General features: G+C 37.4%; 32 protein-coding genes. 20 read left to right on the forward strand and 12 right to left on the reverse strand.

Going from position 1 to position 43,120, the window contains the following annotated elements:
• Positions 1-1,077: 1,077 nt before the first annotated feature.
• The 3 genes from DU508_RS23305 to pnuC form a co-directional block, all read right to left on the reverse strand.
• The gene (locus DU508_RS23305) at positions 1,078-3,426 is read right to left on the reverse strand and encodes a TonB-dependent receptor (RefSeq protein ID WP_199562776.1); all 2,349 of its coding nucleotides are present in this window, start codon (positions 3,424-3,426) and stop codon (positions 1,078-1,080) included.
• Between the two features lie 688 nt (positions 3,427-4,114).
• Entirely contained in the window at positions 4,115-4,642 is a 528-nt protein-coding gene (locus DU508_RS23310) for an AAA family ATPase (RefSeq protein WP_115405078.1), read from the reverse strand.
• Entirely contained in the window at positions 4,626-5,243 is a 618-nt protein-coding gene (pnuC, locus tag DU508_RS23315; protein ID WP_115405079.1) for a nicotinamide riboside transporter PnuC, read from the reverse strand. Before pnuC ends, DU508_RS23310 begins: the two co-directional genes overlap by 17 nt.
• Before the next feature lie 460 nt (positions 5,244-5,703).
• Here pnuC and DU508_RS23320 point away from each other — a divergent pair, with 460 nt between their 5' ends.
• The 3 genes from DU508_RS23320 (at position 5,704) to DU508_RS23330 (ending at position 11,391) form a co-directional block, all read left to right on the forward strand.
• Complete coding sequence (locus tag DU508_RS23320) at positions 5,704-6,021, forward strand: carboxypeptidase regulatory-like domain-containing protein (RefSeq protein ID WP_115405080.1); 318 nt, start codon at positions 5,704-5,706, stop codon at positions 6,019-6,021.
• 208 nt (positions 6,022-6,229) lie between these two features.
• Positions 6,230-9,067, forward strand: a complete 2,838-nt coding sequence (gene carB / locus DU508_RS23325) for a carbamoyl-phosphate synthase large subunit (RefSeq protein WP_115405081.1) — start codon at positions 6,230-6,232, stop codon at positions 9,065-9,067.
• Between the two features lie 128 nt (positions 9,068-9,195).
• Positions 9,196-11,391, forward strand: coding sequence for a S41 family peptidase (locus DU508_RS23330; protein WP_115405082.1), 2,196 nt, complete (start codon positions 9,196-9,198; stop codon positions 11,389-11,391).
• Between the two features lie 69 nt (positions 11,392-11,460).
• On the opposite strand, the gene DU508_RS23335 is transcribed toward DU508_RS23330, so the two are convergent.
• A complete protein-coding gene (locus tag DU508_RS23335; RefSeq protein ID WP_158542239.1) occupies positions 11,461-13,698 on the reverse strand; it encodes a S41 family peptidase in 2,238 nt (745 codons plus the stop codon).
• A gap of 241 nt (positions 13,699-13,939) precedes the next feature.
• Here DU508_RS23335 and DU508_RS23340 point away from each other — a divergent pair, with 241 nt between their 5' ends.
• The 5 genes from DU508_RS23340 to DU508_RS23360 all read left to right on the forward strand — a co-directional run bounded on the left by DU508_RS23340 (position 13,940) and on the right by DU508_RS23360 (position 19,174).
• Positions 13,940-14,497, forward strand: coding sequence for an RNA polymerase sigma factor (locus DU508_RS23340; protein ID WP_199562775.1), 558 nt, complete (start codon positions 13,940-13,942; stop codon positions 14,495-14,497).
• Positions 14,490-15,035, forward strand: coding sequence for a hypothetical protein (locus DU508_RS23345; RefSeq protein ID WP_233509717.1), 546 nt, complete (start codon positions 14,490-14,492; stop codon positions 15,033-15,035). The genes DU508_RS23340 and DU508_RS23345 overlap by 8 nt, the downstream gene beginning before the upstream one ends.
• Before the next feature lie 148 nt (positions 15,036-15,183).
• Positions 15,184-16,464, forward strand: a complete 1,281-nt coding sequence (locus DU508_RS23350) for a hypothetical protein (RefSeq protein ID WP_233509718.1) — start codon at positions 15,184-15,186, stop codon at positions 16,462-16,464.
• A gap of 204 nt (positions 16,465-16,668) precedes the next feature.
• Positions 16,669-18,036, forward strand: coding sequence for a S41 family peptidase (locus DU508_RS23355; RefSeq protein WP_115405085.1), 1,368 nt, complete (start codon positions 16,669-16,671; stop codon positions 18,034-18,036).
• A gap of 361 nt (positions 18,037-18,397) precedes the next feature.
• Positions 18,398-19,174: a TerC family protein gene (locus tag DU508_RS23360; RefSeq protein WP_115405086.1), complete on the forward strand. Its 777-nt coding sequence runs from the start codon at positions 18,398-18,400 to the stop codon at positions 19,172-19,174.
• Between the two features lie 129 nt (positions 19,175-19,303).
• On the opposite strand, the gene DU508_RS23365 is transcribed toward DU508_RS23360, so the two are convergent.
• Positions 19,304-20,194: a bestrophin family protein gene (locus tag DU508_RS23365; protein ID WP_115405087.1), complete on the reverse strand. Its 891-nt coding sequence runs from the start codon at positions 20,192-20,194 to the stop codon at positions 19,304-19,306.
• 137 nt (positions 20,195-20,331) lie between these two features.
• On the opposite strand from DU508_RS23365, the gene DU508_RS23370 reads away from it, so the two are divergent.
• The 3 genes from DU508_RS23370 (at position 20,332) to DU508_RS23380 (ending at position 23,394) form a co-directional block, all read left to right on the forward strand.
• The gene (locus tag DU508_RS23370) at positions 20,332-21,852 is read left to right on the forward strand and encodes an MFS transporter (protein WP_115405088.1); all 1,521 of its coding nucleotides are present in this window, start codon (positions 20,332-20,334) and stop codon (positions 21,850-21,852) included.
• Between the two features lie 8 nt (positions 21,853-21,860).
• A complete protein-coding gene (locus DU508_RS23375) occupies positions 21,861-22,115 on the forward strand; it encodes a DUF6814 family protein (protein ID WP_233509719.1) in 255 nt (84 codons plus the stop codon).
• A gap of 892 nt (positions 22,116-23,007) precedes the next feature.
• Positions 23,008-23,394, forward strand: a complete 387-nt coding sequence (locus tag DU508_RS23380) for a GreA/GreB family elongation factor (protein WP_115405090.1) — start codon at positions 23,008-23,010, stop codon at positions 23,392-23,394.
• Between the two features lie 500 nt (positions 23,395-23,894).
• On the opposite strand, the gene rfbA is transcribed toward DU508_RS23380, so the two are convergent.
• The 5 genes from rfbA to DU508_RS23405 all read right to left on the reverse strand — a co-directional run bounded on the left by rfbA (position 23,895) and on the right by DU508_RS23405 (position 28,739).
• Positions 23,895-24,755, reverse strand: coding sequence for a glucose-1-phosphate thymidylyltransferase RfbA (rfbA, locus tag DU508_RS23385; RefSeq protein ID WP_115405091.1), 861 nt, complete (start codon positions 24,753-24,755; stop codon positions 23,895-23,897).
• 95 nt (positions 24,756-24,850) lie between these two features.
• Complete coding sequence (rfbD, locus tag DU508_RS23390) at positions 24,851-25,720, reverse strand: dTDP-4-dehydrorhamnose reductase (RefSeq protein ID WP_115405092.1); 870 nt, start codon at positions 25,718-25,720, stop codon at positions 24,851-24,853.
• Positions 25,710-26,258, reverse strand: a complete 549-nt coding sequence (gene rfbC / locus DU508_RS23395) for a dTDP-4-dehydrorhamnose 3,5-epimerase (RefSeq protein ID WP_115405093.1) — start codon at positions 26,256-26,258, stop codon at positions 25,710-25,712. The genes rfbD and rfbC overlap by 11 nt, the downstream gene beginning before the upstream one ends.
• Positions 26,258-27,310, reverse strand: coding sequence for a dTDP-glucose 4,6-dehydratase (rfbB, locus tag DU508_RS23400; protein WP_115405094.1), 1,053 nt, complete (start codon positions 27,308-27,310; stop codon positions 26,258-26,260). The genes rfbC and rfbB overlap by 1 nt, the downstream gene beginning before the upstream one ends.
• A 250-nt stretch (positions 27,311-27,560) precedes the next feature.
• Positions 27,561-28,739: a hypothetical protein gene (locus DU508_RS23405; protein ID WP_147273681.1), complete on the reverse strand. Its 1,179-nt coding sequence runs from the start codon at positions 28,737-28,739 to the stop codon at positions 27,561-27,563.
• A 115-nt stretch (positions 28,740-28,854) separates the two neighbouring features.
• On the opposite strand from DU508_RS23405, the gene DU508_RS23410 reads away from it, so the two are divergent.
• The 7 genes from DU508_RS23410 to DU508_RS23450 all read left to right on the forward strand — a co-directional run bounded on the left by DU508_RS23410 (position 28,855) and on the right by DU508_RS23450 (position 36,324).
• Positions 28,855-29,502 (forward strand): LexA family transcriptional regulator, encoded by a 648-nt coding sequence (locus DU508_RS23410; RefSeq protein WP_115405096.1) that lies wholly within the window; start codon positions 28,855-28,857, stop codon positions 29,500-29,502.
• Positions 29,503-30,209: 707 nt separating this feature from the next.
• The gene (locus DU508_RS23425; RefSeq protein ID WP_115405099.1) at positions 30,210-31,163 is read left to right on the forward strand and encodes a stage II sporulation protein M; all 954 of its coding nucleotides are present in this window, start codon (positions 30,210-30,212) and stop codon (positions 31,161-31,163) included.
• A gap of 1 nt (position 31,164) precedes the next feature.
• Positions 31,165-32,049 carry a hypothetical protein gene (locus DU508_RS23430; protein WP_115405100.1) on the forward strand — a complete coding sequence of 295 codons (885 nt, stop codon included), beginning with the start codon at positions 31,165-31,167 and terminating at the stop codon, positions 32,047-32,049.
• 103 nt (positions 32,050-32,152) lie between these two features.
• The gene (locus DU508_RS23435) at positions 32,153-32,779 is read left to right on the forward strand and encodes a DUF4129 domain-containing protein (protein WP_158542240.1); all 627 of its coding nucleotides are present in this window, start codon (positions 32,153-32,155) and stop codon (positions 32,777-32,779) included.
• Entirely contained in the window at positions 32,776-33,966 is a 1,191-nt protein-coding gene (locus DU508_RS23440; RefSeq protein WP_115405102.1) for a DUF4350 domain-containing protein, read from the forward strand. Before DU508_RS23435 ends, DU508_RS23440 begins: the two co-directional genes overlap by 4 nt.
• Positions 33,947-34,924 (forward strand): AAA family ATPase, encoded by a 978-nt coding sequence (locus DU508_RS23445; protein ID WP_115405103.1) that lies wholly within the window; start codon positions 33,947-33,949, stop codon positions 34,922-34,924. Before DU508_RS23440 ends, DU508_RS23445 begins: the two co-directional genes overlap by 20 nt.
• Before the next feature lie 53 nt (positions 34,925-34,977).
• Complete coding sequence (locus DU508_RS23450) at positions 34,978-36,324, forward strand: DUF58 domain-containing protein (protein ID WP_115405104.1); 1,347 nt, start codon at positions 34,978-34,980, stop codon at positions 36,322-36,324.
• Positions 36,325-36,389: 65 nt separating this feature from the next.
• On the opposite strand, the gene DU508_RS23455 is transcribed toward DU508_RS23450, so the two are convergent.
• Both DU508_RS23455 and hutU read right to left on the reverse strand, forming a co-directional pair.
• The gene (locus DU508_RS23455) at positions 36,390-37,448 is read right to left on the reverse strand and encodes a nucleoid-associated protein (protein WP_115405105.1); all 1,059 of its coding nucleotides are present in this window, start codon (positions 37,446-37,448) and stop codon (positions 36,390-36,392) included.
• A 269-nt stretch (positions 37,449-37,717) separates the two neighbouring features.
• Positions 37,718-39,388, reverse strand: coding sequence for a urocanate hydratase (gene hutU / locus DU508_RS23460; protein ID WP_115405106.1), 1,671 nt, complete (start codon positions 39,386-39,388; stop codon positions 37,718-37,720).
• A 112-nt stretch (positions 39,389-39,500) separates the two neighbouring features.
• Between hutU and DU508_RS23465 the strand changes: the two genes are divergently transcribed.
• Positions 39,501-39,788: a hypothetical protein gene (locus DU508_RS23465; RefSeq protein ID WP_147273682.1), complete on the forward strand. Its 288-nt coding sequence runs from the start codon at positions 39,501-39,503 to the stop codon at positions 39,786-39,788.
• A 124-nt stretch (positions 39,789-39,912) separates the two neighbouring features.
• Entirely contained in the window at positions 39,913-42,231 is a 2,319-nt protein-coding gene (locus tag DU508_RS23470; RefSeq protein ID WP_115405108.1) for a TonB-dependent receptor, read from the forward strand.
• The last annotated feature ends 889 nt before the right edge of the window (positions 42,232-43,120 follow it).

A 43,120-nucleotide genomic window follows, 5' to 3' on the forward strand; every position in this document is an offset into this window, starting at 1 on the left:
GGAAACCTTAAAGCTTTCGCTGTTTGGCGGTTGCTAGTGGGTTGAGGGCGGATTTTGCAACCAGTCCTTTTACGAGTCCTTTCCCTTCAAGGGGAAAGGTGCCGATAGGCGGATAGGGGGTACTGATGCGCCATGAGGGGAACTCCCCTCCTTTTTTAAGGAGGGGGTGTGATGGGTAGTGTGTTGGCAGGGGTGGTTTTGTTGTGAGCTCTCGTATTATCCTCATTCCTGTAAAGGTTTAGTAATTCGGTAACAGAATTACTAAACCTTTACAATTGCAAGGAAGTACGACGAAGCAATCTGTTTTGCCAATGATTTTTGGAGCTTCCTCGCCGCCGGAAAGGCTCCTACCTTTTTCTTGATAAAAAGGTAGCCAAAAATCAAGGCTTGGAACTGATGTCGGCTATGCTCGCCGAAACTTTAATGGCAACAGCGGATGAGGTCCGATGAAGGATCGGACTGACCGCTGTTTTGTGCCTGCAAATCCGAACGAAGTTGCACAAGTTTCAACGGCCTATCCTTCCATCATTTCCTATGCCGGAGAACAGGGCGCAGAACCAGGCATCTCTTATAGGTTCATCTATAAGTCGCCATTGCTAGGAAACAATCTGTTTTGCTATCGTTAATTCACGCTAATTTCATAGTTAGAAAGATTGCTTCACTCCAACACACATGCCTTTTCTTCAGTTCGCAATGACGAGCGTTTCAACAATTTTTCATCAGTGAACAGCATGCGAAAAACCAAAATGAATAAGTTCTTTTACGAGTCCTTTCCCTTCAAGGGGAAAGGTGCCGATAGGCGGATGGGGGGTACTGATGCGCTATGAGGGGAATTCCCCCTTGTTTTAAGGAGGGGTATGTCAAATGGTGCGTTGGTGGTTTTGTTTACTATTCCCTCTTAATCGTTTAGAAAGGATCCTTCATCATTTCGCGGTAACCTCATTGCTGGCATTCGCATTAAAACCGATTAAAGTACAATAAAAAGATTGCGGGAATATTACCGATGAAATTCGGAGATATTCCCGCAATAACGAAACGCTATGGTTCTCGCTTTAAGATTTTAGTCTTTCAATACAATTAAAACTTCACATTCAAACTCAACAAAAAGTTACGGGTAGCTTGTGGATAGTAATAATTAAATCGATCTAATGTGCCATCATATAAATATGGGTAAGTACCACCATTACTTTCATATAATGTGCTGAAAACATTGTTCACTAAAAGGCTTAAACCAACATTTTTTATTCCTGCTAAAGGCGTGTTGTAACTCAAACGGATATCGTTAACAAAGAAACTAGAAAGTGTACGACTATCAGCCGAAGTATTGTCTAAATATTGCTTGCCAACATATTTACTTAATAATGCAATACTTGCATTTGGTAAAACATTGTAATTGATCTCACTGGAGGCGATAATTGATGGAGAAAAAGCAATGGTTGTGTTTTTGTAGTTATTAACCATTACCGAGGTAAAGGCTGCCGGATTTTCATCATAAATATATTCAGCAAAATCCTTGATTTTATTCCTGCTTAATGTTGCCGTAGCTGCCCACGACAGGTTTTTAAGGATTTGCCATTTCCCATCAACTTCTATCCCTGCACGATAACTATCAGGAACGTTCTGGCGGGTTTGTCCGCCAACATCATTCAGCTTTCCTGTATTAATGAGCTGATCTTTATAAAACATGGCAAAACCGTTCACACCCAAAGATACATTTGAAAATTGTGTACGATAACCTGCTTCAACATCTGTTAAATTTTCAGATTTAGGGCGGCTATTGATATTCGAATCGGTAAAATCTCTTCTGTTTGGCTCTTTATTTCCAACAGCAACAGAGGCATAAACATTGCTTTTTTCGCTTAAATTATAAGTTAACCCCGCCTTTGGATTAAAGAAATTTAATGTGGCATTCTGCTGTGCTGGTGTTCCGTTCGGATCGATACCGAAATAAGAATAATATACCCTTCTATATTGTAAATCACCGAATAAATTAAACTGACCTATTTGATAATTTGCCCGACCAAAAATGTTAAAATCAGATTTAAAAGCATCATTGTCATCATATCTGTGACGGATAGACTCACTTCCATCATAGTTCGCAAACTGCGCCCAGACCACTTCATCAAAATGCCGGCCTTTATATTCATTATAAGCACCACCCAAAACAAAATTCAGATTATTTTTAGGGGTATAATTCAAAGAGTAGGTAACACCATAAAAATCATTATCCAGCCAAAGCCTTCTTACAAGATCTGATGCATCTTGTGTTACTTCGCCAAGTACTACAGCCGGGATTTTGTATTTAGCCAGGCTTTGGTTTTCCTTGTATTCTTCATAATAGCCTCGGCCATAAGTATAATGTAAAGCAGCATTTGCTACTAATTGGCTTGTAATGTTTCTGGTGTAAAATAACTGATAATGATCTTGCTGATAGTTGTCTGTTTGGTTATCGTAAGTAAAGTCATTGTGTGTACGATCGGTTTTTAAGGTTTCTTCACCTACACCATTCCAGGCCTGGTAAGTTTTCTCCGATCCGCTAAAAACATTGGCACGAAGGATATCTTTCTTGCCGTAGTAAGCACCCGAAATGAAGAAAGACTTCAAATTTGAGAAGGCACGATCTACATATCCATCAGATTTAATTCTGGATAACCGGCCATCAAAAGTGAACTTGTTATTAATTAAGCCCGAACCTACACTTACCGTATTTTTCCATGTATCGTAAGAACCATAAGTATTGTTGAGCTCTGCATAAGCAGAATCTCTGCGGGTTGTGGTTTGAATGTTCAAACTTCCTCCAAAAGCACCAGCACCGTTTGTGGAAGTTCCAACACCCCGTTGAATCTGAATATTATCAACTGAGGAAGCCAAATCGGGTAAGTTGATGAAAAAACTGCCTTGACTTTCTGCATCATTTAACGGAATGCCGTTTAGCGTAACGTTAATACGTGTTGCGTCGCTACCACGAATGCGTAAGCCCGTGTAACCAATCCCTGTTCCCGCATCAGAACTAACCACAACAGATGGTGTTTGATTTAACAAATAAGGTAAATCTTGTCCCAGGTTATTTTTTGCTAATTCTTCCTTATCCAAATTACGATAGGTTGTTGCAGCATTTTTTGATGCTCTTGTTGCACTAACCACCACCTCATCGGCGAGAAAACTTTGTTGCTCTAAAGAAAAATTTAAACTGATGTTTTGGGATAAGTCGATTGATTTCTCCTGAGATTTGTAGCCCACATAACTTACCACAATCGTGTAACGGCCTCTTGCCAGATTGCCTAATGTGAAATTTCCATTAGCATCACTTAGCACAGCTGTTCTTTGGTTTTTAATTTTGATGGTTGCGCCTGGTAAGGCGTTTTGACTGTTATCTGTTACTTTCCCCGTAACAGAATTCTGTGCCCATGCAAAGAAAGGCAACATGGCAACAAGTGTTGCATAAAGTAAATTTTTCAATGTTTTTGTTTTTAGTTAAACCCATCGGAAATAGGGGTACTCCCGATTTCAGTTAAACTTCCATAACTCCAATCCCTACGCCGGCATTACCCGGATCAGGTGCATTTAAGGTTTAGGGTTTGGAGGTTTAGGGCTTATGGGTTTGCAACATGCATAACCTTCCACCTTCTACCTTTTACCTTCTACCGTAAAATGGGTATGATCTCAGCCCGTTTTTGTGTTATTTAAAACAAGGCACCCCTAATGATGGGGCAAATGTAGAAAAAAATACCTGATTTGGAAATGTAATAAATCCAAAGCGGTTAAATTCGTAATGTTTTACTTTCTTATTTTATGGTCGTTTGTAACAAATTTTTATTGGTGGTACGTGTCTCCACGCAAGGCAGATTTGTAAAATCAACAAGCTATTTTTATAGTTCTTAATCTAAGAATTGTTTTTATTTGGAAACAAATTCAATTAAAAGTTAGATCTGCGCAATCCGAGTGATCAGCGGGCGAAATTTTTCCCGCGGATTGAACAGGTGACGCAGATTTAATCGGAAGTTGCTTAGATTTTGAGAGGTTGAACTGTTGGTTCGTGAGGACACGGACCGGGCGCTGGAAAAAGTTCTGCAAGATTTAAATCCGCGTGATCAGTTGGCGAAAAGATGATTTATTAAAGTTTTAAAAAATCATCAATCGCATCAATCGCATTCTGCAATCTTGTTTCAATGCCATTGATTACTTTATAATTTGCATTTAAGGCTTTTAATTCTTTATGCCAGACTTCCATAAAATACTCACGTTGGTTTGGAAAATTGCGGAGCGGATCATCCTGCCATGGCAGATCAATATCCATTAAAAGATAAAAATCATAAAATCTTTTTGGTAATGCTTCTAAAACCAATTGAGGTGTTTCGCCAAGCATTTCATCGCTCCAAATTTTTACCGTAACAAAAGTGGTATCACAAATAATAAAATTGTTTTTGGTAGTTGCTAAAATAGCATCTTCCAATGCCAGCTGACCATAATACATATTAACCTCATCTTGTAAAGTACATGGAGCAGTTAAGTTTTCACAATAATAACGGGCATATTCCGGTACCCACGAAACCTGGTAATGGTTTGCCAAAAGTTGCGATATGGTAGATTTACCAGTACTTTCTGGGCCAACTATGGCGATCTTTTTAATTGATTTGTTCACGATATGTTTTTCTCCAGTCTAAATACCCATTAAAAGCGATATAAATTAACACAAGGTATAACACGGCACTTAAATTTAAATGCTTGTAAATAAATAAAGGTACATAACAAATATTGGCGAATATCCAGAGAAGCCAGTTTTCCAATATTTTTCTGGTCAATAATAGTTGAGCAACAAAACTGATAGATGTACAAAAGCCATCTGCATAAGGAACGGTGCTATTAGTGTATTTATCCATAAACCAACCTAAAAATAAACTCAATATTGGGATGGAGATCATTACCTTGATCTGACCTTTTTTGCTAAGCCTGGTAATGGGTTTGTCATTTTCTACCTTCTTTTTAAACCAAAAATACCAGCCATAAAATGCGGTAAAAAGAAAATAAATCTGCAATATCATATCGCCATACATAGCTTCTCTAAAAAATAGAAAACCATAAGCAACTACACTTATAATTGAGATTGGCCAGTTCCAGATGCTTTCTTTTGCGGCGAGATAAATGCAGGCAAAACCAGCAACAACAGCCACCCATTCTAATGGTGTGGTTTGTTTAAATTGCTCGGTTATAAACTGGAAAAATGTTGCTGATAGCAGTGCCATATATTCAAATGTAAAAGAAAAAGGCCTAAAAGAAAAAATCCGGTTGAGGAGGGCTCCTCTAACCGGATAATAAACCAAACAAACTATTTATGAAGAAATCCTCATAGCGGGTAACTAATCCGCTGAGGAAGCTTTAGATCTAACTAAAGTATATACAAAACGCATATATGTTCTGCTTATTACAACATTATTGCCAATAATTATAGATTAAGGTTTTCATGACGAAAACATGACTTCGTGTGATTTTAACACCATGCAAATGTTACATTCTAATCTCGTTTTAACGATTTATTAAGATCAAATGCACGACAATCATAACAGACTATTTACTTCTGTACAAAAAATCAGACAGATGTTTAAATCTAAACAATACAGTGTGCTAATTCTGCGACAAACAATTTAAACAAGACGCTGTTTATTGATGGTATTCTGATTTATTTTTAAACTAAAATATATTAAAATGAAAAAGCTAAGTGTTTTTTTGGTCGCATTAATGGTCTCTTCAGTTTTTTTTATTGCATTTACCTATCTTAAAGTAGGAGGTATAATTGGCAGGATAACACCAACGGATGCTGCCGCAGGTGTTTCATTGGTAGCGGGTACAGATACATTAAAAGTGCAGGTAAGTCAAGGCGCATTTGCCTTTACCAACCTGAAAGAAGGTGTTTATACTGTATGGATTAAAGCAAATGCTCCCTACAAAGATGCACTGATTGAGAATGTTGCAGTAAAAGATAGTGCAACGACAGATTTAGGCGAAATTAAATTGCAGCAATAAGATTAATTCCGAAAGAAAAATTTAAAAAGAGGAGTAAAAAAACTCCTCTTTTTTATTTTAAAAAAACAGCTTAAAATACTATCCAAAGGTGTATCTTTGCATCCCGACAGAACAGTTGGGATTTTCTTCTTAAAAGCAAAAACCTCCTTGCTTCTTAGCCTTAAAAGGCCAACACTTTAGAATTTTAATTATTGTATTAAGCTTTATCATGCCTAAAGACACTTCCATACGCTCAGTATTAATTATCGGATCAGGACCAATTATTATTGGCCAGGCCTGCGAATTTGATTACTCGGGTTCCCAAGCGGCACTTTCTCTAAAAGAAGAAGGAATAACCGTTTCCATCATCAACTCTAATCCGGCTACCATTATGACGGATAAAGTTATCGGCGATCATGTTTATCTTCGGCCGTTATCTGTTGATTCAATTGAGGTTATTTTACAAGAACACATTGATTCTCCTGATTTGCCAAGAATTGATGCAGTTTTACCTACAATGGGTGGACAAACAGCATTAAATCTTTGTAAGGAAGCAGAAGAACGTGGCGTTTGGGAAAAATATGGTGTTAGGGTTGTTGGGGTTGATGTTGATGCCATTGAGAAAACTGAAAACCGTGAATCATTCAGGCAACTGATGGTTGATATTGGTGTAGGTGTTGCAGAATCAAAAATTGCCAATTCCTTTTTAGAAGGTAAAGAAGCTGCACAAGAAATCGGTTTCCCGTTGGTAATTCGCCCATCTTATACGCTTGGTGGTTCAGGTGGTGGTTTTGTACACAAAAAAGAAGAATTTGATGCTGCGCTTAAACGTGGTTTAGAAGCTTCTCCCACTCATGAAGTTCTGGTAGAAAAAGCTGTTTTAGGCTGGAAAGAATACGAGTTGGAGTTGTTAAGAGATAGCAATGATAATGTAATTATCATCTGCTCCATTGAAAACTTCGATCCAATGGGCATCCACACAGGTGATTCAATAACGGTTGCGCCTGCAATGACATTATCTGATCGTTGTTACCAGGAAATGCGTAACCAGGCAATTAAAATGATGCGTGCCATTGGTAACTTCGCTGGTGGTTGTAATGTTCAGTTCTCAGTTAATCCTGCGGATGATGAAATTATCGCTATCGAAATCAACCCACGCGTATCTCGTTCATCAGCATTGGCAAGTAAGGCAACGGGTTATCCAATCGCTAAAATTGCTGCTAAACTCGCTATCGGTTACAACTTAGATGAAATCGAGAATCAAATCACCAAAACAACTTCAGCATATTTCGAACCTACTTTGGATTATGTTATTGTTAAAATTCCACGCTGGAATTTCGATAAATTTAAAGGCGCCAACAAAGAGCTTGGTTTGCAAATGAAATCTGTTGGTGAGGTTATGGCCATTGGCCGTACTTTCATTGAAGCATTGCAGAAAGCTTGTCAGAGTTTAGAAATTGGTCGTGCAGGTTTAGGTGCCGATGGCAGACAAAACCGCAACATCAACGAGATCATGGATGGTTTGGAGCATGCTTCATGGAACCGTCTGTTCTTAATAAAAGATGCCATGACGATGGGTGTTCCTTTGGAATCCATCCGTAAGGTTACTAAAATTGATAAATGGTTCTTAAATCAAATTCAGGAGCTTGTTGCTTTAGAAACTGAATTAAAAAGATACTCTTTAAACAATATCCCTCAAGATTTCTTCATAACCCTTAAGCAAAAAGGCTTCTCTGATATTCAGATTGCCTGGTTGTTAGGAAACGTTACAGAAGACGAGGTTTATGATCGCCGCAAGGCTTTAGGCATAAACAGAGTTTATAAAATGGTTGATACCTGTGCTGCGGAGTTCCCTGCACAAACACCATATTATTACTCGTCATTTGACGACGAAAACGAATCTGTTGCTTCTGATCGTAAAAAAGTAATCGTTTTGGGCTCAGGTCCAAATCGTATTGGCCAGGGGATTGAGTTCGATTATTCATGTGTTCACGGTTTGTTGGCGGCAAAAGAATCTGGTTTCGAAGCCATCATGGTTAACTGTAACCCTGAAACGGTTTCAACCGATTTTAACATGGCCGATAAACTTTACTTTGAACCCGTTTTCTGGGAACATGTTCGTGAAATCATTGAGCTGGAAAAACCAATTGGCGTGATTGTTCAACTGGGCGGGCAAACAGCTTTGAAAATGGCTGAAAAACTCACTGAAAAGGGGATCAAAATTATCGGAACTTCTTTTGAAAACATGGACATTGCTGAAGATCGTGGCCGTTTCTCTGATTTGTTGAAAGAATTAGATATTCCTTATCCTAAATATGGTGTGGCCGAAAATGCAGAAGAAGCTATCATTGTGGCCAATGAAGTAGGCTATCCGGTACTGGTTCGCCCTAGTTATGTTTTAGGTGGCCAGGGAATGAGCATCGTCATCAATGATGAAGACCTGGAGAAGGCGGTAGTGAAATTATTGGGCGATTTACCAGGTAACCGCGTATTAATTGATCACTTTTTAGATCGGGCGGAAGAAGCGGAATCAGATTCAATTTCTGACGGCGAAGATGTTCACATTGTAGGTATGATGGAACACATCGAGCCAGCTGGTATTCACTCAGGGGATTCATTTGCAGTTTTGCCGACTTTCAGCTTATCAGAAAGGGTAACAAAAGCAATGGAAGAATATTCAATCAAAATTGCAAAAGCTTTAGATGTTCGTGGTTTGTTGAATATTCAGTTTGCCATTAAGGATGAGAAAGTTTATGTGATCGAAGCAAATCCAAGGGCTTCCCGTACAGTTCCTTTCATAGCAAAAGCGTATGATGTTCCATATATTAATATCGCTGCAAAAATTATGTTAGGTGTTGCAAAGCTGAAAGACTTTACCATCGAGCGTAAGCTTAAAGGTTATGCTATTAAAGAACCGGTTTTCTCTTATGAGAAATTTCCTGAAGTTTCGAAAGAATTGGGTCCTGAAATGAAATCAACAGGCGAAGCCATTCGTTTCATTAAAGATTTGGAAGATCCTTACTTCCGTAAACTTTACAAAGATAAATCAATGTATTTGAGTAAATAAATAACAGGGGGCGATGGAAACATCGCCTTTTTTGCTTATGTAAAAGCCATCATGTTAATGTTTGTTAAAACTCAGTTTTTATAAATAATTAGTATTTATCTTAAACTGCTTTAATAAATCATCAACAAATGAGATTCTTATTTACCATAACGTTGGTTATTTCTTTTCTGAATGGTTTTACGCAATCCAGGCAGCAGATACGTAACTTAACTGCATTTAGTAAGTTGTATGGCTACGTTCAGTATTTTCATCCATCAGATGAAGCATCAAAAATTGAATGGCAAAGTTTTGCCATTTATGGTAGTCAAAAAATGCTTCAGGTTAAAGATGATCAAGAATTAATATCCACATTAAAAAAATTGTTCCTTCCAATTGCACCGACCATAAAAATCTTTTCTAAAGAAAACCTGGTGTTTGATATCAATGACATAACACCTCAAAGTTTAGAAGGGTATCTACCCATTTATTGGCAACATATTGGATTAAAACTGCCTTATTACGATAATATTTATAATAGCATTAGAATAAACAGATTTAATCCGATATCAGAGGATAGAATTAAACAGAGTGCATTTGCAGTAACATCAACAATTGATGTTACCCGCTTTAAAGGCAAAAAATTTATTTTAAGTATTAATGTTGGTTCAGATATAAAGAATTTGGTTCTAAAACCTTATTTAGGTAAGCTCAATCTTGTTAAAGACTCCGTTGTTTCAAATAACGAAAAGAATTATGTATTCGAGGGTGAGTTTGATGCAAAATTAGAATTGTTTACCGTTGCCATAGAATCGCATATCAATACTGGTGGATCCCTGAACGTAAGTAAAATTGCTTTAAAGGTAATTGTTGAAGGTAAAGAATTGAATATTCCGGTGGTTGAGAAGGTGGTAGCATTGAATCAATTAGATCCTAAGATCGATAAAAGGATAATTCTCTTTTTTAAGGAGCAAGGCGATGAAAAATTGTTCGACAAGGAACTTAAAATAGGTGAGTTTATAGCGCAAAGCTTGGTGCATGGTATAAAATGTATTATTCCTTTAGCTTTATATGGAAACAAAAATAATACCTATCCAGCTGTTAACATTGATCATGTGAACGAAATAATAAATCGCTCTTATGACTCTTGGCCTAAAGATGATAAAGGTAAATTTAGAATTAACGGTTCTGATTTATTGATTCGGTTAGCTGATCTTATTATTTTAAATAATGCATTAATACACTCCTATCCCTATTGGGATGATGTTTCACAAGGCCATGGTAAAATTTGGAATGCAGCAATTTATAGCGCATTTTCCGATAAAACAGACCAAGACTTTTTAAAGACATTGAAATTGATTGGAAATTCGCTCAATGATGGTCATATGTTCATAGATTTACATGGCGATTCTAACAAAAACACAGCTACTTTACCATTAATTTTTGATTTTGCAGAAGGGAAAATAATTGTAAAAAAAGTACTCGACTCGGGGTTAAATGAAAAAATCAAAGCAGGTGATGAACTAGTGCAAATTGATGGCAAAAACTCATTTGATATTTTACGATCGAATGATTCACTTTATTCAGGATCCACACAATGGAAGCAATCAAAAAGCATTTTAAGCATCGCTAAAGGCAAAAAAGATGAAATTGCTCATTTATGTTTGAAAAGGGGAAAACAAACTTTTTTAATCAATCTTTTTAGAACATATCCTTATAATGAATATATTTCTGGTTCTGATCGAAATAACAGAGGGCCGAATGAATGGATTTCGAATGAAATCTTCTACATTAATTTGAATAAAACAACTACTGAGGCACACATGGCCGAAATTTCGAAAGCAAAATCAGTAATTGTTGATATGCGTGGTTATCTGAATGAAGATACCGAAACATTTTTATCGCATTTAACGGATAAGAAGCTGACTGCAAACAGTGGAATGTTTACACCTCAAATTTTGTATCCTGATTATCAAAACGTATCATATACAACAGGTTTTTATGATATTGAACCAACTTTGCCCTTAGTAAAAGCAAAAATATTTTTACTATCTGATGCTACGGGACAAAGTGCTACTGAAAGCTTTTTATCTGCATACAAACAATTTAAAGTTGCAACAATTGTAGGACAGCCAAGCTCAGGAACTAATGGAAATATCAATTTAATTTCTATGCCCGGTGGATATCGCTATTTTTATTCAGGCATGCTGGTTAAAAATCCCGATGGAAGCAAACATCATTTAAAGGGTGTAATGCCTGATGTGATCGTTAAAAATACCATTGCTGGTTTAAAAAACGGCAAGGATGAGATTCTTGAAGAAGCAATCAGGCTAGCCAAAGAGAATTAGTATACAGTGCAAATGGAAGTATCGCCCAATTTGTTTACCATCACTTGGCTAAGCCTTGGCCAATAATGACTACCAGCCCTTATTTAACGTTTCGATGGCTTTTTCAAGAAGTTCATCCTTTCCCTCTTTTATACCGTTAATTGTTGGATAAATAACGGAATCGATTTTTACACCAACTCTTTGAGTTGGTTTGCCATCAGGATAAAACACACCTATTCCAGATATCATCGTACTTAAGCCACCTGGTAAAACAATTGGTGATATATTTCCATCTGCACCTGCGGTGGTACTCCCAATTACCCTAACATTCGGTGAACTTTGAAATGCCATAGTTGTATATTCTGCCTGACTTTGTGAAGTGGAATTTACAATGACTACAACTTTTCCTTTATAATTATCAGATGCTTTTTGACCATTGGTTAATGCAGGTCTGAATTTAAAGGCTCCAGGATAATCTAAATTTCCGATAGTAAATTTCACAAATGGAGTTGATAAGCTTTTGATATAATTCCCAAAAGTAAAAGGCATAAATTCTGATGGATAACAACGCATATCGACAATTATGCCTTTCGTATTTACAAAGAGCTTTTTAATATCAGGAAGAATGGCATTTTTATATTTTCCGGGGAAGACATAACCTATATTCTCATTGATGAGTTTGAAAGGTTCGGCTTTGTCAAAGTCAGGATCTTTACCTCCCCTCCCAAATATTCTCATGGGTAAATCGTAATCAAACTGATTCCCATCTCTATTTATCTTAATTTTCATCCTAACTTCATTTCCTCGAAGCAAATAATTGTTTGGCAGATCACGTAGTTGTGTATCATAGTTTGATGCTGGTGTAAATGCCAGAAAATCTTTAATAAGCAGATCAACATCTTTTCCTTTGATCGCTATAATCACATCGCCCACCTTTAACTTACTTTTCACATCGAGCGTGTCTTTATATAAAGCTGTTATTACTAATTTTTTTTCGATAAATGTTGCCTGAAATGGTGCAGCGTATTTTCCTTTAAAATCATTTATCGCGTTGCTGCCACTCCATAAGTTAGCATGAGTATCATTCACTGAAGCAATTAATTTTAAAGCTGCTTTTCCGTAATCCAACTCATTTTTGGCGTTTACGAAATCAGGTAGGGCTACTTTCAAAACATTGTTCCAGTCCTGACCAATCACATCTTTATAAGGGAAGAAATAATTAATCATCGCCCAATAACGATAAAGTGATAATAAACGGTAACCTGCGTCTGGGTAGGTCATCTCTAAATAAGGCTTTTCGTTTTTAAAGATTGGATTGCTCACGCCAGGAGTCATATCAATATAATAATTTGCATCTGTATTCCGATTGTCTCTTATGAATGCGAGTTTTTGTAAAAGCGATTCATCAACAAATTTGCTGTCGAACAGTGATCCGTAATTGGGTTTTATTTCGTAGGCAATATTGGCTATCGACTTGCAGGTTTTGCATATGGCTGGTTTAGGTAACTTATCTAAAAATGTTTCAAGCGCAGTATTTAATTCATTTTTGTTTTTAGCTTGAATAACCGACGGTAATAGTCTGAATAGTTCAGCATCCCAATTGTAATCGCCTTTTGCAATGGCCGGATGATGGTATTTTAGAAAGCCCCAAAATTGACCTGTAATAATTAAATTTGTGCTTAATTGATCCGTAAGATCGATTTCTTTTAAGCCAGAACTTTTTGCAAAAGCAGTATCAAGATCAGCTTTAGGTACAATTAATTCTTTCAACGGAGCATTGCTGATGGGTTTGTCATCAATAAAAATTTCAAAGTGATCGAACCAGGCTTTTCCGTCCCCTACCAGCAATCCGCCAATGTGCACCGTTCTAACTTCTTCGCTGTTGTAATCCAGTTTAATTGAATATTGCTTCCAGTCGGTAGTTCCTTTAATTCCCCGATCTTGCATATTGTCAAATGCTAGCGTCTTAATGTTTTTATCATCAATTCTTAGCCATAAGCCTGCATAACCGCTTGCCACATTTTCGGTTTTGAGGTAAGCTTTCAGTTCTATTTTCTTACCTTCAAAAGTTTGTTTAATTGGATAATCGATTACGCCAAAAGGAGCTTGAGGTTCCTTCTTTTCAATTAAAAGGCTGTATTTTCCATCCTGTTTAGTAGTACTGTCCAATAGCACAGGATATGCCTTTTTTTGTTCATCAAAAAAGGAGAATAACCATCCTTGAGGGAGCCGGTTTTTATCCAGTTCTTCGAAACTTCCGTTTATTTTAAATTGAGAATGAATTCTGCACGATATTAGTAGCAACGCCAGGAGAAGGTAAGGTTTCATAAATTTAGATAGAGGTGAGTAAATTTGACTGCTGTAAATATAATTCGTCAACATTAAAAATGATAACATTTCATGTAATATTTCTCATGTAAATGCTCAGCCTTTTAACCTGACCAGTCAGCAAGATGGCAAGTCGACTCAGATCACCAAAAAATCTAAATGGATGTCTTTTTGATTTTTTTTCTACCTTGATGCAACGTTTTAAAATCCTGTATGTCTTATTAGCAGAATATTCAAAATTTTGGAAACCGTTTACGTAGATAAAAACTTAGAGTTAGTAAAGGCGTGCATACAAGGCAGTCGGGCAGCGCAGTTTGAATTGTACAAGCTATATGCCAGGGCGATGTATAATGTGGCCTTGCGTATTCTAAATTATGAAGAAGAGGCTGAAGATGTTTTGCAGGAATCCTTTTTGGATGCTTTTACCAGAATTGTGGATTTTAGACAAGAAACTACTTTTGGACTTTGGTTAAAACAAATTGTAATTAATAAATCCATTAATTATTTACGTAAACGCAAGTTTGAATTTGTTGGAACAGATGAAATTTCTGAAATTCCTGATGAGATTAATGCCGATGAATACGAAGTTCATTTACAGGCAGAAGAAATTAGAAAGGCCATTACCGAACTGCCTGATGGTTATAGAGTGGTTTTGAGTTTGTATTTACTGGAAGGTTATGATCATGAAGAGATTGCGCACATTTTAAAAATAAGTGAAAATACAAGTCGCACACAATATATGAGGGCGAAGAAAAAACTAAAAAGTATTTTAGAACAGAAAGGGATGAGAGATGAATAACAGGTTAGAAACTTTTGTTAAAGAAAACCGTAAGGCTTTTGATATAATGGAGCCACCAGCGGGGCTTTGGGCTAAGATTGAGAAGGAATTAGATGCTAAAAAGGAGCAGGAAGCAAAAAATAAAAAAAAGCCAATAAAGCTGTACTTATGGATAAGTGCAGCAGCAACTATCGTAATTGTTTTCGGTTTAACCTGGCTATACGCAGGAAAATTGCAAAACAGCGATTTAGAAATCGCTGATGTAAACGCAGCATACGCTAAAAAAGAAGTTCATTTTGCAGGCTTAATTACCGAAAAAAGAGATAGCCTGGCCATTTTTGCTTCAGCAAACCCTGAGCTTTATAAAAAATTCACAGCAGATTTAGCTAAGCTTGATGAAGAATATGAACGATTGAAATCAGAGCTTCCGAAGTCGCCTAATCAAACTTTTGTGGTTAAAGCGATGGTTAAGAACCGTGAAATTCAATTACAATTATTAAGGCAACAATTACTAATCATCAATCAGGTAGACGATTATAAAAAAGTAAATCAGATTTAAGCTGGAAAGCTAAAAGTATAAAGATCAAAATGGAATGCCAGAATGTATTGCATAATCTGATACTAATAAAATAAAAATGCGCTCACCACATTTAAAAGCAAAACCGGTCGGCAGGTTAAGCTATTAAATGTTTAACAATTAACAGAAAATGAAAACAATTAAAATATTTTTGGCCTTTATGGCTTTCATTGCCGTAAAAACTTATGCACAACAAGCTGTAAGCATAAATTCATCAAATACATATGCCTCAAACACAGTTACAGTAGGAGTTGGAAATATTACTGTAAATCAGGATGTTCAATCAGGAGCTGATGCTGAACGATCAAAAACTTTTACCAAAAGTTTTAGTGTTGATAACAGTGATAAGGTGAATCTTAACAATCAATATGGTTCCATCATCATTAAAAACTGGGATAAAAAAGAGGTTCGGGTAGATATTGATATTAAGGCGTACAGCAATTCAGATAGCGATGCGCAGAAACTAATTGATGATGTAAACATCGATGCGAATAAAAGTGGCGATGCGGTTTCTATTAAAACTAATTTGGGTAATAGAAATGGGCGTTGGGGTAGAAGTGTGAGAAACGGCGTAACCACCTGGAGAAGAGAAGTTAAGATTAACTATATTGTTTACATGCCTTCAGTAAATCCACTAACTGTTCTTCAGCAATATGGCAATGTAGAATTGGGCAATTTCTCCGGGCCAACATCATTAAAAATTCAATACGGGAATCTGGTTGCAGGCAATTTAAGCAATGCCAATAACTACATTAATGTACAATATGGCAAATGTGATATTCAGGATTTAAATGCTGCGGTAGTAAAACATGAATATAATGGTCCGGTAACCATTGGCTCTGTCGGAACTTTAGAGCTGAATGCTCAATACGTTGGTGTAAATATCAACACCATCAGAAAATCTGCTGATATTAAAATTCAATATGGCAAAGGCTTAACAGTAGGTACCATAGGCGGGAACTTATTGTTAAATGCAGAATATGCAAAAGTAAATGTCAATACCGTTAAAGGTAACACGGTTGTAAAACAGGCCTATGGAGATTTAAATATTGCTTCCGCTGGTAAAATTGCCGTGAATGCAGAATACTCAAATGTAACACTTGGTGCGCTAAATGGCGATGCAAACATCAACATGGATTATAACAGGTTAACCGTGAATGAAATTACACCAGCTTGTAAGAACTTCACTTTCAGCGGCGAATATGTAACTGTAGGATTGGGTTTCGCTGATCGTTTCAATGGAAATTTTAATCTTTCAACTTCTTATGCTGGTTTTAAATATGGTGCTAATGTTACATCAAACCTGGTAAGTAAAGATGACGAGAACAAAAAATATTCAGGTAAAATTGGTAGCGGTGGCGTTGCGAACGTGAATATTAAAACAGAATATGGTTCAGTAACCTTTAAATAAGATTTTCCAAATCAAACAAACAGAATCGTCTCACCGTAATTGGTGAGACTTTTTTATGAAACCAGTGTTCGAAAACGGATAACATTGTTCATTTATGAACAATTATTATTTTACAAATGCTTTTTTGAATTAAAAGAGCCTGTTTTTATACATTGGTATAAATATTGAAAATCATGAAGTGCTAAATAAACCGAATAAATCAATATGAAGAAAATTATAGTACTATTGCTTTTTCCGATGGCTTTAATGGCCCAATCGAACAAACTCACAAAATCTGATAAAATTTATGGCTTGTCTAAATTTTGGCAGGAAGTAAACTACAACTTTGTTTACCTTAATAAAGTTGACAGAGTTAAATGGGACAGTACTTACAAAGCACTGATTAACACTGTACCTGAAACCAAAACCGACTATGAATATTATCGCGAAATGCAGAAGTTTTGTGCATTATTAAATGATGGACATACGAATGTTTATATGCCCTCCGGTAAGGATTTCGAGCCATTAAACACCATGTTTGGCAATTATCGTCTATTTATAGAAAATATTGAAGGCAAGGCCATCATTACCAGGGTTAATCTTAGTAAAAAAGAAGAAATTCCCATTGGCAGTGAGGTTATTGAGGTAAATGGCAAAACCACAAAAAATTATATTGCCGAAAACGTTGCGCCATATATTTCCTCATCAACCAGCTACGTTTTAGAAGATTGGAGCAAGTCCAGATTATTACAGGGATTGGAAGGGGAAGAATTCATCATTAAAATAAGAAAACCTAAAGGCGATATCGTTACTTTAAATCTGATTCATAAAACAACAGAAGAAAAGGAGGTTTATCCTGCCTTTCCGCCTGAATCGCAATTATTGGATTTTAAATGGTATCCAAATGATATCGCTTATGTAGCACTTAATTCTTTTGGTGATGAAAAAATAGATTCTTTATTCCTTACCAAACTTCCTGAGCTTTATAAGGCAAAAGCACTTATTGTAGACCTGAGGAATAATGGAGGCGGGAGCACGAGTATTGGTAGTTATATCTTAAAGTACTTAACAAATGATAGCCTGCTTTATGGCTCGCGATATTCGACCAGACAACTGAATTCTGCATTTAAGGCCTGGGGGAAATACACCAGCCCTAAAGATACCGTTAAGAATGCCTGGAATAAAAAAGCACTGCTTACCTATCAGGATAATTATTACTATGATATTGATTATTCTCCTCTTAAAAATAAATTAAAAGAAAAAAGAATTGTAATACCAACCGCTCTTTTAATAGGGCACAACACCGCATCCGCAGCAGAGGATTTTTTGATTTACGCCGATAACCAAAAGCATATGATTAAAATAGGGCAAAACTCTTTTGGTAGCACGGGGCAGCCTTATTTGTTTGATTTACCAGGTGGTGGAATGGCAAGAGTGTGCACTAAAAAAGATACTTACCCGGATGGTAGAGAATTTGTTGGGTATGGGGTTAAACCTGATATTGAAGTGATCCCTACATTAAAGGATTATCTTAATAAAAAAGATGCTACTATAGATAGCGCGCTTGACTATCTCCGTAAAAAGATTAAGTAGTTATTCTTAACCAAACAAACTGAATCGTCTTCCCTAATTGGGCAGGACTTTTTTTATATTTATCCAAGAAAATCTTTCTGTATCTTATATGTACCAATTAAATGAGCAGTACAGGAATTATTGGAAAGGAAGGAAAAATACACTTATGCTGCGCAAATTTTTTATTATAAATGATAAATTAACCTAAATCGCTTTGTTTGAGGAAAAGCTAAAAGTCGAAGAAGAGAAGAGTAAATAAAGATTTTTGAAATATAAGCAGGATTTCAGGTTTTTTAAGTAAACCCAAACTAATTTCATTAAATCTGGTTCCATAAATCAAGCACCTTTTTTTATATCTTCGTTTATCAGATAAAAATTATATATGGATTTCTTAAGTACTCCAGAAGCCTGGATCTCACTATTAACATTAACGGTTCTTGAAATCGTTTTGGGCATTGATAACATCGTTTTCATATCCATTCTTTCCGGCAAATTGCCCGAAAACCAACAAAAGAAAGCACGCCAGCTGGGTTTAGGTTTGGCCATGATCACGAGGGTTTTGCTGTTGCTTTCTTTGAGCTGGATTATGACGCTTACTTCTCCCTTATTCAACATAGGAAGCTGGGTGGGAATTAATGATGGAGACTGGTATGAAAAACTGGCCATATCTGGCCGCGATTTGATTTTAATTATCGGGGGCTTATTTTTAATTTATAAAAGCACACACGAAATTCACAATAAATTAGAAGGTGAAGAAGAGGAAGGCGGCAAAGCAAAAGTTCATTCTTTTTGGGCAACAATATTTCAAATATTGATTTTAGATATTGTATTCTCTCTCGATTCGGTTATTACTGCGGTTGGCATGGCAGAACACATCGAAATCATGATAGCGGCAGTGGTTATTGCAGTTATTATTATGATGATCTCTGCAGGTTCAATTAGCGGCTTCGTTAACAAACATCCAACTGTAAAAATGCTGGCATTATCATTTTTGCTGTTAATCGGCGTTTCCTTGCTTGCAGAAGGATTAGACCAGCATATCCCTAAAGGTTATGTTTATTTCGCCATGGCATTCTCGGTACTGGTTGAAATGCTAAACCTAAAAATGAAAAAGAACAGCAAAAATCCTGTGGAACTCAAAAATATGCCAAAGACTTAATTTGGCATATTTCCCGTTATACGGCCAAAACAGAGCACGAATAGGAAATCGATTAGATCATTCTATTTTAGAAATTTTTATTCCATTCTGTTTCGGTTGAATTTAAAGTCAGCTTAGACGCACTGAACATTAAAGAACATATTCGTTATTTATAGGTTTAACAGGCTCTGGAATATCATCTTCTTCCAGCATCTGTAAAAGATTGATTTCAATGGTTCTGGTAATTTGATTCAATGGAACACCCGCTGAGTTATTTTCAAAAGGGTTGACCAGGCTCATTCCGTTAATTTGAGTGGACACGAAAACGAAACCGATTAACCAACCCAGGAATATCGACGCAATTCCTGCATCCTGACTAATTACCAGCGTAAAAGTAACCACAAAGAGCCAAATAAAAACCTTGGTTAAATAAGTATAGGTTGTTGGAAAAATGGTGTTTTTGATTCGTTCACTCATTCCCATCGAATCCGAAAACCTGGTTAACATCTCGTTGATTTCAATGAATCTGAAGCCATCAATGTGATTGGCCTTCGATAATTTTTGTAAATCTCTCGATTGAATATTTAAGATTGCATTATGAATATTCGTATGTTTTTCAATTTCCTTTAAATCGGCTTCGGTTAAATATTTCACATAAATTCCATCAACAGTTCCACGTAAATTTGCTTTCAATGCATAAAGAAAGGCGATGTGCCGGCTGATCATTCTTTTGGCAGTGATACCGTCTCCATCAACATAATTGATCAGTGCTCTGGCAAATGATCGGGAATCATTAACCAATGCTCCCCAAATTTTCCTCCCCTCCCACCATCTATCATAAGCCTGGTTATTGTTAAAACCAATAAAAAAAGCAATCGCGGTACCTAAAACTGTGGGTATAATGGAGGGAATAATAAAATGATGGGCAATTAAATATTCCCTAACAAAGTAGGCAGCTGTACATGATGCGATCATGATCAGGTCAACCTGCCAGGTATTTCTTAAAATTCTACTGAGTCTGATGTTTTGTATTAAAAGCATAATTTTTATCTGGAAATGAAAATACAAAACAAAAGCAGAAATGTTTGATCAAGGTAACAAATTTAATGACAAACAGTGCAGGTTGCTGATTGTCATGCAAATGTTTATATTGTGAAACCAAATATTCCTAATCTCACATGAGCGAAAGTTTACCAAAGAACAATATTTTCAAGGTTATAGGTGCATCATCATTGGGCACACTAATAGAATGGTACGATTTTTACATTTTCGGCAGTCTTGCAGTCATTATTGGCCATCAGCTTTTTCCTGAAGATGCTGGTGCCTCGGCATTAATAAATACCCTGGCAATTTTTGCAGCGGGATTTATTGTCAGGCCATTCGGCGCTTTGGTTTTTGGGCGCCTGGGAGATTTAATCGGACGAAAATATACTTTTCTTTTAACATTGGTTTTAATGGGAGGGTCTACCTTTTTAATTGGCCTTATCCCATCCTTTAAAAGCATTGGTTATGCTGCGCCGATTTTAGTTTTGATTTTGCGTTTAATTCAGGGTTTGGCACTTGGTGGGGAATATGGAGGTGCGGCTACCTATGTTGCCGAACATGCACCAAAAAATAAAAGAGGATTTTTTACCAGCTGGATTCAAACAACGGCCACACTCGGATTATTTCTTTCATTAGGCATAATCGTAATCACAAAAAATATTTTGGGGGCCGAGGCATTTGGCGATTGGGGCTGGAGAATTCCTTTTTTATTATCAATATTACTGGTGGTGGTTTCGATTTACATTCGAATGAAGATGCATGAATCGCCCATGTTTTCAAAATTAAAGGCTGAAGGAAATGTTTCTAAAAATCCACTCAAAGAAAGTTTTAACAATAAGGGAAACTTTAAAATGGTGTTACTGGCGCTTTTCGGGGCAACTATGGGGCAAGGTGTGATTTGGTATACCGGACAGTTTTATGCGCAATCATTTTTAGAAAACACTTGTAAGTTGGATTTTAACGATTCGCGCTATATTTTACTTTGGGGAATTGCTTTTGCCACGCCATTTTTTGTGGTATTTGGTGCCTGGAGTGATCGGGTAGGCCGAAAATGGATTATGCTGAGTGGCATGTTATTGGGCATTATATTCTACCGGCCAATCTATCAGATCTTTCTGGATGATACCGATGTATCTAAAATGAACTTAACCGAGGCTGTTTATATGATGCCCAATGTTAAGCATGAATTAATAGCGGGCACAAATGATAGCCTTTATACCTCAACCACAAAAGTCATCTTGAAAAATGGTGCTTCTTTTAACAAAGTTCAGGTAGACACCATCTCTCAAAAAAATGGATTATTGCCTGCCATGGAAATGATAAAGGATAAAGTTTTACCGACTCCGCTATTCTGGAAATTTGTGGGTTTGATCTTCTTTCAGATTTTATTGGTCACGATGGTTTACGGACCAATTGCTGCATTTTTGGTGGAGCTTTTCCCAACTAAAATCAGGTATACTTCCATGTCGTTACCTTATCATATCGGTAATGGAGTGTTTGGAGGTTTGGTTCCGTTTATTGCCACTTTGATTGCCAGTTTTGCGGGTTCTACACCATTATCAGGGTTGTGGTATCCGATTGGAATTGCTGCGCTCAGTTTAATTATCGGCACGGTTTACCTATCCAATAAAAGAGACGAAAATATTAACGATTAAATATTTTAATGATGAACGCGTTAAAGAAATTTTTAGGATTGATCTGGATGGTTTTAGGTCCATTGGCAATGACATTTCTGTTTATTCAGGCAGTGGATAAAGTTGGTTTGGCACATACTGATATTGAAAGAACAAATACCATTTTGCAATGGGGCATTATACTTTTCATCTTTTTGCCCATCAGCCTGGGCTTAATGATTTTTGGCTTTTATGCCTGGAAAGGCGAATATGATAAATTACCTGAAAGTTCAGAAGAGATCTGATCCTTGGTAAGCCACCATATTATCCGGCAAAGCAGCTTAAACTGCATGGAAGGCATCATTAAAGTTATGCCATGATGCAACATGATTTCAAGGTGCCAATATTCCAATATTACCCTTCGTGCTTTAATGCTTGTTAAAGTTTAATGCTGCTCCTGTAGCTTTTCAATAAGAGATTCTTTACTGCGTTCAGAATGACGATGTTATTCCATAAACCGTCATGCGGGGGAATGAAGAAGCAATCTGTTTTACCAAGTATTCTAGTTGGATCATTGAAAGATGGCTTCCCTCCAAATGCATAAGCCGTTGAGCCTATCGGTTGTGTTACACCAACCGAAATTAACGATCCATCCCCAATGCGATCTGTCCCATCGTAAGTATTCTAATCATCATTGCACCGCCGATCAGAGATAAGAATTTAAAAAAGATTTGGGAACACCGATGATAAAGCCTATGTTTGAAATAATTGAAAAATAACATCATCCATATAGCCCTAAAAAACCATAAGATTTCTTTTCAGGAATATTCTGGTAATGCTTTATGCCTTTTTTCAGTAAAATCAGTCGCTTTCTGCAACAGATTATTCTATATCTCTTCCTTCAAGGATTTTGATAATCTGGCCCCAAGCCTTTAAAAAACAAAACGATTCCGGGCCTGGGGTTTTAAACAGCAATTTCTTAAAACATTTTTATTTCCTGCTTGCATGGAGGTGTGATTTCACGCCATCTGTTTTTTCAGCGCTGCGGGAAGATACTATGAGGTTTGAGTCTTACTATTGCTTCTTTTAAGGCTTAGCCTCAACGGTAAGTGCTGTAAAAGATCAGTAATATCCTTTTGTTTTTTGAAGCTGTAAAAATTTCAGCCATTTAAATCATGAAACATCAATATAATAGCTATGAATTTAAACGAAAAAAATCCAGTTATCATTCCCGAAGAAGACTACAATCTGCTTAAACCTCATTTCAGCAAGTTGAAACAGCCGGAAGCAGAAATGTCGCTATCGGCAGAACTCAGCCGGGCCGTCATTATCAAAAATGAGGCTTTTCCTCCCCATGCCATCAGGTTAAATTCAAGAGTCTGGATAACAGAAGAACAAACTGGCCAGGTAATGGAGTTGAGCATTGTATTGCCTCAGTATGCAAATATTAAAGAAAAGAAAATCTCTGTACTTACACCGATCGCCGCAGCCTTAATTGGCTTTAGAAAAGGCGAAACCGTAAAATGGAAAGTACCCGGAGGCTTAAAGGTTTTTAAAATCACTGAAGTAGTGGCGCCCGTGTAAATTCTTTCATTCATAAAGAGACCTTTTGAAAAGTGTGGCCGATCTGGATTTATAATCCAGATTCTGCCCTTTAAATATATAATTTGAACCTTTAATGGATTTGATATGTTGAACAATCGTTCTGGTAAATGGTACCTCCTATGGGGGATGTTGGTGCTCAATCTCATTTTATTAATCTTCGCGATTATAAACGATGGCCTTTGGTACATGCTATCCAGTTTGTTGTGGTCTTTGATTATTTTACGATATCATGCCGTGATCACGAGAATAAAGGGCATAAATCGCTTGAAAAAAACCTATAGAGTAAACAGCTTTAAGCGAAGGGCCGGTCTTCCTGGGAAAAGGAAAACAACCGAAAAGCAGCTGTAGATAAATGCATGGCCGAAAAACGTCATTGCAATGACGACTTATACATGGAACAGATATAAAAAACAACTGCAATTACATCTATAAAATTATTTAGACAAAAAAAATCCCGATGAAAAATCGGGATTTATATCTTATTTAATCAGCTTCAATAAATAACTGCCATAACCACTTTTTACCAGTGGTGTTGCAATTGCCTTAAGTTCTTCAGCGGTAATGAAACCCATGCGATAAGCAATCTCTTCAATACAACCAATCTTTAAACCTTGCCGCTCCTCAATAATCTGCACAAACTGACCTGCCTGCATTAATGAAGCAAAGGTTCCGGTATCTAACCAGGCCGTTCCACGACTCAATACGCCAACCTTTAGTTTCCCACGCTCCAGATAAACGCGATTGACATCAGTGATTTCATACTCTCCACGCGGAGATGGTTTGATATTCTTTGCAATTTCTACAACCTCATTATCATAAAAATATAATCCCGGAACAGCGTAATCAGATTTTGGTAAAACCGGCTTCTCCTCTATGGAGATTGCTTTTTTATTTTCATCAAACTCAACCACACCGTAACGCTCCGGATCAGAAACCTGGTAAGCAAACACTACCCCGCCTTCCGGATTGGCGCTCGCCTGTAATAACTTTGCCATACCATCTCCATGGAAGATGTTATCACCCAATACTAAAGCCACTTTATCCTGGCCAATAAATGCTTCGCCGATTACAAAAGCCTGTGCCAAACCATTAGGTTCAGCCTGTACGGCATAACTGAACTTACAACCGAGCGACGAACCATCGCCCAATAATTTTTCAAAATTAGGCAGGTCGTGTGGGGTGGATATAATCAGGATTTCCTTTATACCGGCCAGCATTAATGTTGACAACGGGTAATAGATCATCGGTTTATCGTAAACCGGCATCATTTGTTTGCTACAAGCAAGGGTTAATGGATGCAAGCGTGTTCCGCTTCCACCAGCTAGGATTATACCTTTCATGTTATTAAGTTTAATCGGTTAATTGTTCAAACCGCTATTCGCATAATGATTTATTTGAACAATATCTACAATTTATTCTCAACAGTTTAAATAATTTAAACCGTTAAACTTTTTATTTTATCAATACATGCCACCAAACTATCTCTCCAATAAGGGATGATTAAGTTAAATGTACTTTTTATTTTATTTTTATCCATCACTGAAAAGGCAGGACGAACGGCCTTTGTTGGATAAGCTGACCCGGGAATTGGATTGACTTTAACCTGTGTTTCGCTGATATCAAATACGGCCCTCGCAAAATCAAACCACGAAGTTACTCCTTCATTGCTGTAATGGTAAAGTCCAAAAGCTTTTGAATCTGATGCAATAATATCGAAAACTGCATTTGCCAGGTCAATGGCATAAGTTGGTGTTCCAACCTGATCGGCAATAATGTTTAATTCGTCTCTTTCAGCACCTAACTTTAGCATCGTTTTCACAAAGTTGTTAGCGTATTCAGAGTATAACCAGCTTGTACGAATGATGAAATGTTCTTTAAGCAATGCAGTTACCGCCTTTTCTCCATCCAGTTTTGTTTGCCCATAAACATTAATGGGATGAGCATCATCATCTTCAGTTAATAGTTTAACTGCATTTCCTTCAAACACGAAATCAGTGGAAATATGAATAAGGGTGGCTTGATTTGATGCGCAAGCTAAGGCCAGGTTAGCTGCCCCTGTTTCGTTAACTGCTTTAGCTAAATCAGCTTCATCCTCTGCTTTATCTACCGCTGTATAAGCAGCGCAGTTGATTACAAAAGCTGGTTTTTCCTGTTGCAACAGCGATTCCAATCCCGCCTGGTTCAGAATATTAGCATCTGCCTCCGCTGGAAAAACAATCTCTGTGATGTCTCGGCGTTGTGCGACTGTTTTTAAACATTGTCCCAATTGTCCACCTGCACCTATGATTAATATTTTACTGCTCATGTAATAAAGAAAATGGCTTTAGAAGTAAATCTTTGTCTGAAACAGACTGCTTTTCGTCAGGAATGAGCCAGTTAATATTAAGATCTGTATCATTATAGATCACCCCTGTTTCTGAAGCTTTATTGAAAAAGTTATCACATTTATACAAAAATTCTGCAGTTTCACTCAATACTGAAAATCCATGCACAAAACCTCTTGGAATGTATAATTGCAATTTATTTTCTGCACTTAAACGGATGGCGACATGTTTGCCATAGGTTGGAGAACCCGGACGGGCATCCACTGCCACATCCAATACTTCACCTTTGGTAACCCTTACCAATTTAGCCTGAGCAAATGCTCCGGTTTGTGCATGTAAGCCTCTGATTACGCCATACGAAGAGAAAGATTGATTATCCTGAACAAAATCTCCAGATAAACCTGTTTTTTCTTCAAATGTTTGTTTATTAAAGCTTTCAAAAAAGTATCCTCTCGGATCTTCGAAAACTCTTGGTTTGATAATCATGCAATCTTTTAAACCCGTCTGCTCAATTTCCATTATTTATTGCTGTATTGTTGTTCATAATACGATTGGTAATTTCCAGAGGTTACATTGTTTAACCATTCTTCATTTTGAAGATACCAATCCACTGTTTTTGCAAGCCCTTCCTCAAACTGCAAACTAGGTACCCAATCCAATTCTTTCTGCAATTTCGTTGAATCAATCGCATAACGTAAATCATGCCCTGCCCGGTCAGTTACATAGGTAATTAATTTTGCAGATTCCCCAGCCTCACGACCGAGCTTCTGATCCATGATATTACACAACAAATTAATGAGATCGATGTTTTTCCACTCATTGTGACCACCAATATTATAGGTATCGCCTGTTTTGGCATGATGAAAAATCACATCAATGGCACGGGCATGATCTTCTACCCATAACCAGTCACGAACATTCTCTCCTTTTCCGTATACCGGAACGGGTTTATTGTTTTTAATGTTATTAATTGCCAATGGAATTAATTTTTCAGGAAAATGGTGGGAACCATAGTTGTTAGAACAGTTAGAGATCACACAATCCATTCCATAAGTATCATGATAAGCCCGTACAAAATGATCAGAACTTGCTTTTGAAGCAGAATAAGGACTATGCGGATCGTAAGCGGTAGTTTCAGTGAACATTCCCTCTTCTCCTAAAGCACCGTATACCTCATCTGTACTCACATGATAGAAACGTTTTTGATCATAACTGCCTTTCCAGTATTCACGCGCTGCATTCAATAAATTTACTGTTCCGATCACATTGGTCATCACAAAGGCTGTTGGATCGGTAATTGATCGATCCACGTGACTTTCTGCTGCTAAATGAATCACTGCATCAAAATTTTCGTTCCTGAACAACTGATTAATTGCGTCTGCATCTGTTATGTCTTCTTTTACAAATTTGTAATTAGGTTTATGCTCAATATCAGTTAAATTAGCCAGATTACCAGCATAGGTTAACTTATCAAGATTAACAATTTCGTAATTAGGGTAGCTATTTACAAATCGGCGGACTACATGAGAGCCAATAAAGCCCGCACCACCAGTAATAAGGATTTTTTTCACAGTTATTAAATGATTTTCAATCGGCTAAAATACCATAGTTATTACAAATAAGCAACTTATCCCCTCAGATTACCCTTTAATTATATTACGATTAATCTTTTAAGCTTCAAATAAATCTATTACTTTATCCTACTCCCTGGTCGGTGGCTTACCGAACAACCAGCGTTATATTGGTTATCGCCGATAAGATAATCGCACAAATAATGTAAACTCAGATCAGCTACCGCCGATTGATTCCTTTAAAAAACCATTAAATCTCATGTTCCTGAAGTATGGATGTTTTTAATAAAGCCTCTTTTGCCACTAAAAGGAAAAATGCTTCCAGTAATTTTTCCAGCTTTTCATAAAGCTGATAGAGATATCGGTTATCGAGATCTGAAATACTGCCCGCTTTGCTCAGGCCACAATGAAGCCATTCCTGTAATCCATAACGGATGTGCTTTATTTTTTTTAGTTTTAAGTTTTTCTTCAGGTATAACAGAGGCTCTTCCTGCTCAAAACGCGTTAAAAATCTCACATCATAATCTGAAGCAGCCTGATCGCCTTCGGCCGCCCATTTGCTTCGTACACTATTTATCCAATCGCCAAAAGTAGCCGCATGATCGCAATATGGTGCATTCCTTTCATAGGGCAAGTCATTTTTAACGATCAGATAACCTGCCTGCAGCAATTGAATCAGTTGTTCGTGAAAATAAACCAGCGAACCTGCTTTCTTAAAGCAAAAACCCTCCGTTAATGCAGCCTTAAACCAACCTTTCAAATCTCTTTGATATTCGCCGAGGCTACAGCCACTGAAAAAAGATTCGATTTCTAAATAGGGATCTTTTAAATGTTGGTCATTTAACAATAATGGGCAGGTATCTTCAAACTGGCTTATTTTATGATGTTTGATCTCATTACTAATTTTGCGGGATAGATGCTCATAAATTAACCAGGCAGCAACCAGTAATTTTTTGGTACAGGAATAAAGGGGAAAAATGCATTTGCCTGCGGAATCGGAAACGCAGGAATGAAGTGCGTTTTCCAGCCAATCGTGAAGCGCCGATTTATAATAAGCAAGATCACTTTTCACGAAAACGGAACGTATGGCTAAAAATGGCGACATGATTTCTTCTTCGGATAAAAGCTCCTTACCAGGTATGAATCGTGGATTGACCTGACGCATAGAAAGGTCAGTTTTCAATCGCTCGAAAGTAGTTTCATCTTCATTTAAATCAGATGAAAGCTGATAAAGTTCAACAAGTTGTTCATAAAAGCAGAGCAAATCGGCAGGACTATTTCTTTCCGTCAAAAATTTATCTGTCACTGCCAATTCCAGCCATTCCTCAACAAATTGTAAATGCCCTTCTAAAGTTTTTGATTCAAAGAATTTCTTTAAGAATGCTGTAAATGGCACATCAGTCAAATCGATATCTTTAATGTCTTTCATATTCATTTTTAGTTATATCTGATTTTATTTTATCTTGCGTATTGCTTAAACGAATATACTCATTAAAGTTAAGTAAAACGAATAAAAATTCGTTTTACTTAAAAATAACCAATAAATGACTGAAAATCAGAGATTAAAAATTATACTTGATAAATTAAATTTTAAAACCCAAAAGGAATTTGCACAACAACTGAATATTCAGCAAGGTTCCCTTTCGGATGTGTTGAGAGGAAGAATCGGGATTTCGAATGCAATAAAAGACCGGCTAGATTTAAAATTTAATGTAAATTTGGAGTGGCTTGAAACCGGAATTGGAGAGCCCTTTTTGAAAAAAGGACCCGTTGTATCAGAAAGCAAAGAAGGCGTACCCTATTTTGACATTAGTCTTTCGGATACCGATACATTATTACTGGAAGAAGAGCAGGCAGATTATTTTGTGAATTATAAGCCATTTAATGATTGTACGGCTTATTTACCTGTTTATGGAGATAGCATGTATCCAAAATACGCCTCAGGCGAAATTATTGCAGTAAGGGAAATAACCAATTATGAGGTTTTGCAATGGGGCGAGGCTTATGTGGTAATGACCAATGAAAAAGCCAATCATCTGCGCAGCATCAAGCTCATTTTTGAACACCAGGATAAAAACAAGCTTATTTTGCGTTCATCGAATCCTAACTTTAAAGGCGACACGGTAATTGATAAGGGGAGTATCAGTTCCCTTTATATCATCAAAGGAAAAATTACCAGAAATTTGATATAAAAGGTGTGTTTTTAGTTTATGATTTACCAACGAAGGGCAAATGGGAAAAATCAAAGCTGTCGTCATTGAAAACGATCTTTCATCGTTTTGTGGCAATCTCCTTCCTTGTTTTCTGAGCATAAGATGCATTTAACCACAGAGGGCACAAAGCTTTCACAGAGGAACACAGAGTTTGATGTTCGCTATTAAATTCGTGTTCTCGATTCTTTCCCCAGTGCGCTGTGGTTATTTCTAAAACTAAGCTTGGCGTTCTTTGCGCCTGCTTTCAGTTCTTTGCGGTAAAATAAAAGATGTTTCCACTATTGATTAACCGCAAAGGGCACAAAGTTTTTCGCAAAGGGAACAAAGCCATTCTTTTTACCACAGAGGCCACAAAGCTTTTCACAGAGCACACGAAGAGATACAGTATAATATTGTACGCTGTGCCTTTCCCGGTGCACGCTGTGGTTATTTATTACGCACCTGCCTTGGCGTTCTTTGCGCCTTCTTTCAGTTCTTTGCGGTAAAATAAAAAATGTATCCGCTATTGAGATTAACCGCAAAAGACCAAAGTTTTTCGCAGAGGAAAACCGAGTTTGGTGTTCGCTATCAACTTCAGGTCTTGATGCGCTGCGGTTATACTGATAGAAATTTACATGTTTCCGTCAACATTTTTCATATCCATAAAAATTTAACTATTTTAACCCAAGATTTGGTAACGCCTTTAAATGAGAGAAGCTTTATTTGTTAAACAAAATTCGGAAAAGTGGCAACATTACGATAGTATGCAACAAGCCAATCCTGACGAAATTGCAAATCAGTTCATTGAAATAACAAATGATCTGGCTTACTCAAAAACATTTTATCCAAATTCTAAAACTACAGCATATTTAAACGGCTTAGCCTCTAAATTACACCAGTCTGTTTATAAAAACAAGAAAGAAAAGTCCAATCGATTCATTCATTTTTGGAAAACAGAATTACCCCTTTTGTTTTTATTTCATCGGAAACAGATTTTTTATGCCCTCGCATTTTTTTTAATCTCCTGCGCCATTGGCGCCATCTCTGCAAAATACGACGACACATTTGTTCGCTTAATCATGGGAGATGGCTACGTAAACATGACCAATGAAAACATTGCAAAAGGAGATCCATTTGGCGTATATAAGCAACAAAACGAATTTATGATGTTTATGCAAATTGGATTAAACAATATTTTCGTGGCATTGTACACTTTCGTTCTGGGAATTATTTTCTCCTTTGGCTCCATTGTATCACTTTTTAGAAATGGAATAATGCTGGGGTCTTTTCAATACTTCTTTTTTAGCAAAGGCCTTGGATTGCAATCTGTACTGGTTATCTGGATTCATGGAACACTAGAAATTTCGGCCATCGTTTTAGCGGGGGCTGCGGGGCTGGTTTTAGGGAACAGCTTTTTATTTCCTAAAACCTATACCAGAATGGAATCGGTGTTAAAAGGAGCCAAACACGGCTTAAAGATGGTACTTGGTTTAGTGCCAATTTTTATTGTCGCTGCATTTTTTGAAAGCTTTATCACGCGTCATACCGAAATGCCAATATACTTTAGCATACTCATCCTGGTGTTATCTGCTGTATTCATCATTTGGTATGTATTTATCTATCCGGTTAAAATTTATAATAAAGAAGCTCAGCTAAATTAATATGACAGGAAAAATTGAATTTAAAAAACGGAGAGATTTTGGACAGGTAATTAACGACACATTTACGTTTATGCGTCAAAACTTCAAGCCCCTCATTAAAACTTATTTTACATTTTGCGGGCTATTTGTTTTAGCCAGTATGGCATCCATGCTGATATATCAATATAAAATGGTTAATATCATTAATACCTTTGGCAATGGGCGAAGTACAAGAGGATTAGGTCTAGGCAATATTTATGGCCTCGAATATTTCCTTTCTATACTTTTTTCACTGGCCACATATGCGAGTATGAGTGTTGCGATTCTTTCTTACATTGCTATATATGTTCAGAAAGGGAATCAAATGCCAACCACTGAAGAAGTTTGGGGGTACTTTAAATATTATTTTTTCCGTGTATTTGGAAGTTCTATAGTGCTCATCCTCATGTTGATTGCTGGTTTCATCTGCTGTTTGTTACCAGGGTTTTATTTGTTCCCGTTTGTAGCCATGATGTTCCCGATCATGGTCATGGAAAATGGCTCATTAGGTTATTCGTTTAGCAGAAGTTTCAAGATTATTAAAGATAATTTCTGGATAACTTTTGGAACATTAATCGTGGTTTGGATTATCTTATATGCCTGTATGAGCATGGTCGTTTTACCTACTACATTGTTTAATATGATCGGGATGTTTACGAGTAAAAATCCGAAAATGTCTTTAAGCTTAAGTATGATCACCGTCGTTTTACAATCGCTTTGCCAGGTGTTCACCATCATTCCGGTTATCACGATCTCATTATCATACTTCAGTTTGGTTGAACAGAAAGAAAACACGGGTTTAATGGAACGTATAGCTCATTTTGGAAACCCAGAGAAACCTATAGATACCAGACCAGAAGAATATTAAAATGCCAAAACTCGTTTTCCGATATGTACTGTTATCTTTACTGTTTTTTGTCTCCATAAATAGTAATGCTCAAACTCTTAAACCAAAGCAGGAGAAGGTTGTTATGCAAACCGACAGCAGTAAAATCTCTGCTGCTAAATTTGATAAAGAAGCGATAAACAATTACAAGGATCAAAAAGAGTTTCAGTATGATGAGATTCAGGCGCAACAACTTTCCTTATGGGATAGGTTTTGGCTATGGTTTTGGAGTTTGATTAACAGACTGTTTGTGGGAGCTGCATCTAATACTATTTCCCGATACTTTTTTATCGGTTTGGGGGTTGCTTTGGTTTTATATATTGTGGTCAAAATCATTGGTGCAGAAAATATTTTTAGTAAAAAATCAAAAGAAGTTATTTTACCTTATGATGTAATAACCGAAAACATCCATGAAATTGATTACGAGCAGGAATTACAACGATTGATCAAGGAGAAAAAATACCGCCTGGCAGTTAGATTGCTTTATCTGCATGCCTTAAAAAAGCTTAGTGATGCTGAAATTATAAAATGGCAACCCGATAAAACGAACTACAATTACTTGATGGAAATCACCAGGCCCGAGCTCAAAAATGAATTTAGCAGGCTTACTGTTCAGTTCGATTATATCTGGTATGGCGACTTCCCTGTTGATGAGGCCAAATTCGGTGCCATAAACCAATCATTTGATCAACTTAATAATCAGATTAAATGAGAGGATATAAAATTTACTTCAGTATTGGTTTGATTTTAATTTTGATTTATCTGGTTGCACAATACAACAAACCAACACCAACCAATTGGGCGCCAACTTATCTTTCAACAGATAAAATCCCTTACGGCACCTTTATATTAAGAGATCGGATTAAAGATGTATTACCAAAAGCACTGATTCAACAATCAAAAGCCGCGGTTTATAATACCTTAAAAAACAAGCATTTTAACAAGGCAGCCTACCTCATTGTTGCACAAAAGGTTGATGTTACCCAAACTGACTTCAATGAAATGAAAAAGTATATGCAAGCCGGTAATGCCATTTTTATTGCCAGTTACAATTTTGGTAAACTTGAAAAAGAATTGGGAATCAAAACATCTACTACCCTATCGGCTGAAAGAAGCTCGCTTAACTTTACCAATCCCGATTTAAAAACCGAAGCCAACTATGGGTTTGAAAGAGGAATCGGAACGCAATTTTTTAGTAAAATAGACTATAAAAAAGCGATAGTTTTAGGGATAAATAATAACCAGAAACCCAATTTCATAAAGTATAATTATGGTAAAGGCGGCCTTTATCTCATTGCTGAACCTGGTTTTTACACCAATTTCACATTGCTGGATAAATATGGTGCTGAATATGCGGCAAAAACCTTAAGTTATTTACAGGAAAGCCACCAGTTAATTTTCGATGAGTATTTCTCCTCGCAAAAAAATGAAACTACGGATCTGCTCAGGGTTTTCTTTAAGCATCCTGAATTGAGGTGGGCATATTATCTTACCATATTCAGCCTGATCATTTTTGTGCTTTATGAAATAAAACGCCGGCAAAGAATTATTCCAATTGCCGATCCGTTTACCAATTCATCAGTAGCATTTGCGAACGTGGTAGGCAGCGTTTATTATCACGAAAGAAATAATCTGGACATTGCCTCAAAAAAAATAAACTATTTTTTAGAACATCTCCGCAGCAGATATTATATTAAAACCAATGAAATAGATAGCAATTTTGCTACTGTATTAATGGAGAAAACCGATATAAATGAGCCATCGGCTAAAACACTTACCAGATACTTTATACAAATACCCCAAAAAAGCGATTTGAGTGATCACGACCTGATCAGTTTAAATCAAAGCATAGAAAATTTTTATCAAAATACGCAAAGCAATGGAGCAGGAACAGTTTAACCAACGTACAGATTTAACCGCTTTAACTGAAGCAGTAAACCAAATCAGAAATGTACTGGGAAATATTATTGTCGGACAAAAGCAGGTTATCGATTTTTTAATTGTGGGCTTACTTGCCGATGGGCACATCCTGATTGAAGGTGTTCCGGGTGTGGCCAAAACCTTAAGTGCTAAACTACTGGCAAAATCAATTGATGCACAGTTTTCGAGGGTTCAGTTTACACCCGATTTAATGCCTTCGGATGTTTTGGGAACGCCCATTTTCAATACCAAAACCGGTGATTTTGAATTTAGAAGAGGGCCAATTTTCGGCAATATTATTTTAGTTGATGAGATTAACCGTGCACCAGCGAAAACGCAATCAGCTTTATTTGAAGTAATGGAAGAACGTCAGGTTACGATTGATGGAGAAACCTACTTCATGGACGAACCTTTTATGGTTCTGGCCACCCAAAATCCAATTGAACAGGAAGGAACTTATCGCTTGCCCGAAGCGCAACTGGATAGATTTTTATTTAAGATTGAGGTAAAATATCCATCATTAGAGGAAGAAACAGCAATTTTAATGGCACAACATAACCTGGTTAATAAAACTTTAGCCAGTGAAGTAAGGCCTGTACTGTCTGTTCAACAAATTCAAGCTGCAAGAGCTATTATTCGTAACTTATTTGTAGAGCCGAAGCTTTTAGAATTTATTGCAAAAATCGTAAACGAAACCCGGAATAATTCATCACTTTATTTGGGTGCATCACCCAGAGCATCACTGGCAATTGTTCATAGCGCCAAAGCTTTGGCAGCTATTCAAAACCGCGATTTTATAACCCCTGAGGATATTATTACCGTAGCAGTACCTGTTTTGGCTCATAGAATTCTGTTATCTCCAGAAAAGGAAATGGAAGGTTTAACCACTAGTGATATCGTTCATCAGATTATTAAAAAGATAGAAATACCACGGTAAGTCAGTTTGCAGTTATCAATTTTCAGTTAAACGATTAAACAATTAATCACATTTTGAAAAAATTCTTTCAGCAATATTATACCAATCTATTTCTAAATGATCGTTTGTTTGCGGCTTTAGCTTTTTGCATTTTACTTTTTTTACTGAAATTTTTCTTTGCGTGGCTCGGCGACATCCCGGAAATTGCAACCGGAGTGCTCGTAGCTTTATTTTTTGTTGATGCTTTTATACTGTACAGGATTAAGGAAGGATTAGAAGCCCGACGATTTACTTCAAAACGATTGAGCAATGGCGATGAAAATCCGATTCAGATAGAAGTTAAAAATCGATATGGCTTTATCGTAAATGCACGTATAATTGATGAAATTCCCTTTCAGTTTCAATTGAGAGATAAGGATTTCAGATTAAGCTTAAAATCTGCAGAAGTAAAATCCATTCACTATAATTTGCGCCCGACAAAGCGTGGCGAATATGATTTTGGATTGATCAGAGCTTACATTAGTTCGCCCATAGGCCTCATTAGCCGGCGTTATAACTTTGATGGTGCAAAGGTTTTGCCTGTCTATCCGTCATTTATCAATCTTGGCCAGTATGAATTAATGGCCATTTCACACCATTTAACAGAAATGGGCATTAAAAAGATCAGAAAAGTTGGAAACAGCAGTGAGTTTGATCAGATCAAAAATTATGTCGGCGGTGATGATATTCGCACCATAAACTGGAAAGCCACTGCAAGAAAAGGCGGCTTAATGGTTAATACTTATACCGATGAGCGCTCACAGAATATTTATTGCATTATTGATAAATCAAGGGTAATGCGAATGCCGTTTGAAGGATTAAGCTTATTGGATTACGCCATTAATGCAACAGTTGCACTCTCCAAAGTGGCCATGCTTAAAGAAGATAAAGCCGGATTAATCACCATTTCAGAAAATATCGGCGCTATTGTTCCTGCAGATCGGAAGTCGGCACAGTTAGGCAATATAATGAACGTGTTATACAAGGAGAAAACAAGGTACCTGGAAAGTAATCTGGAGGCTTTGTACAGCAGTGTTCGTGCAGTTGTTAAGCAACGCGGTTTACTCGTTTTCTTTACCAATTTCGAAAGCTTATCGGCCTTGCAAAGGCAAATGCCTTATTTGAAACGACTTTCAAAATATCATTTATTGCTGGTTGTGTTTTTTGAAAATACAGAGCTGAAAACACTCAGTAATGAACCTGCAAAAGATGTAGAAGGAATTTATCACAAAACCATTGCAGAGAAATTCATCTATGAAAAGAAACTAATGGTCAAAGAGTTAAGTAAACATGGGATTTTGTCCATTCTAACACCACCTCAAAAACTAACGGTTAACGTGATCAATCAATATTTGGCGCTAAAAGCACAGCAGAGGATTTAGTCATCAGTCTTAAGTCCATAGTCGAAAGTCGGCTCATAACTAAAGACCCCGAACTCATGACTTTCTTACTCCTCTTCTCTAAAATACACTTTATAAAAATTCATTGATTTATCATCATCGTAACCTTTTTCAATCATGTCCTTATTGCCATGAATATAGATGTGGAAATTCTTATCCAATTTTAACACGCTTTTATATGCCCGGGCTTGCTTTTTAACGGCAGATTCTGCGATTTCAAAGTGATCGGCAATCGGACTTTCATACTCTGCTTCATAATTCTTTTTGTAATTTTTGAACGATTCAATCCCTTCAGCATTGCCAATTACTTCGTTCCCGAATTCCTCTATATCAAAGGTTTCTTTCTCTTTGAAATATTTCATGGAGCGATTTAAAAGGTCAATCTTATCCGCCTTGCTGATCTCGTATTCATCATCGAGCTTTTGCGTTACAAAGTTTTTGTAAACCCCTAAAACATTGTGGGTTTGGTTATAACTGTCATTTCTGATTTTTAATTTCAAAAACTCATCTTTCCAGTAAACGGCAGATTCATTGTTGCTTTTTGCCTGATCCAAAACAACAACTTTATAACCCTGTTCCTGGTCTACATTAAAAATCAGGCAACCTTTATCCAACTTATTGATACTTATGGCATCCTGTTCATAACTCATATTAAAGCCATCCTGTTCAGGATAAACTTTCAGGTAAGTATCTTTTGTTTCTGATTTAAAAATACCCACAACATCAAGCTGTTCGCCTTCAATTTGCACCTTTTCGAAATAGGCAACGTATAACTCTCCCGATTTAATTTTAGGATGGTTGGCCACATCATATAAGTGTTTTGCCAATTGCTGTGAATCTTCATGAAAAAGTTCATTGTTTTCAAAAATCTCATGTACGAAATGAAAAACCTCATTGAGATTTAAATTATCATTAGGATGATAAAAACGATAAACTTCATTTACTTTTTCGAAAGGTTTTAAAAAATATTGCATCAACAAATTGCCCAATATCTCATCATCAATTTTCAATGGTGCATCAGATAATTTGTAATATTCTTCTACCAGTTTATTTCCTGTGTGGTGAATGGAGAGTTGCTTTAAATTCGCTTCGAAAAATGAAATCATAGCGGCAAAAGTAAGGAAATAATCAGCTTGTTTGGGAAGCTTTTTTACTATCAAAAATGGCTCATAATCTCAGTTTCTTAATAATCTTATATAAAAGCTATTTCAAGGAGAGATTGCTTCGTCGTGCCTCCTCGCAAAGACGAAAAAGGGAGCGATGTGTAATTTTTTGGTCGGCATAATTTTCATTTTTTATAATAAGCTCGTCATTGCGAGGTACGAAGCAATCTTTCCCGCCAAATAGACTGCTTCGTGCTTTGCAATGACAATACTTAGTTTTTCAATCCCAGCCTGAATCGTCTTGCCGTATCTTTTGCAATATCATATCCGGCATCAGCATGGCGAATAACGCCCATTGCAGGGTCGTTATGTAGCACTCTTTTCAATCTGGCTTCTGCTTCAGGTGTTCCATCAGCAACAATTACCATTCCTGCATGAATAGAATAACCAATGCCAACTCCGCCACCATGGTGCAGAGAAACCCAGCTCGCTCCACCAGCGGTATTGATCATGGCATTTAAAACGGGCCAATCTGCAACGGCATCAGAACCATCAAGCATGGCTTCAGTTTCTCTGTTTGGCGAAGCCACAGAACCTGTATCTAAATGGTCGCGGCCAATTACAATCGGTGCTTTTACTTTCCCTTCAGCAACCAGTTTATTGAAAGCCAGTCCGGCCTTTTCACGTTCTCCTTGCCCCAGCCAGCAAATTCTGGCCGGCAAACCCTGAAAGGCAATTCGTTCCTGTGCCATTTTGATCCAGCGGCGAAGACTTTCATTTTCAGGAAATAATTCTAAAATCAATTTATCAGTTTCGTAAATATCCTGCGGGTCTCCGCTCAAAGCGGCCCACCTAAAAGGTCCCTTTCCCTCACAAAAAAGCGGACGGATATATGCGGGCACAAAGCCTGGAAAATCAAATGCATTTTCCACGCCAACCTCTAAAGCTCGTCCTCTTAAATTATTACCATAATCAAAAGTAACAGCACCGCGTTTTTGCAACTCAAGCATTTGCTTAACATGTTTGGCCATTGTGCCGTAAGACTGCTTTACATACTCTTCAGGATTATTTTTCCGTAAATCAGCCGCCGCTTCCACGGTCAATCCTTCCGGAAAATAGCCTATTAACGGATCATGTGCCGATGTTTGATCAGTTAAAGTATCTGGAATAATATTCCGGTCAATCAATCTCTGCAACAACTCCACAGCATTACAAACCACTCCAATTGAAAGAGCTTTTTCCTGTTCCTTATAAGCTAAAGCTTTATCAATTGCTTCATCAATATCGAAACTGATTTCATCAATATAACGTGTTTCCAACCGCTTTTTAATGCGCCATTCTTCTACTTCAGCAGCTAAACAAACACCTTCATTCATGGTTATGGCCAAAGGTTGAGCCCCACCCATGCCCCCCAAACCGGCAGTAACATTCAACTTTCCTTTTAAACTGGATCCAAAATGTTTTTTAGCCAGCGCCGCATAGGTTTCATAAGTACCCTGAACAATACCTTGTGAACCGATGTAAATCCAGGAACCGGCAGTCATCTGACCATACATCATTAACCCTTTATCTTCCAGTTCATCAAAATGTTTTTGGGTGGCCCATTTGGGAACAAGCTGGGAATTTGAAATCAGTACACGAGGCGCATCTGTATGTGTAGGCAAAATGGCAACAGGTTTTCCCGATTGAATTAACAGTGTTTCATCGTCCTCTAAATCTTTCAGTGCTTTTATAATCAAGCTTAACGATTCTTTATTCCTGGCTGCCTTACCTCTACCGCCATAAACAATCAAATCTTCCGGTCGTTCTGCAACATCAGGATCAAGATTATTCAGCAACATGCGTAATGCTGCTTCCTGAATCCAGCCCTTGCAATTTAATTCAGTTCCGTTTGGTGTTTGTTTCTGGCTTAAATTTAAACCATTGGTTAGCGTTGATCTCATCGTACTATATAAGCAATGTTACTTTTCAAAGATATAGAATTGAACAAGAATTACTACTTTTGGCACATTGAAAAAGCATAGTCAAAATATCAGGAAATTTTTATCAGCATTCATGCTGATTGTTTTTGCTGTTGCTTTAACTCCATGGAGCGTTCTGCACCATCACAATCCGGTTCCGGTTATAGAGAAAGAAAAAAACTGCAAGCATGTAAGCCACGTACAATCACATGGCGATACCTGTTTGATTTGTAATGCCAGCTTTGAAAAAAACTATGTTCAAACGCATCACATTTACAGAATTTTTCTTTCGGCAAAAATTTTCGGTGCTACACCACCCATCTTAAAAAGTTCTTATGTCGAACTCTTAAGTACCGGGTTACGTGGCCCTCCTTTAGCCTAAATTTTCCAGAGGCTAAAATCCGCTAACCGGATTATTCAATTATTTATTGTTTAAAACCTGAATCAGGCTGCAATGCAGGCTACTGCTTTGGTTTTTTACATCATTTTCAATTTTATTACACATTATGAAAAAATTACAGCTTATCGGCTTGGTAATTCTATATACATTATTCAGCAGTACTGCCTTTGCAGCTGCTTTAAAAGACATTAAAGGTAAAGTTATCGATGCGAGCAGCAAACAAACTTTGCCTGGTGCAACCATTTATATTCCCGATTTAAAAGTGAGTGCAATAACCAATAATGATGGGGAATTTAGTTTAAATAATTTACCTGCTAAAGGAAGTTACCTGATAGAGGTTCATTATATCGGCTATAAAACGGCCACTAAAATTGTTAATTTCTCAGATGCATCGGCATTGGAATTTGCTTTGCAGCCCACGGCAATTGAAACAAAGGAAATCGTTATTACAGGAAGCATCATCAGCAGTACGAGCAAACGTAACAGTGCTTCATCGGCCGTGGTTGGGAAAGATCAGCTCTTACAGCCATCAACCAATCTGATTGATGCTTTAACCAAGGTTCCCGGAGTATCACAGATTACCACAGGTCCTTCTATTTCAAAACCCGTTATTCGTGGTTTAGGTTATAACCGAATTGTAACATTGGATGATGGGATTAAGCAACAAGGCCAGCAATGGGGAGATGAGCATGGTATTGAAATCGATCAGTTTAAATCAGACCGGATAGAGATTTTACGAGGTGCGGCATCTTTAATGTACGGTTCTGATGCACTTGGTGGCGTAATTAATATTTTAGAGCCAAGCACAGCGCCAGACGGACAAATTAAAGGAGAATTTATTACCAATTATTCTACAAACAACGGGTTAACGGCAAATTCATTAATGCTTAATGGCAATGAAAATGGTTTTGTTTGGAGAGCCCGCGGAACCTATAAAAATGCTTATTCTTTTAAAACTCCTGCCGGATATTTCCCGAACTCAGGTTTCAACGAAACTGACTTAAGCGGAATGATCGGATTGAATAAAAGCTGGGGATATACGCATTTAAATGTTTCCAGCTTTCGCAATAACATCGGTTTTTATGAGCCTGCGGTAGATGATCTTGGAAATTTTGTTAAAGAAGATGGGGAAGCATTTATTACTTCTGATTTTAAAAGTCGTGAACTGGATTACCCCCGTCAGGATATCAGGCATTTCAAAATTGCTTTAAACAACAACTTCATTTTAGGAAATGGCAATTTAAAAGCAGATTTTGGCTATCAGCAAAACCAACGTCGTGAATTGGAAGAAGGGCCAGAACCTTCCTTATTCTTCGATCTTAAAACTTACAATGCCGATTTAAAATACTATTTACATGAAACCAATGGATGGCAACCTGTTTTTGGATTAAGTGCTGATGCAGGCAAAAGTGAAAACAAAGCAGATGATGAGTTCCTCATTCCTAACTACAACACTTACGGAATAGGCGTTTTTGCTTTCGCAAAGAAAAACTGGGACAATAATACTTTCAGCATCGGCGCCCGTTACGATTACCGGAAAAACGATGGAAAACAATTATTTAAAGATGAAGAAGAAATTTTTGCCCCTTTTCAAAATAAGTTTTCAAACGTGAGTGGTGCATTAGGTTTTACGCATCAGTTTAGCGAAGAATGGAATTTTAAAGCCAATGCAGGGTCTGCATTTCGTGCACCAAATCCCGCAGAGTTAGCCTCAAACGGTGTGCATGAAGGTACTTTTCGCTACGAAATAGGAAATTCAAACTTAAGTCCGGAGCGGAGTTATCAGGTAGATGCGGCATTAGAGTATGAGGGTAAAATTGTAAGTGCAAGCGCAAGTATTTATAACAACTACGTTCACAATTTCATTTATGCTTCAAATAATGGAGAAATCATTACGGCTGAGGGCGATGAATACCCTGTTTATCGTTATGGCCAGGTAAATGCAAATCTTTACGGTGCCGAAGCCACTTTAACCATCCACCCCGTTCCGTTTATCCATTTCGAGAATACCTTTGGCTATGTTCATGCCCAAAATAATACCCTGAACAAACCATTGGCATTTATTCCGGCAGGAACATTACGCAATGAATTACGTTTCGAACCTAAAATCAAAGGAACAAACGATGCATATTTATCAGTGGGTATCAATTCTGCATTTAAACAAACGCGTGTTGATGATGTGTTTGAAACGCCAACAAGTGGTTATACTTTATTAAATGCAGGTATTGGCGCAACTTTTAACCTGGGTAAACAACCAATTAAATTTTCTGTTTCGGCAAATAACCTGTTAGATCAGAAATATTATGATGCTTTGAGCAGGTATAAACCTGGCCGTTTAGATTATGAAAACCCGAACCTGGGCGTATATAATGTGGGACGAAACATCACTTTTGGATTATATGTACCTTTTACACTGGTAAAATAATCTAGTTTTCCATCATTAAGAGGAAGGCTTTTCAGCCGACGAAGTAATCTTTTCACATAAAAGATTGCTTCGTCGTGCTTCATCATAATGACGATAATGGGAGAGCACACAACAAAACTACCTCTTCCAACAACCCCTCTTTAAACAAGGAGGGGAATTTCCCCTCATGGCGCATCAGTAAATCCCCCTATCCGCCTGTCGGCACCTTTCCCCTTGAAGGGAAAGGACTCGTAAAAGAACTGGTTGCAAAATCCGCCCTCAACCCAATAGCGACCGCCAAACAGCGAAAGCTTTAAGGTTTCCGCCTGCGCGGAAATGACGCTAGTGTATTAAGCTCCTTACGTAAAACAAATCCCCGTTACGCACTCTCCGGCATAGGAAATGATGGAAGGATAGGCCGTTGAAACTTGCAGTTCCATTCGGATTTGCAGGCACAAAACAGCGGTCAGTCCGATCCTTCATCGGACCTCATCCGCTGTTGCCATTAAAGTTTCGATATTAGTAAATAGCTCCCTCCCTTTAAGGGGAGGGCTGGGGAGGGGGCCAAGCCTTGATTTTTGGCTACCTTTTTATCAAGAAAAAGGTAGGAGCCTTTCCGGCGGCGAGGAAGTTCAAAAAACTCATTGGCAAAACAGATTGCTTCGTCATTACGCTCACTTGCAATGAGGATAATACGAGAGCACACAACAAAACCACCCCTGCCAACGCACCACCCTTCACACCCCCCTCCTTAAACAAGGAGGGGAGTTTCCCCTCATGGCCCATCAGTACCCCTATCCGCCTATCGGCACCTTTCCCCTTGAAGGGAAAGGACTCGTAAAAGGACTGGTTGCAAAATCCGCCCTCAACCCACTAGCAACCGCCAAACAGCGAAAGCTTTAAGGTTTCC

It is taken from the genome of Pedobacter chinensis (assembly GCF_003339865.1).
GTDB lineage: Bacteria > Bacteroidota > Bacteroidia > Sphingobacteriales > Sphingobacteriaceae > Pedobacter > Pedobacter chinensis.

What these genes read in the sequence shown, in the direction of transcription:
- DU508_RS23305 (WP_199562776.1), bottom strand. Translation starts at nt 3,426, where the DNA reads ATGTTGCCTTTCTTTGCATGGGCACAGAATTCTGTTACGGGGAAAGTA.
- pnuC (WP_115405079.1), bottom strand. Translation starts at nt 5,243, where the DNA reads ATGGCACTGCTATCAGCAACATTTTTCCAGTTTATAACCGAGCAATTT.
- DU508_RS23320 (WP_115405080.1), top strand. Translation starts at nt 5,704, where the DNA reads ATGAAAAAGCTAAGTGTTTTTTTGGTCGCATTAATGGTCTCTTCAGTT.
- carB (WP_115405081.1), top strand. Translation starts at nt 6,230, where the DNA reads ATGCCTAAAGACACTTCCATACGCTCAGTATTAATTATCGGATCAGGA.
- DU508_RS23330 (WP_115405082.1), top strand. Translation starts at nt 9,196, where the DNA reads ATGAGATTCTTATTTACCATAACGTTGGTTATTTCTTTTCTGAATGGT.
- DU508_RS23335 (WP_158542239.1), bottom strand. Translation starts at nt 13,698, where the DNA reads ATGAAACCTTACCTTCTCCTGGCGTTGCTACTAATATCGTGCAGAATT.
- DU508_RS23345 (WP_233509717.1), top strand. Translation starts at nt 14,490, where the DNA reads ATGAATAACAGGTTAGAAACTTTTGTTAAAGAAAACCGTAAGGCTTTT.
- DU508_RS23350 (WP_233509718.1), top strand. Translation starts at nt 15,184, where the DNA reads ATGAAAACAATTAAAATATTTTTGGCCTTTATGGCTTTCATTGCCGTA.
- DU508_RS23355 (WP_115405085.1), top strand. Translation starts at nt 16,669, where the DNA reads ATGAAGAAAATTATAGTACTATTGCTTTTTCCGATGGCTTTAATGGCC.
- DU508_RS23360 (WP_115405086.1), top strand. Translation starts at nt 18,398, where the DNA reads ATGGATTTCTTAAGTACTCCAGAAGCCTGGATCTCACTATTAACATTA.
- DU508_RS23365 (WP_115405087.1), bottom strand. Translation starts at nt 20,194, where the DNA reads ATGCTTTTAATACAAAACATCAGACTCAGTAGAATTTTAAGAAATACC.
- DU508_RS23370 (WP_115405088.1), top strand. Translation starts at nt 20,332, where the DNA reads ATGAGCGAAAGTTTACCAAAGAACAATATTTTCAAGGTTATAGGTGCA.
- DU508_RS23375 (WP_233509719.1), top strand. Translation starts at nt 21,861, where the DNA reads ATGATGAACGCGTTAAAGAAATTTTTAGGATTGATCTGGATGGTTTTA.
- DU508_RS23380 (WP_115405090.1), top strand. Translation starts at nt 23,008, where the DNA reads ATGAATTTAAACGAAAAAAATCCAGTTATCATTCCCGAAGAAGACTAC.
- rfbA (WP_115405091.1), bottom strand. Translation starts at nt 24,755, where the DNA reads ATGAAAGGTATAATCCTAGCTGGTGGAAGCGGAACACGCTTGCATCCA.
- rfbD (WP_115405092.1), bottom strand. Translation starts at nt 25,720, where the DNA reads ATGAGCAGTAAAATATTAATCATAGGTGCAGGTGGACAATTGGGACAA.
- rfbC (WP_115405093.1), bottom strand. Translation starts at nt 26,258, where the DNA reads ATGGAAATTGAGCAGACGGGTTTAAAAGATTGCATGATTATCAAACCA.
- DU508_RS23405 (WP_147273681.1), bottom strand. Translation starts at nt 28,739, where the DNA reads ATGAAAGACATTAAAGATATCGATTTGACTGATGTGCCATTTACAGCA.
- DU508_RS23410 (WP_115405096.1), top strand. Translation starts at nt 28,855, where the DNA reads ATGACTGAAAATCAGAGATTAAAAATTATACTTGATAAATTAAATTTT.
- DU508_RS23425 (WP_115405099.1), top strand. Translation starts at nt 30,210, where the DNA reads ATGAGAGAAGCTTTATTTGTTAAACAAAATTCGGAAAAGTGGCAACAT.
- DU508_RS23430 (WP_115405100.1), top strand. Translation starts at nt 31,165, where the DNA reads ATGACAGGAAAAATTGAATTTAAAAAACGGAGAGATTTTGGACAGGTA.
- DU508_RS23435 (WP_158542240.1), top strand. Translation starts at nt 32,153, where the DNA reads ATGCAAACCGACAGCAGTAAAATCTCTGCTGCTAAATTTGATAAAGAA.
- DU508_RS23440 (WP_115405102.1), top strand. Translation starts at nt 32,776, where the DNA reads ATGAGAGGATATAAAATTTACTTCAGTATTGGTTTGATTTTAATTTTG.
- DU508_RS23445 (WP_115405103.1), top strand. Translation starts at nt 33,947, where the DNA reads ATGGAGCAGGAACAGTTTAACCAACGTACAGATTTAACCGCTTTAACT.
- DU508_RS23455 (WP_115405105.1), bottom strand. Translation starts at nt 37,448, where the DNA reads ATGATTTCATTTTTCGAAGCGAATTTAAAGCAACTCTCCATTCACCAC.
- hutU (WP_115405106.1), bottom strand. Translation starts at nt 39,388, where the DNA reads ATGAGATCAACGCTAACCAATGGTTTAAATTTAAGCCAGAAACAAACA.
- DU508_RS23465 (WP_147273682.1), top strand. Translation starts at nt 39,501, where the DNA reads ATGCTGATTGTTTTTGCTGTTGCTTTAACTCCATGGAGCGTTCTGCAC.
- DU508_RS23470 (WP_115405108.1), top strand. Translation starts at nt 39,913, where the DNA reads ATGAAAAAATTACAGCTTATCGGCTTGGTAATTCTATATACATTATTC.